Below are 57,117 nucleotides of genomic sequence, written 5' to 3' on the forward strand. Positions count from 1 at the left end.
TATGGTGGTTGTAACGAGACATATGAGCCAGCTTAAACTTTAAACGATCCAAAACCACCTTGAATGGCCCAGACCGCAAGCCGCCGCCCACATGTCCCTTCATCTAAACTACAATGTCAAAGAACTTTCCTGCCCCGACCCCCAGGCCGAAGCGCCAGCAAGCCGGCGATAGGAAGGACCGGAACACCGGCCCCGATCAATCGATCGAAACCGTGGCCCGGTATAAAAAGAGCAATCTCGCCAGCCGCTTCCGCAGCACGACCCGAAGATCAGCGAGGCAACCGAACGAAGAAGCAAAGAGCGTCTCCCCGTCCGGTGAAACGCCATATACGGACCACGCTCAGAGGCGTCAATAACTTTCTGCAGGTTTTTTCGTTCCGCGCATTTTTACTGTTCACGCCCCGGTTTCCAGCCGATGGCGACGCCGTTGTGCCGCCACCTTCCCCCCCATGACGCGACACGCCTATAAGACGCATGACCGCGAGGAAGAGGATTGCATCTTGAGTGCCGTGCATGACCGTAGCTGGACGCTGGAGGCGATCCGCAGGCTGGAGGCGGATTTCTGCCGCTCGGCCGATACCCATCTGATCCGCATCGAACTACCGCGCACGCCGGAGATCACGCTCTACCTCAAGGACGAGTCGGTGCACCCCTCGGGCAGTCTCAAGCATCGCCTCGCCCGCTCGCTGATCCTCTACGGGCTGTGCAACGGGTGGATCGGGCCGGACACGGTGCTGGTCGAGGCGACGAGCGGATCGACCGCGGTGTCGGAAGCCTATTTCGCGCGGCTGATCGGGCTGAAGTTCATCGCCGTCGTCCCCCGCGCGATCGCCGGGGCCAAGATCGATGCGATCCGCTTCCATGGCGGCAGCGTCCATTTCGTCGACGACCCGCGCGAGGTCTATGCCGCCGCGCAGGGGCTGGCCGAGGCGAATCGCGGCCATTATCTCGACCAGTTCACCTATGCCGAGCGCGCGACCGACTGGCGCGGCAACAACAACATCGCCGAATCGATCTTTGCGCAGATGGCCAAGGAGGACCATCCCGAGCCGAGCTGGATCGTGTGCGGCGCGGGCACCGGCGGCACTTCGGCGACGCTGGGGCGGTTCATCCGCTATGGCCGTCATGCGACGCGGCTGTGCGTCGCCGATCCGCAGGCGTCGGTGTTCCACCGCCATTATGCCGACCCGCGCATCCGCACGGTCGAGGGCGAATGTTCCTGCATCGAGGGGATCGGCCGCCCGCGCGTCGAGCCGTCGTTCGTACCTGCCGTCATCGACCGGATGATCGCGGTCGACGACGCCGACAGCATCGGTGCGATGCGCGCGGTGAGCGCCCGGCTCGGGCGGCCGGTCGGCGGATCGACCGGCACCAACATCGCCGCCTGCGCCACGCTGATCGGCGAGATGGCGGCGGCGGGCGAAGCGGGATCGGTGGTGACGATCCTGTGCGATTCGGGGCTGCGCTACGCCGACACCTATCACGACGATGCATGGCTGGCGGCGAAGGGAATCGACTGGCGGCCCGCCGCCGCACGCTACGCCGCCTTCCTCGGTGCGGCGGCGTGAGTCCGCTCAGCGTCACCGATCTGTTCACCATCGGCATCGGGCCGTCGAGCTCGCACACCGTCGGGCCGATGCGTGCGGCGTACAGCTTCGCGACGATGCTGGTCGAGGACGGCCTGGCTCCGGAGCGGCTGCTGTGCGACCTCTACGGATCGCTGTCACTCACCGGGCGCGGCCATGCCACCGACGTCGCCGTCCTGCTCGGCCTGTCGGGCGCCACGCCCGAGGGGGTCGATCCCGATGCGGTCGGGCGGATCGTCGCCGCGATCCATGCCGAACGCACGCTCGACCTGGGCGGCGTGCAGCGGATCGCGTTCGATCCGGCGCGCGACTTGGTATTCAACCCCGGCTTCCTGCCCGGCCACCCCAATGCGATGGCGTTCACCGCCGTCCTCGCCGACGGCAGCCGGATCGTGCGGCGCTACTACTCGATCGGCGGCGGCGCGATCCGGGCGGAGGGCGAGGCACCGCCGCGGATCAACCTGACCCTCCCCCACCCCTTCGCCAGCGGCAACGACCTGCTGGCGCTGTGCACCGAGACGCATCAGTCGATCGCCGAGGTGGTCGCCGCCAACGAGGGCGCATGGCGGCCCGAGGCGGAGACGCATGCCTTCCTCGACGCGGTGCGCGCCGCGATGCTCGGATCGATCGATCGCGGCTGTGCGGGCAGCGGCGAGCTGCCCGGCGGCCTGCATGTCCAGCGCCGCGCGCGGGCGATCCGCGAGAAGCTGCTGGAGCGCGGCCCGCGCACCGACCCCAGCGTCGTGTTCGAGTGGGTGAGCCTGTGGGCGCTGGCGGTGAACGAGGAGAATGCCGCCGGGGGCCGCGTCGTCACCGCGCCGACCAACGGGGCGGCGGGGGTGATCCCGGCGGTGCTCAAATATTACGAGACCTTCGTCCATGGATCGACCCGCGAAGGGGCCCGTGCGCTGCTGATGACCGCCGCCGCGATCGGCTTCCTCTACAAGCAGAACGCCTCGATCTCCGCCGCCGAGATGGGGTGCCAGGGCGAGGTCGGCGTCGCCTGTTCGATGGCCGCCGCAGGGCTGGCCGCCGCGCTGGGCGCCACGCCTGCACAGGTGGAGAATGCCGCCGAAATCGGCATGGAGCACAACCTCGGCCTCACCTGCGATCCGATCGGCGGGCTCGTGCAGATCCCCTGCATCGAACGCAACACGATGGGCGCGATCAAGGCGATCAACGCCGCCTATCTCGCGCTGCACGGCGATGGCCGCCACATCGTCAGCCTCGACCAGGTGATCGAGACGATGCGCCAGACCGGTGAGGACATGAAGAGCCAGTATAAGGAAACCAGCCAGGGCGGCCTGGCGGTCAACGTCGTCGAATGCTGAAGGAACCCCGTTTGTCGAACCTGCCCGATTTCGCCGCGATCACGCCCGATTCGATCCGCCCGACCCTCGATGCGCTGCTGGCCGAGCGCGATGCCGCCGCCGAAGCGGCCAAGGCCGCCGATCCGTCGTTCGCCGCCATCTGGACCCCGATCGAGGCGGCCGATGTCGCGATCGACGATTACTGGTCGAGCGTGTGGCACCTGCACGCCGTCGCCGATACGCCCGAACTGCGCGCCGCCCATGCCGAGGGGCAGGCGGTGCTGACCGAACGGGGCGTCGCCGCGCAGCAGGACCGGGCGATGTTCGATGCGTTGCGCGCGCTCGAAGTCACGCCCGATTTCGCCACGCTGCCCGATGCCGATCGCGTGGCGGTGGAGCGATCGATCCGCGACCGGACGCTGGCCGGGGTCGCGCTGACCGAAGAAGCGCGCGAGCGGTTCCGCGCGGTGGCGACCGAGCTGTCGGCGCTGTCGACCGCGTTCGCCAGCGCGGTGCTCGATGCGACCGATGCGTGGACGCTGCACATCACCGACGAATCGCGCCTTGCCGGTCTGCCGCAGGCCGATCGCACGATGATGACCGACGCCGCGCAGGCGCGCGGGCTGGAGGGATGGCTGGTGACGCTCCAGGCGCCGAGCGTCGTCGCGGTGCTGACCTTCGCCGAGGATCGCGACCTGCGCGCCGAGGTCTACCGCGCCTATGGCACGCGCGCGTCGGATCAGGGGCCGGATGCGGGCCGGTTCGACAACGGCGAGCGCATCCGGCGCATCCTGACGCTGCGGCGCGAGGCGGCGGAACTGCTCGGCTTTCCCGATCCCGTCGCCCGGTCGCTCGCGACCAAGATGGCCCCGGACGTGGGCGAGGTGCTGGCGTTCCTGCGCGACCTTGCCGCCCGCGCCAAGCCGCATGCCGAGGCGGAAGTGGCCGAACTGCGCGCCTTCGCCGCCGAGCATCTCGGGATCGACGATCTCCGGCCATGGGACATCGGCTTCGTCGGCGACCGGCTGAAGCGCCATGCCCATGCGATCGACCAGGCGGCGATCAAGGCCTATTTCCCGGTCGACCGGGTGCTGGGCGGGTGGCGTGCGCTGCTGGATCAGCTGTTCGGCATCATCCTGACCGAACGCGCGGACGTCGCCACCTATCATCCCGACGTGCGCTATTACGACGTGGCCGACGCATCGGGGGTGTTCGCCGGGCTGTACCTCGACCTGCACGCCCGCGCGGGCAAGAAGGGCGGCGCGTGGATGGCCCCGGCGCGCCCCTATCTGGAGGGCGACGCGCCGAGCATTCCGGTCGCCTATCTCGTCTGCAATTTCGCGCCGACCGGGGGCAGCACCCCGCTGCTCGCCCATGACGACGTGACGACGCTGCTGCACGAGACGGGGCATTGCCTCCACCACCTGTTCACCCGCGTGCCGCGCCCCGACATTTCGGGCACCTCCGGCTTCGAGTGGGATGCGGTCGAGTTGCCGAGCCAGTTGATGGAGGACTTCGCGTGGGAGCCTTCGGTCCTTGCCGCCATGTCGGGCCATGTCGAGACGGGCGAGCCGTTGCCGCGCGACCTGTTCGAGCGGATGCTGGCGGCGCGGCGGTTCCAGTCGGGCATGTTCCTCGTCCGGCAGATCGAGTTCGCGATGTTCGACCTGCTGCTGCATCTGGGCACCCACGGCGACGATCCGATGGCGGTGATCGAGGCGGTGCGCGACGAGGTGGCGGTGGTGCGCCCGCCCGCATGGCACCGCTTCCCCCATGGCTTCGCCCATATCTTCGCGGGCGGCTATGCGGCGGGGTACTACAGCTATCTGTGGGCCGAGCTGCTGGCGGCGGACGGCTTCGCGGCCTTTGCCGAGGCGGGGGGCGTGGACCGGGCGACCGGCGACCGGCTGCGGGCGACCGTCCTAAGCCAAGGGTCGGTGCGTCCGGCGATCGAGCTGTTCCGGGCGTTCCGCGGGCGCGATCCCGATCCGCGGGCGATGCTGGCGCGGCATGGGCTGATCTGAGCGCCCGAAGTTTACAAACTTTACACTAACACGTGATGTCGCGCGGCAGGTTGGTTTCATTTTGAAATCTAACTGCCGCGCGGGCGGCAGCGATCGCGCGACCGAGGTCGGGGAGCGGCACGCCGCGCAGTTCGAGCCAGTAGCGCCCCATGCGGTCGGTGACGATCCGCCCCTCCCCTTGCGCCAACGTCAGCGGACGGGCGCTGTGCGGCCCGGCCAGCCGCAGCCGGAGCGGCGCGGCGGGATCGCTGCCGACGCCGCGCCGCAGGTCCGACGGGGCACGGGCGAAGGCGGCGCGGAACGCCTCGTTGAAGCGGCGCACGCTGCCATAGCCTGCCGCGAAGGCGATATCGGTCAGCGGCAGCCGGGTATCGTGGACCAGTTGCTTGGCGAGGTTCAGCCGCCGCGTCGCCTCCACCGCCAGCGGCCCCGCCCCCAGATGCTGCGCGAACAGCCGCCGGAGCTGACGATCGGTCATCCCCAGCCGGTCGGCGAGCGCGCTGACGCTGCCCTCCGCCAGCGCGCCGTCGTCGATCAGCCGCAGCGCGCGCTGGACGGTGGCGAGGGTGCCGGTCCACGCCGGGCTGTTCGGCGCGGTTTCGGGGCGACAGCGCAGGCAGGCGCGATAGCCCGCCGCCTGTGCCGCCGCCGCGCTGGGATGAAAGGTGACATGGCCGCGCGCGGGGGTCCGCGCCGGGCAGACCGGGCGGCAGTAGATGCCGGTGGTGGTGACGCCCACGAAGAACCGCCCGTCGGCGGCGGGATCGCGGGCGATGAGCGCGGCATAGCAGGCGTCGGCGTCGAGCATCGTGCCGCGATCCTATCGTTCAGGGCGTCGCGTCAGTAGCGGAAAACGGACGTCGCGGTGCCGTCAGGTCCGTTTTCCGCTGGCAGACGCCCGGCCAAGCGCGCACCTGAAGGCGCATGACCGAGCCCCCGCCCCTGTACGAAGAACGCCTGTCCTCGCCGATCGGGGAGGTGGTGGTGCTGACCGATGGTGCCGGTGCGCTGCGCGCGCTGGACTTCGCCGATTTCGATGCCCGGATGCGACGGCTGCTCGACCGGCATTACGGGGTCGGCGGGTGGCGGATAACGGCGGCCAGCGGCAGGAGCGACGCGGCGCGGGCGGTGACGGCCTATTTCGCGGGTGATCTCTCGGCGATCGACGGGATCGCGACCGCCACCGGGGGCACGGCGTTCCAGCGCGCGGTCTGGGCGGCGCTGCGCGAGGTCAGGTGCGGACGAACGGTATCCTATGGCGAACTCGCGGTCGCGATCGGACGCCCGAGCGCGGTGCGTGCGGTGGGGCTGGCCAACGGCGCGAACCCGGTGGCGATCGTGGTGCCGTGCCACCGGATCATCGGGCGATCGGGGGCGCTGACGGGATATGCCGGGGGCGTGGCGCGCAAGCGGTGGCTGCTGGCGCATGAGGGCGTGGGGTTGATCCAGCCACGGGCGGACGCAGTGGCGTGACCGAGCCGGATATCGCCAACGCATTGTAACAATAGGTTGCGTCTGCCGATTCCGGTAGCTGAACTGCGCGCCGGATGACAGGATGCGAGGCTCCAATGGACAGTCGGCAGCGAGCAGATACGATGTTCAGACCGGTAGCAGCGATCCTTGCGTCAGCCTTTCTCGCATCGTCCGTGACGGCGTCGGCGCAGGCCCGGCCTGCCGATACCGCGCCTACGCCGGCGGAACTCCGGGCGTTGGTCCAGTCGGCCTGGCCGAACTTTGCGCGGATGATCTATGTCGAAGACCGCCTGGTCGATCCGCCGAAGCGGCTTGTCCGCCTGCCGCAGTCGCTTTGCCTCGAGGCCTGGGCGGGCGCCTATAACTGCGCCTCGATCCTCGAATATGAGCTGACCAACGGCAGGCAGCGAAGCCTGTTGCTGATGCATAGCGTCACGCGAAACGAGCGAGGCAAGCTGGAAGACGCCATTCTCGTTCGGGAAACGCCGGTGTCGCCTTCGACCAGCGGGATTCGCTGACGCCGTTGGGGCCGGGATGCGTCGCCGAAGCTGGGGCGGCATGCGGTCCGCGACACGGTCGCGCACCGTCGGGCGATGCCGACGGTGAACCCGCTATGACCGCGTGAGGGCGAACCATCACGCGCCTGCGCGACGCCGCCGCCGACCGGGCCGGAGTCGTTCCAGAAATGGAAGGCCAGCCTTGGTGGCCGCAACGGCTTATTCGCCCACAGCCCGGGCAGAAGCGTCATCGGTTATGGATTCCCGCCTGCGCGGGAAGGACGAGCCGGGGAGCCCTGCCTATACCAACGCCGCGCGCACGTCCCCGCCCGGCGCCATCGCCGCATAGGCGCGCTGCACCGCCTGCGCGAACGCCGCATCGTCGCCCAGATCGCCGAACACGTCGCGCAGCGCCAGCAGTGCCGCCGGATCGCCCGCGCGCGCCAGCAGCACGTCGGCCTGCGGATCGACCAGCGCCTCGCCGCTCATCTTGCGCAGTTCGAGGAAGCGGAACCATGCCGCGATCGGCACCGCCAGCCGATCGATGCTCCGCCCCGCCGCGCGCGCGTCGCGTACCGTGTCGAGCAGGCGATAGGGCAGCTTCTGCGATCCGTCCCATGCGATCTGCGCCAGTTGATGCGCGATCGCCGGGTTGGCGAAGCGGGCGAGCACCGCATCGATATAGCCGCCGAGGTCCATCTCGGCAGGCGGGCGGATCGACGGGGCGATATCCTCGCGCATCAGCCGGGCGACGAAATCGCGTAGAGGCCCGTCGCCCATCGCGTCGCGCACCGTCGCATGGCCGAGCAGCAGCCCGACATAGGCGAGTGTCGAATGCGGCCCGTTGAGGAGGCGTAGCTTCGCATTCTCGAAGCCGCGCACGTCGCGGGTGAACTGCACGCCTGCCGCTTCCAGCGGCGGCCGCTCTCCGGCGAAATCATCCTCGACCACCCATTGCGCGAACGCTTCGCGCTGGATCGGCCATGCGTCATCCAGCCCGGTCGCGGCGCGGACGGTATCGCGCAAGGCATCGTCGGTGGCAGGCGTGATCGAATCGACCATGCTGGACGGGAAGCGGACATGGTCGTCGATCCAGCCCGCAAGCGCCGGATCGCGCGCGGCGGCGAGATCGCGGACCGAGCGGCGGAAGCGGTGGCCGTTGTCCGCCAGATTGTCGCACGACAGCAAGGTGATCGCACCCCCGCCCGCCGCCCGCCGCGCCGCCAGCCCGGCGACCAGCCAGCCCGACAGGGTGGACGGGGCCGCCCCGTCCAGCTCACGCACGATCGCAGGGGAATCGAGGTCGAGCGCGCCGTTCCCGGTCAGGTGATAGCCCTTTTCGGTCACGGTCGTCGTCACCAGCCGGGTGGTCGGCGCGGCGATGCGCGAGAGCAGCGCGTCGGGCCGGTGCGCGGTCAGCAGCTCGGCGATCGATCCGATGATGCGGTACCGCGTCTCCTCGCCGAGCAGCGCCAGCGTGTACAGCCCGTCCTGCGGACCCAGCGCATCGGCGACGCCGGTCGAATTGAGCGCGACCGCACTGATCGCCCAGCGCGGATCGTCGCGCAGGATGCTGTCGACATAGGCCGCCTGATGCGCGCGGTGGAACGCGCCGGGGCCGATATGGACGATGCCCGGCGTCAGCGCGCCGCGGTCATAGCCGGGCCGATCGACGGCGGCGGCGGCCTGCGCGAGGGTGGCGTTCGACAGTCTCACAGCTTGTACGCCTGCTTCACCAGATTGTAGGTCAGGTCGTGTGCCAGCGCATGGGCATCGTCCAGCCCGAGGCGGTGTTCGGCGACCAGCCGGGCGAGGAACGCGCAATCGACCCGCCGCGCGACATCATGCCGCGCCGGGATCGACAGGAAGGCGCGGGTATCGTCGTTGAAGCCGACGGTGTTGTAGAAGCCCGCCGTCTCGGTCGTCCTCTCGCGGAAGCGGCGCATCCCCTCCGGCGAATCATGGAACCACCATGCGGGCCCGAGCTTCAGGCACGGATAATGGCCCGCCAGCGGCGCCAGTTCGCGGGCATAGGTCGATTCGTCGAGGGTGAAGAGGATGATCGTCAGCCCGGTGCTGGTGCCGACCACGTCGAGCATGGGTTTGAGCGCCGCGACATAATCGGTGCGCGTCGGGATATCGGCGCCCTTGTCGCGGCCGTACGCCTCGAACAGGCCGCGATTGTGGTTGCGGAAGCTGCCGGGGTGGATCTGCATGACGAGGCCGTCGTCGATCGACATCCGCGCCATCTCGGTCAGCATCTGCGCGCGGAACCGTTCGGCATCGGCGGCGTCGGCGGTGCCCGCGATCACCTTCGCGAACAGCGCCTCCGCTTCCGGCCGCGACAGGTTGGCGGTGCGGGCGGTCGGGTGGCCGTGATCGGTCGAGGTCGCGCCGGCGGCGATGAAGTCCTGCCGACGCTTGCGGTGGGCGTTCAGATAGCCGGTCCAGTCGTGGACGTCCTCTTGCGTCAGGTCGGCGAATTTGGCGAGCGCGGGGCGGAACGCCTCATGCTCGCAATCGATCACCGCATCGGGGCGATAGGCGGTGACGACCCGCCCGCCCCAGCCGCTCGCCCGGATCGCGCGGTGGTGGTCGAGCGGGTCGTCGGCCCCTTCGGTCGTCGCGATCAGCTCGATGCCGAACCGCTCGAACAGCGCGCGCGGGCGATAGGCGTCGCCGGCGAGCAACGCGCCGATCCGGTCGTAATAGTCGTCGGCATTGGCCGCCGACAACGCCTCCTCGAAACCGAACACCTCGCCGAACACATGGTCGAGCCACAGCCGCGACGGGGTGCCGCGGAACAGGTGCTGGTGCGACGCGAACACCCGCCACGCCGCGCGCGGATCGGCGGAGATGCTGCCGTCGCGGCGCGGCACCGCCAGCGAATCGAGGTCGATCCCCTGGCTGTAGAGCATGCGGAAGATATAGTGATCGGGCGACAGCAGCAGCTCGGTGGCGTTGCTCCACTTGCGGTCGGTCGCGAACCACGCCGGGTCGGTATGGCCGTGCGGGCTGACGATCGGGAGCGCACGGATTTCGCCGTACAGGTCGCGGGCGATGGCGCGGGTCGTCGCCTCGGCGGGGAACAGGCGGTCGGGATCGAGCAGCAGGGCGGGCATCACACTCTCCTTTGGTCAGGCCAATGCGGGATTGTGCCAGCGGTGGCAACAGGGTATTTGACCCCATGCTCGAAATTGCTTCCCCCGCGCCGTCGGTGCGCGTCGATCCCGGTGACGATGTCGCGGTCCTGCTCCGGCCGGTGGCGGCGGGCGATCCGGTGCAGGTGGAGGACGGCGTGATCGTCGCGCGCGACGCGATCCCTGCGGGCCACAAGGTCGCGGTGCGTGCCGTCGCCGCCGGGGCGCCGGTCCGGCGATACCGCGCGGCGATCGGCCTCGCCCGAAGCGATATCGCGGTGGGCGAACATGTCCATGTCCACAATGTCGCGACTGCGCTGTCGGGCGAGGACGCCTATGCCTATGCCCCCGCGCTGCCCGAACCGGTGTCCCCGCGCGTCGAGCCGGGGTTTCTGGGCTATGTCCGCGCCGACGGCAGCGTGGCGACCCGCAACGAGGTGTGGATCCTGCCGACCGTCGGCTGCGTCGGGCGGCTGGGCGAGCGGATCGCCGCCGCCGCAGGCCCGCGCCATGCCGGGCGGATCGACGGGGTGCATGCGTTCAACCACCCCTTCGGCTGTTCGCAGCTGGGCGACGACCTGAACCGCACCGGCGCGATCCTGGCGGCGCTGGCGGCCAATCCGAATGCGGGCGGGGTGCTGCTGCTGGGCCTCGGGTGCGAATCGAACCAGCTCGACGCGATGCTGGCACGGATGCCCGATGCGGTGCGCGCCAGGGTGCGGCACGTGCGCGCGCAGGCCAGCGGCGACGAGTTCGGCGAGGGGCTGGCCGCGGTCGATGCGCTGGCGGAGGCGGCGGCGGACACGCGGCGACCGGTGCCGCTGTCGGCGCTCCGGCTCGGCGTGAAGTGCGGCGGATCGGATTCGATGAGCGGGCTGACCGCCAATCCGCTGATCGGGCGGATGACCGACCGGGTGGCGGCGGCGGGCGGCACGGTGCTGATGACCGAGATCCCCGAGATCTTCGGCGCGGAGCGGCTGCTGATGGCACGCTGCGCGGACGAGGGCGTGTTCGACCGGCTGGTGGAGGTGACGAACCGCTTCAAGCGCTATTTCCTCGACCATGGCGAGCCGGTGTCGGAGAATCCCAGCCCCGGCAACATCGCGGGCGGCATCACCACGCTGGAGGAGAAGTCGCTCGGCGCGGTGCAGAAGGGCGGCGTGGCGACCGTCACCGACGTGCTCGACTATGGCGAGGCGGTGCGCACGGGCGGGCTGTCGGTAGTCGATGCGCCGGGCAACGACGCCGTCTCCACCACCGCGCTGGCGGCGGCGGGGGCGACGATCACGCTGTTCTCGACCGGACGCGGCACGCCGCTGGGCAGCCCGGTGCCGACGATGAAGATCGCGACCAACCACGATCTGGCGACGCGCAAGGCGGGGTGGATCGATTTCGACGCGGGCAGCGTGCTCGAGATCGGGCAGGACGCTGCCGCCGATGCGCTGCTGGCCCGGATCGTCGCGGTCGCATCGGGCGAACCTGCGCGCAACGAGGTGAACGACGAGCGCGCGATCGGGATATGGAAATCGGGCGTGACGCTATAGGGCGATTGCCGCAGCGACCGGACCGGCGCATGCTCGCACAATGATCCGCCGTCTCGCGATCTTGCTGTTCGTCGTTGCGGGCACCGCCGGTTGCGATCGGCGGCCGCCCAAGGTGTCCGACGCCGACATGGCGTATTACGAGGCCAGCCTGCCGGGGATGACCGGGGAATGCCGGGCGATGGTGCGACGCGAAGGTCTGTTTTCCATACCGTTCTACACCGACGAATGCTTCCGGATGACACAGCCGCGACGCTGGCAAGGGCTCTGGCGGACCGGGTTCGAGGATTCGATGTTCTGCGAGGTTCCGGCGACCCGCTGTAGTCTGGGTTCGCAACCGGAGGATGTCTGGATCGAGTTCAAGACCCCGGCCGATTTCCGCGCAAAGGTTCCGGACGGGTTGTACCGGATCGATTTCATCGGACGCCGCACCGTCGTGCCCGGCAGCCACGGCCATCTGGGAGTCGCGCGCCACGCGATGGTGGTCGACCGGCTGTTGTTCATCGACAAAGTTGCAGACACGCCACGATAGGGCAGCGCCCTACCCCGCGAACATCGCATAGCGTTCGCGCCACGCCGCGACTTCGGCGGCGAGCGGTGCGGGCGGCGGGTCGCCCGACAGGACCAGCGCGGCGACCCTTCGGTCGGGGTGCATCAGCATCTTTTCCGCGCCGTCGCTGAACCAGACGGGCACGAGATCCTCGCACAGCCGGTCGAGCAGCGCCGCCGCCATGCCGTTCGCGAGCGCGGCGCTGCCCGGCAGCAGGCGGACGTTGATCGCCACGCCCTCGAACAGGTTCTGCGGCTTCGCGACGAAATTGAGCGAGACGAGCAACCCCGAGCGATCCGGCCGCATGTCCTCGCGCAGCGACGCCAGCCGCCGCCACACGCAGAACCACGTCCGGCAGATATGCGGGCGCACCGCATGGATCGAACAACCCCGCGCGCCCAGATGGGTGCAGGGCACGCCCGCAGGCTTGGCGAAATCGGGCGAGGCGACGGTCAGATGGGTGCAGCAGGCGGTACATTCGCCGCACGACCGGTCGGGCAGCACCGGGCCGAGCAGCAACGTCTCGACATCGCCCGGCGCAGTCATGCCGCCGCCCGCCCGATCAGCCCGGCCAGTTCGGCGAACAGCGGCTCGTCCGCTTCGGTGAAGTTGAAACAGGTCTTGCCCTGCCGCCGCTTCGCCAGCGCGGGCGACAGACCGTCCGCCAGTTCCGGCGCGTCGTAGAGCGGGATCACATGCACCGCGACATAGCGCTTCCTGGTCGTGACCGTGCCGAACCAGACGGGCTTGCCGGTCTTCGGATCGGTGCGCGGGGTGTGGAGCAGCAGGTTGCCCGGTTCGTCGATCGCGATGCGCTGGCCCGTGGCGGCACCCAGCATCACGTCGCGCAGGCGGGCGAAGACGGCGTCATACACGGCGCAGCCCCCCGCCATAGGCCGCCGCCTTGCCGACATAGACCGCCGCCGACATGCGCAGGCCTGCCAGTTGCTCGGGCGTCAGCGGCCGTACCGCGCGCGCCGGGCTGCCGACGATCAGCTGGCCGGGCGGGAACTGCTTGCCCTCCGTCACCAGCGCGCCCGCGCCGATGATGCAGTCGTCGGCGATGACCGCATGGTTCAGCACGATCGCGCCCATGCCGATCAGCACCCGGTCGCCGATGGTGCAGCCGTGGAGGATCGCGCGGTGGCCGATCGTGCAGTCCGCGCCGACGGTCAGCGGGGCATGGGGGTCGCTGTGCAGCACCGCGCCGTCCTGCACGTTGCTGCGCGCGCCGATCGCGATCGTGCCGTTGTCGGCGCGGACGACCGCACCGAACCAGACGCTCGCCTGCGCCCCCAGCTGCACCGCACCGATCAGGTCGGCGGACGGCACGACCCAGCTGTCGGGGGCGAGGACGGGAACGGCATCGGCGAGCGCATGGATCGGCATGGCCGCGACGCTATCACCGCGGCGCGAGCGGGGCGAGCCGTTTGCCGAGCAGCGCGGCGAAGCGATCGAGCGGGCAACGCTTCGCGCAGCCGGGCACGGCGATCGGCACGTCGAGCACGGTCGCAGTACCGCGCCGGATCGCATCCAGCGGCTGCACGCGGTACGACACCGCAACGAACGGCCCCCGCGCATCGCGCATCCGGGCGAACACCAGCGCGCCGCCGGGGGCCACGTCGTTCCGCGCGAAGCCCGGCGCGCCGAGATCGACGCGGAGCGCGGCGGCCAATGCGGTGACGTTGGTGTCATGGCCGACCAACGCCTCCAGCCGGGGGCCGTGCGCGGCGGTCAGCGTGGCGAGCATGTGGCGGCCGACCGGCCCCGCCTGATGCGCCGCCATATAGGGCGAGCGGGTGAACACGTCGAACAGCGCGGCGTGGAGGCTGCCGATCGCCCGGATCGTCGCGGCATCGGCGCGCCCGAAACCGACGTCGCGCATCGGCATCCCTTCGGCATATTGCAGCAGGATCACCTGCGCGGTGCCCGAGGTCGATCGGATCGGCCCGGTCAGTTCGATGCCGTGGCCGTCGGCGCCGGCACGCAGCGTCGCCGGGCCGGGCGTGCTGCACCCGGCGGACAGGCCGCAGCCGAGCACGCGGTCGAGGGTGCGGATCGCGCGGACATGGCGCGCGGTGAGCGCATCGACGCCGCCGGTGTACGCCGTGATCGCCGCGACCGCCTGTCCTGCATCGAAATCGGTCGCAAGGGCGCGCAGCGGCTCGAACAGCGGATCGACGGCGGGCGCATCCAGATGCTCGACCGCGATCCTGCAACCGGGTGCGAGCGCAGCGGCATAGGCCCGTCCGGTGGCGATGGTGCGCTCGGGCGTATTGGTGCGGATGCGGATGCTGCCCGGCGCGGGGCAGCCGGTCGCGGCCAGCCAGCGGCGGTCGTGGCGGGCGACCTGCGCGATCACCGCCGCGCCGTGCGGGGTCAGATGCTCGGGCGCGACCGGCCAGCCCGGCCAGGTGCCCGACACGCGGGTATCGGCGGGTGCCTCGCCCACGATCGGCGCGCGCACGCCGTGGCGCATCAGCAGCACGATGCGCTCGACCACCGGCGCACGCGCGGCGGCGGGAAGCGGCAGGAGGGTGAAGGCTGCCCCGAGCAGCGCGGCGATCCGAAAGGTCATGGCGTCGCTCCATGCCGCCGATCGACGACAGTTCGGCGACAGTCGCCCGCCGGGGTGGATCGTCATATAACCCTCGGTTGGCCTGCTCCCCTCTCTGGCAGGATTCCTCTGCGGAAGTCCAAGGTCAGCGCTTGATCCTGCCGTACCCCCCGCGCAGGTGGGGGTCCAGAGCCAGGTAGAACAACGGCTTGCGTCCGTGGCTCCTGGACCCCCGCCTCCGCGGGGGTACGGAAAAGGAGTTTCGCAGAGGAATCCGCCCGCGGACGGGAGAAACGGAACGTCGATCCGGCCTATGGCGCGATCGGCAGCGCCCGCGCCTCGGCGAGGATCACGCAGAATGCGCCGTCGTCGCCGCACCATTGCTGCACCGGGGTCCAGCCGCCCGCGCGCAGCAGCAGCCGGGCGTCGCGGTCGCCGTATTTGTGGCTGTTCTCGGTGTGGATCGTCTCGCCCGCGGCCATCGCGAAGTCGTGGCCGTCGACGGTGAAGCGCACGGCGCGGGTCGCGCGCAGGTGCATCTCGATCCGGGCGGCATCGTCGTTCCAGCGCGCCTCGTGCGCGAAGGCATCGAGCGGCACCGTGCCGTTCAGCTCGCGGTTGATCCGCTCCAGCAGGTTCAGGTTGAACGCGGCGGTAACGCCCGCCGCATCGTCATAGGCGGCGGTCAGGACGCCGACGTCCTTGATCCGGTCGATGCCGATCAGCAGCATCGCCCCCTGCCCCAGCCAGTCGCGCATCGCGGCGAGCAGCGTGGTGGCGGCCTGCGGCTCCATGTTGCCGATGGTCGATCCGGGGAAGAAGCCGAGCTTGGGCAGGTCCGCGACCTGTTCGGGCAGCGGGACGGGCTTCATGAAGTCGGCCTCGACCGGCAGCACCGGCAGCCCCGGGAACTGCGCGGCGAGCGTCGCCGACGAACTGCGCAGGAACTCGCCCGAAATGTCGATCGGGACATAGGCGGCGGGTTCGATGCAGTGGAGCAGGATCGGCGTCTTGACCGACGATCCCGATCCGAATTCGACCACCGCGACGCCGTCGCCCACCGCGCCGACCAGCTCGGGGCAGATGCTGCGCAGGATCGCGGTTTCGGCGCGCGTCGGATAATATTCGGGGAGCGCGGTGATATCCTCGAACAGTTCCGACCCGCGCCGGTCGTAGAACCAGCGGGCGGGAATCGCCTTTTGCCGCAGCGACAGGCCGGACAGCACATCGGCGCGGAAGGCGGGATCGGCGCGCACCGCCAGCGGGGCATCTTCGGTCAGCAGCATCACAGATCCTTCGCGAGCCGGACGCCGGTGAACTGCCAGCGCTGGTGGGGATAGAAGAAGTTGCGGTAGCAGGGGCGCGCATGGCCACGCGGCGTGGCGCAGGACGATCCGCGCAGCACGAACTGCCCGCTCATGAACTTGCCGTTATATTCGCCGACCGCGCCCGCCACCGGCTGGAACCGGGGATAGGGGCGGTAGGCGCTGCCGGTCCATTGCCACACGTCGCCGAAGAAGGCGGGGCCGCCGGTCGACGGACGCGGCTCGACCGGGCCTGCGGCGTCGAGCTGGTTGCCGCCCGCCGGATCATGGGCGGCGGCATGCGCCTCCCACTCGAACTCGGTCGGCAGGCGCGCGCCCGCCCATGCGGCATAGGCGTCGGCCTCGTAGAAGCTGACATGCGTCACCGGCGCGGCGGGATCGATCGCGCGCCGCCCGTCCAATCCGAAGCGGGTCCAGCCGTCGCCCTGCCGCTGCCAATAGAGCGGCGCGGCGATGCGGTTCGCCTGCACCCATGCCCAACCGTCGGCCAGCCAGAACTCCGGCCGGGCATAGCCGCTGTCGGCGATGAACGCGGCCCATTCGCCGTTGGTGACGGTGCGATCGGCGATGGCATGGCGCTCGATCAGCGCGCGGTGGCGCGGGCCTTCGCAGTCGAAGGCGAAGCCGTCGCCGCCATGGCCCACCTCGACGATGCCGCCCGCATGCTCGATCCAGCCGATCGGGCCGGGCATCGCCACCGGACGCTTGGGCTCGGGCGTGAACATCGCGGGTTCGAGCGGGTTCTCGCTGAAATGGTGGAGGATGTCGGTCAGCAGCAGTTCCTGATGCTGTTCCTCGTGATGGCAGCCCAGCGCCACCAGCGCCTGCGCCTCGTCGCCGAGCCGGGGCAGCGCCGCCAGCAGCGCGGCGTCGACGGCGGCGCGATAGCCGCGCACCTCGTCGAGCGACGGGCGGGTAATCATGCCGCGCCGCGCACGGGCATGCCGCCGCCCCTCCGCCTCGTAATAGCTGTTGAAGAGGAACGGGAAACGTTCGTCGTGGAGCGTATAGCCCGGCAGGTGATCGCGCAGCACGAACGTCTCGAAGAACCAGGTCGTGTGCGCCAGATGCCATTTGACCGGCGAGGCATCGTCCATCGACTGCACGCTGGCATCGGCATCCGACAGCGGCGCGGCGAGCGCATCGGTGAGCGCACGGACCTTCGCGTACCGCCCGGCAAGGGCCAGATGGGGCGCGGCGGTGGGTAAAGCTCGCATCGTCGCCCGCATCCTCTATGGCTTCGGGCGCTTGCCCCCCGGAACCCATAGAACGTCCAACGCCCCGTTTTCGTTCACTTTTCTGGCCAACACGAACAGGAAATCGGACAAGCGGTTGAGATAGGACAATAAATCCGGGTTAAGCGGCGCGTCGTGATGCGCGGCCACCGCGGAGCGCTCCGCGCGGCGGACGATCGCGCGCGCCAGATGCAGCGCCGCCGCGCCCGCGCTGCCGCCGGGCAGGACGAAGCTGGTCAGCGGCGACAGCTCGTCGTTGACCCGGTCGATCGCCGCCTCCAGCGCGGCGACCTGTTCGGGCACGATGCGCAGCGCGCCGTCGATCCCCGCCGGGGTGGCGAGGTCCGCGCCGACGTCGAACAGGTCGTTCTGGATCGTCAGCAGGGTCGGCACCGCGGGATGATCGCCCAGCGCCGAGAGCGCGACGCCCAGCGCCGAATTGGCCTCGTCCACATCGCCCATCGCCTGCACCACGGCGGCATCCTTCGCCACGCGCGATCCGTCGACAAGGCCGGTCGTCCCCGCATCGCCGGTGCGGGTGTAGATCCGGTTCAGCTTCACCATGTCAGGTGCGGCCGGCGAGGAACAGGATCACGACGACGATCAGGATCGCGATCGCCTGAAACAGCACGCGCGCCTGCATCATCTTGTTGGATTTCAGCGACTGTTCGCTCGGCCCCTCGCCCCGCACCTGCGCGCTCCCCTCGGCGAGGAAGGAGACGATGCCGCGGACCAGCGCCACGACGACCGCGATCATGGCCGCGATCAGCAGCAGGACGAGGAAGGTGTTCATGAATCCAAGCTAGGCGCTCGCACCCGCAATTCCAAGCGGCAGCCGCCCGGCGCGCAGATCGTCCGCGAGCGTACCGCCGTCGATCCCCTGCGCACGCAGCAGCGCCAGCGCGGGCGCGCCGTCGCGCTTGGCGAGGCGGCGGCCCTGCGCATCGGTCAGCAGCGGGTGATGCCGCCACACCGGCACCGGCAGGCCGAGCAGCGCCTGCAACAACCGGTGGATATGGGTGGCGTGGAACAGGTCCACCCCGCGCACGACATGGCTGACGCCCTGCGCGGCGTCGTCCACCGTGACGGCGAGGTGATAGCTGGTGCCCGCATCCTTGCGCGCCAGCACCACGTCGCCCGCCGCCAGCGGGTCCGCCGCCTGCGCGCCCGCGATCTCGTCCGCCCAGGTCAGCGGCCCGGTGCGTTCGACGGCGCGCGCCATGTCGATCCGCCACGCATGCGGCTGCGCCAGCCGCGCCGGATCGGGCGGGAGGTGGCGGCAGGTGCCGGGATAGCGCACCCCGTCCGGCCCGTGCGGCGCCGACGCGCTGGCCGCGACCTCGCGCGCGATGTCGGCGCGGGTGCAGAAACACGGGTAGAGCAGCCCCTGCCGCTTCAGCGCCTCGAGCGCATCGGCGTACAGCGCGCGCCGCCGCGACTGGAACACCACCTCCCCGTCCCAGTCGATCCCCAGCCAGCGCAGGTCGTCGAGGATGCCCTGCACATGCTCCGGCCGCGACCGCCCGGTGTCGATATCCTCGATCCGCAGCAGGAACCGCCCGCCCGCGGCGCGCGCGCGATCGTGCGATTGCAGCGCGGCAAAGGCGTGCCCTAGGTGCAGCGCGCCGGTGGGGCTGGGCGCGAAGCGGGTCGTGACCTGCGGCCCGGTTTGACTTCGGGGGTCGCGTCGTGCTGTCATGCCAGCGTAATCGATGCCGATCATATCGGCGGCGACCTTTACGCGAGGGGGACTTCATGTACCATCCCGATCGCCTCCGCCATCCCGATGGCTGTCCCGCGCTGGTGCTCAACGCGGACTATACCCCGTTGTCCTATTACCCCTTGAGCGTCTGGCCGTGGCAGACGGCGGTCAAGGCGGTGTTCCTCGACCGGGTGGACATCGTGGCGGAATATGAGCGCGAGGTGCGCAGCGCCCGGGCGAGGATCAAGCTGCCTTCGGTCATCGCGCTCAAGCAATATGTGAAGCCGTCGGAATTTCCGGCCTTCACCCGCTTCAACCTGTTCCTGCGCGACCGGTTCAGCTGCCAGTATTGCGGGGCGACGCACGACCTGACCTTCGATCACGTCATCCCGCGCGCGCAGGGCGGGCGGACGACATGGGAGAATGTCGCCACCGCCTGCGCGCCGTGCAACCTGCGCAAAGGGGGCCGCACGCCCCGGCAGGCGGCGATGCCGCTGATGGTCGCGCCGATCCGCCCGACCAGCTGGCAGTTGCAGGAACAGGGCCGCCGCTTCCCGCCGGGCCATCTGCACGAAACCTGGCACGACTGGCTGTACTGGGATGTCGAGCTGGAGGCTTGAGCGGGGCGCGGTGTTCGTCGTGCCGGGCGCGACGCCGGTGTGCCCCCCTTTCGTCTCTCCCGCGCAGACGCAGCCCATAGCCGCCGACGTCGCGGCTCGTTCGCAGACGTTGGAGGTTATGGATTCCCGCCTGCGCGGGAATGACGAGGGTTGCGGCGGCAACGTTCGATCCGACCCCGAACCCGAACCGTTCGTGTCGAGCGCAGTCGAGACACCTCGCGCAGCGCCCGGCGGCACGTCCCTCGACTTCGCTCGGGACGAACGGCGGTCGGGTCGGGACCGCGGGGCATTGCGCTACTCCACGTCCACCCGGAACTTCAGCAGCAGCGAGCGTTGCCAGAACTGCTGGTTGTCGTCCGACGCGATCCACAGCACGGGCTTGCCGTTCTCCATGACCAGCGACAGCGCCTCGAAATTGTCGTGCGCCACGCGGCCCTCGAACACCGCGATGGTCCGCCCGCGCACCTTCGCGCCGGGGCGGATCGCGCCCGCCGCGACGATCTGCAACCGGGCATAGAACAGGCGGAACGGATCGAACGCGCGGTTGAGCACCAGCAGCCGCCCGTCGGGCAGCGCCACCGCATCGGTCACGCGAAACCCGGGTTCGGCGAAATAGCGGAAGCGGTACCAGCGGGTGCCCGGTCGCGTCGGATCGCCGAGGAAGCGCAGGCCGGGGTAGCCGGTCTTCACCGTCCCGTTCGCCTCGCTCAGCACCACGACCGATCCGTCGGGCATCGCCGCCATCGCCTCCGCGCCGCTGTTGTCCGACCATCTGCGCATGCCGATCGGGCGCGCCGATGCCAGCGCGCGGGGGAAGCCGGGGGCATAGCGCCAGATGGCGTTCGCACGCTCGAACCCGACGAGGATGCTGCCGTCGCCGAGCACCGCCAGCGATTCGCTGTCGCGGTCGCGCTTTTCCCAGCCGGTGCCGGGGCCGTCGGGCAGTTCGGCGGTGCCCGCATCGCGGATGCGCCAGTCTGCCCCCATCCGGAAGCGCACGATCCCGCCGCCGTCCGACAACAGGGTGAAGCGATCCCCGGCGACATGCATCGCCGAAAAGCCGCCGAACGCCGGGTCGGGACTGGCAAGCTGCACCCCGCCGAGATAGGTCAGCGCGCCGATCCGGCGGTTGCCGTCCCGGTCGATCGCCACCCGCTTCACCGAAATCCCGGGCACGCCGGTCCGCAACAGCGGCAGCCGGTCCGGCCCGGACCAGGTCGGCACGAGCAGCAGCACGGCAAGAATGACGAACAGCACCCGCGACATGGGTTTCGCCGTAGAGTGTCGCCGCTTTCCCGGCAACGTGCGGCATTGCACAATGCACCCGGCTGCGCGATCAGCCGCCCGACCCTTCCGCGATCGAAAGCCCCTGCCCGTGCCCGATGTCGTCGACCTTACCCGGCAACTGCTCAGCTGCGACAGCGTGACGCCCGCGATCGGCGACGTGTTCGACGTGGCGGCGGCGGCGCTTGGCCCCATGGGCTTCCGCATCGACCGTTTCGTCGCGGGCGAGGCACCCGACGGGCCGGTCGAGAATCTGCTGGCGGTGCGGGGGGGCGGCGGGCGGCACTTCGCCTTCGCCGGGCATCTCGACGTGGTGCCGCCGGGCGAGGGCTGGAGCGCGGGGCCGTTCGCCGGGGTGGAGCGCGACGGGCTGCTCTATGGCCGGGGGGCGGTGGACATGAAGGGTGCGGTCGCCGCGTTCATCGCCGCCTGCGCCGACATTCCGGCAGACGCGGGCACGGTGAGCCTGATCCTGACCGGCGACGAGGAAGGCCCGGCGACCTATGGCACGCGCGCGCTGATCGATCGCATGGCGGCGCAGGGATTGGCGCCCGACCTGTGCCTCGTCGGCGAGCCCACGTCGCAAGGCAGGCTGGGCGACATGGTGAAGATCGGGCGGCGCGGATCGGTCAATATCTGGATCGAGGTGCCGGGGCGGCAGGGGCATGTCGCCTATCCGCACCTCGCCGACAATCCGGTGCCGAAGCTGGTGGCGGCGCTGGCGGCGATCGACGCGGTGGTGCTGGACACGGGCAATGCATGGTTCCAGCCGTCGAACATCGAGATCACCGACCTGACCGTCGGCAATCCGGCGACCAACGTGATCCCGCCGAGGGCATCGGCCCGGCTGTCGATCCGGTTCAACGACGAACAGTCGGGCGAGGCGCTGGTCGAGCGCATCCGCGCGCTGGTCCACGCCCACGCCCCCGGTGCGATCGTGACCGGGCGGGTATCGAGCGAGGCGTTCCTGACCCCCCCGGGGGATTTCTCCGCAATGGTCGCCGATGCGATCCGCCGCCACACCGGGATCACCCCCGAACTGTCCACCACCGGCGGCACGAGCGACGCGCGCTTCCTGTCGAAACTGTGCCCGACCGTCGAATTCGGGCTGCTCAACGCCACGATGCACAAGGTGGACGAGGCGGTGGCGATCGACGATCTGCGGGTGCTGACGGCGATCTATGCCGATATCGCGCGGGCGGGGTTGCACGGCTGATCCGCCCATGGCCTATTGTGCGGCGCAACATGAACGCCATATCAACTTGGCACAGGCAGCGCGTCGGCGTGTTGCCGTAATCATGGGATGACGAATCATGCGACCGATCTCGGACACGATCCAGCGGCTGCAACGGATGCAGGGGGCGGGCATGGTTCCGCCGGTGCCCGACCGGCTGCGCGATATCGTGCCGCCGTCGCGCAATCCGGGCAATCTGCGCGGGCGGGTGCATGTTCCGGCGGGGCTGGCGCCGGGCGCGGCGCTGGTGGTGGCGCTGCACGGCTGTACCCAGAATGCGGCGGCCTATGACCATGGCACCGGCTGGTCTACGCTGGCCGACCGGGAGGGCTTCGCCGTGCTGTTCCCCGAGCAGCAGCGCGCGAACAACCCCAACATGTGCTTCAACTGGTTCGAGGCGGCGGACATCGCCCGGACCGGCGGCGAGGCGGAATCGATCGCGGCGATGATCGATGCGGTGGTCGCGACGCACCGGATCGATCCGGCGCGGGTGTTCGTCACCGGCCTGTCGGCAGGCGGCGCGATGAGCGCGGTGATGCTGGCGACGTGGCCGGAGAAGTTCGCGGGCGGCGCGATCATCGGCGGGCTGCCCTACGGCGGGGCGCTGGGCGTGCCGCAGGCGCTCGACCGGATGCGCGGCCACGGCGCGCCCGCCGATGCGGCGGCGGTGGCGGCGGTGCGCGCGGCGGCGATCGGCGGCCCCCGTGCGCCGCGCGTCAGCCTGTGGCACGGCAGCGCGGACACGACGGTGGTGGTCGACAACCTCGACCGGCTGGTCGGACAGTGGCGCGGCGTCCACGGCCTGCCCCCCGGCCCCGTCGAGGAGACGCGCGGGCGCAACTGGGAACATCGCGTGTGGCGCGGGACCGACGGCGATGCGCTGGTCGAGGCGTGGCGGATTGCGGGCATGGGGCACGGCGTGCCGATCGATCCGGCGAGCGGCATCGGCGCGGCGGGTCCGTTCATGCTCGATGTCGGCCTGTCGAGCACGCTGGCGATCGCCGGGTCGTGGGGGCTGACCGGGGCGGCGGCGGCCGCTGCGCCACGGGTCGAGCCGGTGGCGGCACCTGCGCCACGGGTGCCCGCGCTGGCGCAGGCCCCTGCCCCGCGTGGGCGGCGGCTGGAACGGATGGACGAACCGCGCGGCGACGGCGGCGGTTCGGTGCAGGCGACGATCGAGCGTGCGCTTCGGGCGGCAGGGTTGATGCGGTAGCCGCCGAAGAGAAGATTTGGTTCACGCGAAGGCGCGAAGAAACGAAGGGGTTGGTCTTGCGGCGTAAACCGCCTTCCCGATCAACGCCGGTTGGAGGAGAGCGGCTTACGCCGCGAACACAATTCCTTCGTGTCTTCGCGACTTCGCGTGAACCCAGACTTTCTTCTATTCCTCAGCGCAACCGCAACGCCTTGCGCACCGCGCCCCAGTCCACGAACTTGAAATTCTGCGTATCCGGCGCATTGTCGCCGTCCTGCGCGACCATCAGCCCGTGGCGGAAACGCGGGCCGAAATCGCCGGGCATCAGGTCGATGCCGTCGGTCTCGCTGGTCCCGTCGATCGCGCCGCCGCCGATGCGGAAGCGTCCGGCAAAGGCGAAGTCGGACAGCCGGTAGAGGCTGTAGGCATTGTCGCCCTGGCTGCTGACCAGCAGATATCCGCCGCGCGCGCCGCTCGGCACCAGTGCCAGCCCCTCGGCATCGGCGACCAGCCGGGTGCCGTCGACCTTCGCCACCAGCGTCGCGGTGGTCGGTGCGGCGGGATCGGCGTCGAAGCGCCACAGCCCGACGTCCTCCTCCGCGACATAGAGGAGGCCGATGCGGTCATCGACGACGCAGCCCTCGGCCTGGGTGCCGAGCTTCATCGAACGCACCGTGCGTACCACCGGCGCAGCACCCGGCTTCGCGTCGATCGATACCTGATCGATCCGCCCGTCCTTCATCACGACGAAGCCGAACAGCGCCTTGTCCGCGCGGCGGGTCCACAGGCACATGCCATAGGCCTCGCCCGGCCCGACCGGGAAGCGCCCCATCGGCACCAGCTTGCGTGCCGCCGTGTCGAGCGTGAACAGCGCCACATGCGCCAAGCCCACGTCCGCGCGGTCGCTGGCCGCGGCGATCACCCGCCCGCCGATCTCGCGCAGGTCGACGTTGTTGAGCCGCGCGGCGGGGGTGAAGCTCAGCCGCCTGCCCGACAGGTCATAGACATGGATGCCCGCCTGCTTGTCGGTCCCGATGACCAGGCTGGCGGCGGGATCGCGGCGGTTGCGCCAGATGGCGGGATCGTCGGCGGCGTCGGCGGCGGTGTCGACCGGATCGGTCTCCGCCGCCGCGGACACCACCGGGGCGGCGGCGGTCCCGGCGGGCGGCGGCGTGACCGCGCACCCGCCGAGCAGCGCCGCGAACAGGACGATGCGCATCAGAACGTCACCCGCACGCCCGCCTGATAGCGGCGGCCGAACGTCTCGCGCTCGATCGTGTAGCGCGTGCTGCCGACGTAGCGGCGACCCGGCCCGTTCAGCAGGTTGCTGAAGTTGCCGTAGAATTCGACGTTGCGGTTGATCGCATAGCGCAGCGATGCGTCAAGCTCATTGTCCTTCGCCCAGTAGAAGTCGCCGCCGTCGACGCCGCGCACGACGCCGTTGATCGGCTGGAAGTCGCCCAGATCGTCGAGCCAGCGCGAACGGTTCTGATACTGGACCCGCGCCGAGAAGCCGTATTTCTCGTAATAGACGCCGAGGTTGTACACCGCATCCGACGCACCCGGCAGCGGCACGCGGCGGCCGTCCGGCGTCTCCGCGCGGCTGCGGTTGAGCGTGGCGTTCAACTGCACGCCGAAGCCGCCCATCCAGTCGGGCAGGCCGAGGTCGGCGACGAACGGGTCGAGCTGCTGCTGGATCGCGCCTTCCACGCCGACGATCGATCCGTTGCCGCCGTTGTCGATCGTCGAATAGACGTACTGCGACCGGTCGACCCCGCCGAGGTTCAGCACGTCGCGCCCGAAGGTGCGGGTCGTGTCGAACAGCACGTCGCGCAACCGCTTGTAATAGGCACCGAACGAGAGGAAGCCGCGCGGCAGGACGTAATATTCGACATAGGCATCGACGCCCATCGCCTTTTCCGGGCGCGCATCGGGGTTGCCGCCCGAGACGGTCAGGTTCGCGTCGTTGAACGTCAGGTTGGGGCGCAGCTGGTCGTAATCGGGCCGCGCCGCGCCGGTGTTGAACGACAGTCGCGCCTTCATCTCGCGCGTCACGTCATAGTTGATGTGCAGGCTGGGATAGACCAGCGTGATGTCGCGATCGACGGTGATCGGCGTCGCGGCATTGCCGTTGACGAACGCCGACGAACGGTTGCGGATATGCTCGATCCGCGCGCCGCCGACGACATTGCCCCAGTCGGTGGTGACGGTGGCCATGCCGTACGCCGAATAGACGCGCTCGTTCACGTCATAGAGATTGGCGGTCTGATCGACATAGCGCCCGACCCGGCCCGCACGGTTCACCAGATCGAGGATCTGGTCGCGGCCGAAATACTGGAAGGTGTAGCCGAGCGGAATCTGCCCCTGGAACCCGCCGGGGATCGCGATCTGGTCATAGCCGGTGGGGATGCCCGCCGCGGTGAACTGCGCCGCGCTGTTGAGTTCGAGCAGGCGTTCGTCGACCGACTTGGTGCGATCGTCGAAGCGCAGGCCGAAGGCGATCTCGGTCCTGTTGCCGAGCAGGCCGTCGATGTCGTGCGCCACGTCGACGCGCGCGGTGTACGCCTCGGTCGTGTCGAGCGCGATCAGCGAGCGCAGGCGGGCGAGCGAGCGCGGGAAATCCTCGATCGCGGTGACGCGGCCCCCACGCGCAAAGGTGCCGTTGGCGTTGCGGATGGTGCGGTACAGTTCGACCCTGGCCAGCTGCGGATCGCGCAGGTCGTAGAATACGGTCAGCCGGTTGGCCGCGTTCGCGCCGTTGGTGCCGAACGACGGGCTGTCATAGTTCAGCTGCGCGGGCTGGGTCCGGTCGTCGATCGACCGGGTATAGTTGCCGCGCCACGACACGCGCCAGCTGTCGAGGTCATGCTCGCCGCCGATGGTGTTGGTGAACACCGACTGCTTGTAGGCGCGCACGGTGAAGTTCGAGTTCAGGTCGATGCCATAGACGGTGCCGGTGAGCGGCGTGTTGCCGGTGCAGACATCGGCATAGCCGGTGGTGCCCGCCGCGGGCGTCGGGTTGACGGTGCAGGCGGCGGTGCCGGTGGGCGTGCGCGACTGCTGATCGTCGAGATCGAAGATATAGTTGTTGCGCAGTTCGTCGTCCTGGAACGCCGAATAGATCGTCTCGGCGAACAGCGTATGGTTGGGCGCGGGCTTCCAGTCGAGGCGGCTGGAGAGCGAATAGTTCTTGCGCGTCAGGCGGTAGAGCTTGTTCTCGGTCTCGCGCGCCCAGATGCGGTCGGCGAAGCCGGGGCGGCGGTCCTGATCGACCGATTCGAAGTCCGTCTCGAAATTGTCGGTCACCATGCCGCGGCGGTACATGGTGGCGGAGGCGACGACGCCGATCTCGCCGATGCCGGTCTCGACCCGGTCGGACACGACCAGCGACCCTTCCCATTCGCGGCGGTCGCCCAGTTCGACGAGGCCGTAGCCCGCCTTGCCCGCGACGAACAGGCCGCTGTGGTCGAATGCCGAGCGGGTGATGATGTCGACATTGCCCGAAATCGTCTCGCCGACCATGTCGGGGGTGACGGCCTTGCGCACCACGATCTGCCTGGCGATCGCCGAGGGGATCGAATCGAAGCGGGCGGCGCGGCCTTCGGGGCTGACGACGTTCACCCCGTCGAACGACAGCGTGGTCCAGCGCTTCGGCGCGCCGCGCAGGTTGACGTAGCGCGCCTGGCCCTGGTCGCGCTCGACGGCGACGCCGGGCAGGCGGCTGATCGCCTGCGCGACATTCTGGTCGGGCAGGCGACCGGCGGCATCGGCGGCGATGACCGAGACGAGCGCGGGGCTGTTCCGCTGGATATCCAGCGCGGCGGCTTCGGATTCGGCGATCGGGCGGCTGCCGCGCACGACGATCTCCTGAACGTCCTCGGGCACTGCCGCCGGATCGGCGGCGGCAACGGCGACGACGTCCTCGGGCGCGGCGAAGGCCGCCACCGGCGCGAAGGCCACCCCGCCCATCAGCGCGCGAACGAAAACGGCCCGAGCGGACCGCGAGCTAAACCCGACCATGTGATGTTTCCCCTTTGGGGAGCGTCGTTCCGCTCCCTCGCTGGCGGCTGCCGTGCCGGGCGGGGGTGGCAGTTGGGTTACGCGATCGTTGCGTAATCATTACAGTGCGGGGTGTTGCGTGATGGCAACAGGTGGGGGCACTACCCTGCATCATCGTCATTCCCGCGAAGGCGGGAATCCATAAACGCCGACGATCGGGCAATAACCGAACCGTCAGCGTCTATAGGCTCCCGCCTTCGCGGGAGTGACGATGGTCGCCTCAGAACCGCGCGCCCAGTTCCAGCCCGTAGAAGCGCGGCTCGCCCCGGATATAGGTCGGCACGCCGAAGCCGCCGCCGGTGTTGCCCGCGTCGATCAGATAGCGCGCATCGGTCAGGTTGCGCGCGAACGCCCCGATCAGGAACCGCCCGCCCTCGCCGATCTCGACGCCCGCGCGCGCGTTGACCAGCGTATAGCCGTCCTGCGCGATCGCCGGGTTGTTCGGCAGCTCGAAGAACACGCGCGAGCGGTAGGTGACGCTCGGCACCGCATAGAGCGTGGCCCCGCCCAGCGGCACCCGCAGGTTCGCGCCCGCGCTGGCGGTCATGTCCGGCTGGAGGCGGAAGCGGTTGCCCGCGAACACCCCGTTGCTCGCCGCGTCGCCGATCCCGCCGTCGAGCCAGGCGAAGGTGCCGAACAGCGAAAGCATCCGCCCGATCGCCAGATTGCCCTCGACCTCGACGCCGAGGTTGTCGGCCGACCCCGCCGAGCGGGTGGTGGTCACGCCGTTCTCGGTCACGGACACCTGAAACCCGTCATAGCGCTGGTAGAAGACCGACGCCGCGCCGCTGAACGGCCCGACGCGGCCCTTGATGCCGCCTTCGTAGTTCCACACCAGTTCCTCGGGCACGATCTGGAGCGCGGGGACCACCGCCGCCGTCGCCGCCATGCCGGTGCGCGCGGCGGCAAGCTGCACCACCGGCGAGCGGCGGCCCTTGCTGACCGTCGCGTACAGGCTGACCGCATCGCTCAGGCGGAACAGCGCGTTGAAGCGCGGCAGCACCGCGGCGAAGCTGCGCTCCGCCTCGAACTTGGCGCCCCCGGTGCTGGCGGTGCCGAGCAGGCTGGTGAACACCCCCGCCCCGGCAAGGATGCGCGAGAAGGGCTGGACGGCGCTGTACTGCGACTTGCGGTCCTCGATCAGCACACGGGCGCCGGCGGTCAGTTCGAGCGCGGGCACCGGAATCCATGTCGCATCGGCGAACACCGACCAGGTATCGTTGTTACCGTAGTTGGTGAATTCGGCGGCATAGGGCAGCACGCTCGCCGCGCCGCGGGTCAGCAGCGCCGTCGCGCGGGTGGCGGGAATCGTGCCGTTGGCCGCGACGCACGCCGGGCCGGTCGGGATGCCTGCCGCGTTCAGCCCGGCGCGCACCGCCGCATAGGCGGGCGTGACCGAACAGGCGAGATAGGTGCCTTCCTCGGTCGAAAAGGGCACCCGCTGGAAACCGTTCTCGAAAAAGGCGTTCCAGCCGAACGACGCGCGCGCCTTCTCGCCGGTGAAGGCGAAGCGGCCCTCGTGGCTCCACTGGTCGCCCTGCGCATCCTCGGCGAATTCCAGATACCATGCGGGGCCGCCGTCGGCGTCGAACGTCTCGAGGCTGTTGAACCGGCGATAGCCGTTGACGGAGGTGAAGGTGACGCCGGGCGCGACATCGACCTGCACGGTCAGGTTGGCGTCATACACGTCGCGGTCGAGGCCGAGCTTGCGCTTGCCGAGCACGCTCTCGCTGAACGGCGAGCCGGAGAGTTCGGCATGGCCATAGTCGCCGGTCTGCCCGCCGGTGGGGGCGAAGGCGCGGCTCTTGAACGCGGTGCCGGGATTGCGCTGCCCGTCATAGGTCAGCACGAGGTCGGCGGTGAGCGCCGGGGTCGGCGTCCAGCGCAGCGACCCGCGCACGCCCCGCTGGTCCTGCCCGTTCAGATCGTCCTGATCGACCTGCCCCTGATTCTGGTTGGGCACGTTCGGATCGCCCGCGATGTTGCGGACATAGCCGTCGCGATATTTGTACGCGAACGCCAGCCGCCCGGCGAGCGTGTCGTTGCCCGCATTCAGCACGCCCGACAGCTGCGTCCGGTTGAAATTGCCGTAGGACGCCGCCGCCTCCGCCGAGAAGCCGGGGCGCGGGCGCGCCGGGATGATCGATACCGCGCCGACCGCCGCCGCCGTGCCGAACAGCGTCGCCTGCGGCCCCTTCACCACCTCGATCCGTTCGAGGTCGAACAGGTCCTGATACGCCCCGCGCGAGCGGCTGATGTCGACGCCGTTATAGTAGAAGGTGACGCGCGCGCCCTGCTGCGCCGATCCCGAATCCGAGGTGATGCCGCGGATCACGAAGCCGGGGTTGTTCGCGCTCTGCTCCTGGATCACCAGGCCGGGGATGTACTGCGCGACATCGGCCAGCGTCGACACGCCGAGGTCGGCCATGCGCCTGCCGGTGACCGCGCTGACGGTCAGCGGCACGTCCTCGATCCGCTGCTCCACCTTCTGCGCGGTGACGACGATCTCGGCGACATTGTCGGCATCGTCGCTGTCGCGCGGCCGGACATCGGCCTGCGCGAAGGCGGCGGTCGAACAGCCGAGCGCCAGCAGCGCGATGAGCGAACGCGAGAACGAAACCATGCGATATCCCCCTGATGACGGCGCGGCCCTTAGGGAACCGGGGTGACAATATGGTTACGTCATCGCCCTGTCGTATCGGTGACATACGGGGCGCGGACCGACAAGCTTGCCGAGGTTCGCCCGTCATGACGATCAACCGCCGCACCGCCCTTCGCACCATCGGCGGCAGCGCCGCGCTCGCGCTGCCCGCCGCTGCCGTGCGTGCCGCCGTACCGGGCGCGACCTTCGCGCACGGCGTGGCGAGCGGTGATCCCGCCGTCGACGGCGCGGTGCTGTGGACCCGCGTCACTCCGGCGGACGGGGCGAGCGGCGACATCGCGCTCGAATGGCATGTCGCGCCCGATCCCCATGCCCGTGCGGTCGCCACCGGGCGCACCACCGCCCGCGCCGCACGCGACTGGACCGCGAAGGTGGAGGTGACGCGCCTGTCGCCCGGCCGCGACTATTGGTACTGGTTCACCACTGCCGACGGCACCGCGTCCCCCAGGGGCCGGTTCCGCACCCTGCCGCGCGGGGCCACCGCCGACCTCGTGCTCGCCGTCGTGTCGTGCCAGTTGTATCCGGGCGGATACTGGCACGCCTATACCGCCATCGCCGCCGAACCCCGGATCGACGCGGTGCTGCATCTGGGCGACTATATCTACGAATATGGCGCGGACGGCTATGGCGCGGACATCGGCGCCAGGCTCGGCCGCCTGCCCGAACCGCGCCATGAGATCGTGACGCTGGCCGACTATCGGATGCGGCATGCCCAGACCAAGGCCGATCCGGCGATGCAGGCGGCGCACGCCCGCGCGGCGTTCATCTGCGTATGGGACGATCATGAAAGCGCGAACGATTCATGGGTCGGCGGCGCGGAGAACCACGATCCCGCGACCGAGGGCGACTGGGCGAAGCGCAAGGCGGCGGCGATGCAGGCCTATTTCGAGTGGATGCCGATCCGCGATCCGCAACCGGGCAAGCCATGGGCGGCGATCAACCGCGCGTTCGAGTTCGGCGATCTGGCGACGCTGGTGATGGTCGAGACGCGGCTGCTCGCCCGGTCGCAGCAGGCGGCACCCAAGGGGGCGGGCATCGCTCCCGACGACCATGCCACGATGATGGCGGTCCGCGCCCAACCCGACCGCGAACTGCTGGGCAAGGGGCAGCAGGACTGGGTCGAGGCGCGGTTACAGGCATCGGTCGCGGCGGGGAAGCCGTGGCAGATCCTCGGCAATCAGGTGGTGATGGCGCGCGTCGCCGGGCCGGACCTTGCCGCCGGGCTGGGCGAGGCGAAGTATCGCGCGCTGCTGGCGAAGATGCCGCCCGCCTATGCCAGCCGGATCGCGGCGGGGCAGGCATCGTACAAGGCGGGGCTGCCGATGAACTTCGACAGCTGGGACGGCTATCCCCCGGCGCGCGAGCGGCTGTACGCCGCGTTCCGCCGTGCCGGATCGCGCCCGATCGTGCTGTCGGGGGACAGCCATGCGGCATGGGCCAACGACCTGCACGACGATGCCGGTCGGCTCGTCGCCGCCGAATTCGGCGCGACCGCCGTCTCCAGCCCGTCATGGGGGGCGCTGTTGCCCGGCCTCGGCAAGCTGATCGAGGCGGGCAGCCCCGAGGTCCGCTACTCGGACCAGGACCGCAAGGGCTATCTGCTGCTCACCCTCGACCGGGCAAGGGCGGTGGCGCAGTTCCGGATGGTGTCGAGCGTGGTGGAACCGAGCTTCACGACCGAGACGACCGCGCGCTGGGCGGTGGACGCGGGGGAGACGAAGCCGATCGTTGCGGCCTAGGCGAAATCGACGTTCAACGCGGCGTTCGGCTTCTCCCCTCCCTGGAAGGGAGGGGTTGGGGGTGGGTTGGTCAATGGTGGAGCGGGTCCGTGCCATCGCGGGCCAACCCACCCCCGGCCCCTCCCTTCCAGGGAGGGGAGCGGAAGCGGTCAGCCCTTCACCACATCCCGCAGATCGGTCCACACCACGTCGTAGCGCGCATTGTCCACCGGCGCGGACGGCGCGCGGCCGTCGAACATGTTGTGGAGATACTGCATCCCCTGCCACGCAGGGAATACCGCGCCCCGTTGCGGGAACAGCCGCCGCGTCGTCGCGATCATCCGCGACAGGGTGCCGAGCGATCCGGCACGCAACAGCCGGTATTCCCGCCCCGTTACCTGCGTCATCAGCACCGCCAGATCGCGCGCGCTGACCTGTGCGCCTGCGATATGCAGGTCGCGCGGTGCCGCCGGGTCGAGCGCGGCGGCGGCGGTATAGGCCGCCACGTCGTCCCTGGTCGTCAGCGCGAAGCGGGCGTCGGCATCGCCCCAGTACAATACCCGGCGCAAGCGGCGCTGGATCAGCGGCATCTCGCCGTTCAGCATGTCGGCGAACGCGCCGTTGAAGATCGAGGTCGCCGGGATCGGCGCGGTGTCCAGCCGGGTGCGGAAGGCGCGGCGCAGGTCGAAATTGCGGTTCGTGCCGGTCGGCAGCGCGGTATAGTCGATCGAGAAGTCCGAGGGCAGGAACCGCGCCGCCCCGCCGCCGATCGCCGCGTCGAGCAGCCGGGTCTGCGCATCGAGGATCGTCTCCCCCAGCCCGTTCAGCGCGGAGACGACGCACATCGCCCCCCGGCAGGCGCGCGCCAGCGCGGCGGCATCGGCGAAATCGACCGGCACGACCTCGGCCCCCGCCGCGGCGAGCGCCATGGTCGCGGCGGACATGCGGTCGGGCCGGACCAGCGCATGCACCGCCACGTCGCGCGCCAGCGCGGCGCGCACGATCCGCCCGCCAAGGTCGCCGGTGGCTCCGGCCACCACGATCGTCGCTTTATCCTGCCTGCGCACCATGTCCTGCGAACCGCCACCCTGCCGATGCGTTCCCCCATCGCATCGATATCGGGCGAAGGACAGGCATTGAGCGACACATCGGCGGGGCCGCGCTGCCCGATCTGCGGCAATCCCGGGTGGCATGACCGGGCATGGCCCGAATGCACCCATTGCGGGCTGGCGGTCGAACGGCTCGATTTCGACGCGGACGAATTGCGGGCGGCGATCCGCCACATGCTGGAACGCGCGCCGACCACCGGCCACCCGTTCGTCCCGAGCGCAGTCGAGGGACGTGCCGCAGGCGCTGCGCATGGTGTCTCGACTGCGCTCGACACGAATGGTGGCGAGCAGGGCTTCGCGCTTGCCCCCCATGCCCGGCGCAATGCGGCATGGGCATTGGGGCTGGTCGCGGACGGCAGCGGCTGGCGTCCGGCACGCCCGCGCAGCCACGCCGTCACCCTCGGCATCATCGCCCGCGCGAGCGAGCTGGCGCAGGTCGCCGCGATGCTGGGCGCGCTACGCCCGCACTTCCCCCGTGCGATCGTGCTGCTCGACGGGACGATGCACGATGCCGCCACCCTCGCCATGCAGGCGCGCGGGGTGCAGGTGGCGGCGCATCCGCTGGACGGCGATTTCGCCGCGCAGCGCAACCGGGTGCAGGCGATGGCGGACGGCTGGGTACTGCAACTCGACACCGACGAGCGGCCCGAGCCCGAACTGGTCGCCGCGCTCGGCTGGCTGACCGCCGCTGCGGACGCCGACGGGCTGGTGTCGCTCGGGCTGCCGCGCCGCAATCTGGTCGACGGGCAGGTGTCGGCGCTGTGGCCCGACATCCAGTATCGCCTGAACCGCGCCGGGGTACGCTTCGCGGGTCGGGTCCACGAACGCCCCGTCGTGCCGTTCGCGGCGACCTCGCTGGCGCTCCCCGGCGCGATCGAGCATCGGCTGGACCGCGCCCGCGTGCTCGAACGCTCGCGCGTCTATGAGGCCATGTCGGCGGGCGCGGGTCGTCCGGGCGACGAGGCGGCGCTGCTCCGTCCGTTCAGCGCGGCGACATAGGCGGCGAGCGTCTCGTCGGCGAGGCTGCGGCGGGTGAAGCGCCCCGCCGCCACCCGCGCCGCCGCCGACAGCGCGTGCCGCGTCTCCGGCTCGCGCAACAGCCGCTGGAGGATCGCGCCCAATGCGTCCGCCGTGCAGTCCTCCGCCAGCAGCCCCGCACCGCTTGCCCCCACGAACAGCCGCGCGCTCGGGTCCTGTCCGCAGGCGGCGATCGGGCGGGCGAACATCATCGCCTCCTGATACACCAGCCCGAAACTCTCGTAGCGCGACGGGGCGACCACCACGTCCGCCGCGGCCAGCTCGGCATGCAGCAGTTCGTCGTCCACCCGGTGGAAGCTGTCGATCCGCCGCAGCGCCGCCGGGGGCAGCGCGTCCAGTTCGTGGCGGTGCAGCCCGATCATCGTCAGGCGGAATTCGGGGATCACCCCCGCATCGGCATCCGCCGCCAGTGCGGGCAGCGCGCCGATCAGCGCGTCGGTGCCTTTACGCGGTTCGTTGCGCCCGACGAACAGCAGCCGCAGCACCGCATTGCCCGGCGGATAGTGCGCCGCGCGTCCGGCGGCGACGACGGCAGGCGGCAGGCTGAGGCCGATCACCGCATGCCCCGGCCCCGGCGGCGGCGTGCGATACAGGTCGGCGATCTTCGCGCCATGCGCCTGCGTGTTCGAGATCAGCCCCGCCGAGGCCCGCGCCGCCACCGCTTCCAGCGTCACCGCCGCCCAACGATCGATCCGGTCGCGCAGGGTGCGCGGCCTGGCGGCGCTGGTCGCGACCGGAGTCGAATTGCGCGTGACGAGCGGCACCGGCCCGGTGAGCGCCACCCACAGCCCCGGCGCATACCAGTTGGTCGCCTCCACCACGTCGAACGGGCGTTCGGCGTGCAGCCGCCGCACGGTGCGCGCGACCATCGCCGGGCCGCACCAATGGCCGATGGCGGGGAAGCGCCGCAGCCGGTCGAGCCAGCCGCCGGGTTCGGCCGCACCGATCACCTCGACCACCCCGTCATGCCCGCGATCGCTGCGGTCCATCGTCACGACGCGCACGTCGTGCCCCGCCTCGGCCAGCGCATGCGCGATCTCGCGCGCGGCGCGCGACAGGCCGCTCTTCTCGGGCGGATAGGCCCAGGTGACGATCCCTATGCGCATGGCTGCGCCGTCAACCGGCGATAGATCGCCACATAGTCCTCCGCCATCCGCCGCGCGGTGAAGCGCTCCTCGAACCGCGCGCGCACCCGCGCCCGGTCGAGCGTCTCGATCCGCTCGAGCGCCGCCACCGCCGCTTCCTCGCTGTTCACCACGAAGCCGGTGACGCCCTCGTCCACCACCTCGCGCGCGCTGCCCCTGTCCCATGCGATGACGGGCGTGCCGCAGGCCATCGCCTCGATCATCACCAGCCCGAACGGTTCGGGCCAGTCGATCGGGAACAGCAGCGCCGCCGCATTGCCCAGCAGCGCCTGTTTCGCGCGGTCGTCCACCTCGCCGACATGCTCGGCTTGCCGATCCAGCAGCGGCTGCACCCGATCGGCGAAATAGCGCGGGTTGCCGACGTCGATCCCGCCCGCCAGCGTAATCGGGCGTCCGGCGGCGCGCGCGACGCGGATCGCGACGTCGGGCCGCTTCTGGTCGGTCATCCGCCCGATGAAGGCGACGCCCCGCCCGCCCGGCCCGACATGAAAGCGATCCTCGGGGATGCCGTGATGCACCACCCCCGCCCGGTTGGCGCGCGGCAGGTCGCGCGCCTGCGCCGCCGACACTGCCGCCACCGGCAGTTCGGGAAAGCTGCGGAAGAACAGCTGCCGGTCCAGCTCGTCCAGCCGCCAGTGCACCGTCGTCAGGCTGTGCCCGATCCGGTCGCCCAGCACCGCGGCATGGGCGAATTCGCCGTGGCAATGCACCACGTCGAACTCCGCCAGATGCTCGCGCAGGATACGCAGCTGCACCGCCTCCAGCGCGGCGGGCACACCCGGCGGCACGGGGCCGCGATACTCCGCCAGCGCGCGCAGGCTGGGGTGGGCGGAGAGGTGGCGCGCGGTCGTCACGCTGTCCGACGGCGCGATCAGCGTCACGGCATGGCCCATCGCCACCAGCGTCTCGGTCAGGTCCGACACCACCCGTTCGGTGCCCCCGGTGCGGCCCGGTGGAACGGGATAGATCACCGGGGCGAGCTGCGCGATGCGAAGGGGGGCGTTCATTACCACGCCGGAACCATTCACCCGTCCCGGCGGTTCCGCCTGGAGCGACGACAACTTCGCGATTTTCAACGGGAAAGTTCCGTAATGTTCATCCTTCATCTCGCGTTACAGGGCTGTTTGCGGGCGCGGGATGTGGAATATGGCGTGACCGCCGATACCGGCGGACACATCCGCTACCTGCTCGATCTGGTCGCCGCCTCGGCGCGGCACGATGCGGTCGACCGGATGGAAATCGTCACCCGCGCCTTTCGCGGCGGGTCGCTCGGCGACGGCTATGGCCCGCGCATCGAGCCGGTCGACGCGACCACCCGCATCGTCCGGCTGCGGGGGGCGAGCGACGCCTATCTGCCCAAGGAGCAGCTCTGGCGCGAACATGCCGCGCTCACCGACGCGCTGGTCGCGCATATCGAGGGGCTCGACCGCAGGCCCGACCTGATCCACGCCCATTATGCCGATGCGGGCGCGGTGGCGGCGGCGGTCAAGGCGCGGCTGGGCATCCCCTATGTCTTCACCGCCCATTCGCTCGGCCGGGTCAAGCGCGCCGCGTTCGGCACCGACTGTACCGAGACGCAGGGGCTGGAGCGGCGCATCGGAATCGAGGACCATGCCATCGCCGATGCCGACGCGATCATCGCCTCCTCGCGCGACGAGGCGGAGGTGCAATATGCGGGCTACCCCAGCTATGACCCCGGCCGCATCCGCATCATCCCGCCGGGCAGCGACCTGACGCTGTTCGCGGGCACCCGCAGCGATGCGATGGTCGATGCGCGGATCGACCGCTTCCTCGCCGATCCGGCCAAGCCGGTGATCCTCGCCATCGCGCGGCCGGTCAGCAAGAAGAACCTCGCGGCGCTGGTCCATGCCTATGGCCGCTGTCCCGCGCTCCGGACCGCCGCCAATCTGGTGATCGTGGCGGGCACGCGCGACGATCCGCGCGCGCTGGAAAGCGAACTGGCGGGCAACATGGCCGAGATCTTCGCGCTGATCGACCTGTACGACCTGTACGGATCGGTCGCGATCCCCAAGAGCCATGCCCCGCACGAGGTGCCCGCCATCTATGCCCATGCCCGCGCGCGCGGCGGGGTGTTCGTCAACCCGGCGCTCAACGAACCCTTCGGCCTGACGCTGCTGGAGGCCGCCGCCTCAGGCCTGCCGCTGGTCGCGACCGACAGCGGCGGGCCGAACGACATCGTCGAGGGCTGCGGCAACGGCATCCTCGTCGATCCGCGCGATCCGCATGCCATCGGTCAGGCGGTGCTGAAGATCCTGTCCGATCCGGCGTTGTGGCAGCGCTTCTCGGCGGCGGGGGCGCAGGCGGCGCGGCTGTACGACTGGGACGGCCATGTCGAGCGCTATGTCGAACTGGCACAGGCGGTGATCGCTCCGCCCGCCGCACCGGTGGCGGAGGCTCCCCGGCTGCTGCTCGTGTCCGACATCGACAACACGCTGCTGGGCGAGAGCGAGGCGGCGGACGCCTTCAACCTGTGGCACGGCGACCAGCACGACATGGCGTTCGGCATCGCCTCGGGCCGCAGCCTGCACAGCGCGCTGGCGATCCTCGCGCAGAACGGCGTCGCGCCGCCCGCCGTCATGATCACCTCGGTCGGGTCGGAGATCTACCACCGGGTGCACGGCGGCATCTATGCCCGCGATACCGAATGGACCCGGCGGATCGATAGCGGCTGGGACCGCAAGGCCGTCGCGGCGCTGCTCGCCGACATGCCCGACCTGCGCCCGCAGAGCCCGCTCGAACAGCGCAGCCACAAGCTCAGCTATTTCACGCAAGGCCAGGCGGACATCGCCGAGCGGGTGCGCGACGCGCTGTCCGCCGCCGGCTTCACCGCATCGGTGATCCACAGCCATGGCCGCTATCTCGATGTGCTGCCGCTGGCGGCGTCGAAGGGGACGGCGGTCGAATATGTCCGCCAGCGGCTCGGCCTGCGCCGCGATCAGGTGATCGTCGCGGGCGACAGCGGCAACGATGTCGAGATGCTGCGCGCCTGCGCCCGTGCGATCATCGTCGGCAATTATTCGGACGGCCTCGCCGAGCGCCCCGACCTCGCCCACAGCTATGTCGCGCGGCGCGGCTATGCCTTCGGCATCATGGAGGGCGTCGCCCATTTCCGCGCCAATTCGCCGGAGCGCCGCCTCGCGTGATCTCGGTCTGCACGCTGGTGCGCGGGCGGGCGGCGCATCTCGCCAATCTGTACGCCGGGATCGCCGCGCAGACGCAGCCGCCCGACGAGCTGGTCGTGGCATGGATGCAGGATGCGCCCCACCCCGGCCTGCCCGATCCGGGCGTGCCGGTGCGCGACGTGTTCGTGCCCGGCGATCCGCTGCCCCTCGCCCGCGCGCGCAACGCGGCGGCGGCGGCGGCGCGGGGGGACGTGCTGATCTTCCTCGACGTGGACTGCATCCCCGCCCCCACCCTCGTCGCGCGCTATGCCGAGGTGCTGGCCGCCGCGCCGGGCGTCTGTCTGGGCGAGGTCCGCTACCTGCCGCCTGGCGCGATCGACCGGTCGGCGGGGGTGCGCCACCCCGCCAAACCCGCGCTCGCCGACGACGAGGTGCGCGCGGTGCCGAGCCACGGCGAGCTATGGGGCCTGTCCTTCGCCCTGCCCCGCAGCGCATGGGACGCGGCGGGCGGCATGGACGAGGGCTATGTCGGCTATGGCGGCGAGGAGACCGATTTCGCGTGGAGGCTCGCGGCGGCAGGCGTGCCGATGGCATGGGTCGGCGGCGCGACGGCGTGGCACCAGCATCACGCGGTCCACATCCCCCCGCTGCACCAGTTCGACGCGATCCTGCGCAACGCCGCCCGCTTCCGCGCGCGCTGGGGGCGGTGGTGCATGGACTATTGGCTCGGCCAGTTCGCCGAGGCCGGGCTGATCGAGTGGAGCGCGGAGGCGAGCGCGATCCATGTCCTGCGCGCCCCGACCGCCGCCGAGATCGCGGCGAGCCGTCGACCGGAGGCGCTGTTCAGCTAGGCGGGGCGATATCCGCACGAACAAACGTATAATTGCTCCTCTCCCTGGCAGGGAGGGGAGGAGGAAGACGGACCGTCGAACGTCGCCCCCCCTCCCCTCGACCGTTCGTGTCGAGCGCAGTCGAGACACCATGCGCCACCCTTGCGGCCCGTCCCTCGATGTCGCTCGGGACGAACGGTGGTGGACGGTTCGCGTCCGTCCGCTACCCCACGAAAAAAGGCCCGTGGATCGCGCCACGGGCCCCGGCAGTCTCGAAACCACGAGCGGCGGCGTGGAAGGCGCCGCCAGTCGGACAGGATCAGGCGTTGCAGCTCTGTGCGGGCTTGCCCGGCTGGGTCAGCGTGATGCTCTTGGGGGTGCCGGTCAGCTTGTAGCCGCCCTCGGCGACCAGCGGCTCGCCCTTGGCTTCCGCCTTCAGGCGGACCGGCGGCGTGTTCTGGTCCTTGCGGAAGTTGGCCTGCGTATCGCCCTCGAAGAAGTCGACATAGGCCAGGCTGTTGTCCTTGCAGCGGAACGTCACGCTCGCCTTGACGGGCGGGGGCAGTTCCACCGGCGCGCGGTTGGCGAGCTGCGACGCGAGCGGATCGGGCGCGCGCGTGTCGAGCTGTTCGGGCTGCTGCTGGCCACAGGCCGACAGGGCGAAGGCCGCGGCGGTGGCGGCGAGGAGAAGGGGGTGCTTCATGACTCCTGCCGTTCGCAAAGCGGGCGGGGTTCGTCAAGCATCATCGCTGCCGCGCAACAATCGATTGACGCAACGCAACAATGCGATCGGTCACGCCGGGTCGACCACGGCAAAGGCGAATCGCATCGTGCTGCGATAGCGTGCGCCGGGGTCCAGCCGGACGCCGGGAAAATCGGGCCGGTTCGGGCTGTCGGGAAACGCCTGCGGCTCTAGGCACAGCGCATCGCCCTGCCGGTACAGTCGCCGGCCCTTGCCGCGCTGCGATCCGTCGAGGAAGTTGCCGCTGTACAGTTGCAGCCCCGGCGCCGTCACCGACAGCGTCATCGCGCGGCCCGTGGCGGGACACGCCAGCACCGCCGCCGGGCGCAGCGTGCCCGCCGGTCCGTCGATGATGAAATTATGGTCGTAGCCGCGCCCGATCGCGATCTGTTCGTCGCGCCCGTCGCGCAGCCCCTCGCCCACGCGGCGCAGCAGGCGGAAGTCGAACGGGGTGCCCGCCACCGCGCGCCGCTCGCCGGTGGGGATCGCGGTCGCATCGACCGGCAGATACGCCCCGGCATGGATCATCAGCCGCTGCGCCATCGCCTCGCCCATCGCCGACAGGTCGATGAAGGCGTGGTTGGTCAGGTTGACGATCGTGGGCCGGTCGGTCGTCGCGGCATAGTCGATCGTCAGCCCGTCCGGATCGAGGCGATAGGTCGCCTCGACGTGCAGCGTGCCGGGATAACCCGCATCGCCGTCGGGGCTGACCAGCGTCAGCCGCACCCAGGCGGCGGCGGCGTCGGCACCGACTTCGGCCACGTCCCACAGCCGCTGGTCGAACCCGTCCGATCCGCCGTGCAGGTGGTTGGGTCCGTTGTTCGTTTCCAGCATATAGGTCGTGCCGTCGAGCGTGAAGCGCCCGCCCGCGATGCGGTTGGCATAGCGCCCCACGGTCACGCCGTACCAGCCGGGCCGGTCGCGATAGGACTGCACGTCGTCATAGCCGAGCAGCACGTCGGCGACCCTCCCGTCGCGATCGGGCACATGCAGCGCGTGCAGCGTCGCCCCCAGCGGCAGGATGCGGGCGGACAACTCGCCCGCCGCCAGTTCGATCGCCTCGGCAGGCGCGCCGTCGAGCGTGCCGAAGGATGTCCGTATCGCCGTCGCCATGTCTGGTCTCCCTGTCGGATCGTGCCTTGCCGCAGCCCCGCCGCCGGGAAAAGCCCCGATCCGCCCGGGTCGCGCACAGGCGGGCCTTACCCTCGTCGTTCCCCCGCGCAGGCGGGGGTCCAGAGCCTCGAACGATGCCGCCTGCCGCGCTGGGTCCCCGCCTGCGCGGGGACACGGCAGGGCGAAGGGCCAGGCGTCGGACCCTATTCGTCGGTGCGGATCTTCACCTTGTTGGGCAGGTCCTTGCCCCTGGTCCGGCGCGAGGGAAGCTGCACCGGGTTCTTCTTCTTCCAGTCGCCCCAGCGCTTCGGGCCTTCGGGGGTGTCGATGATCGTGTCGTCGTCCATATGCGCGGTTTCCAACGAAAAGGGCGGCGGATCAACGACCCGCCGCCCGCTTATGTCCGGTCACGTCCGATCGACCTTCGCTTCGCTACCGCGGGACAGCTGTCGCGTCCCTTGTCGTCACTCCCGCGCAGGCGGGAGTCCATAGGCACCAGCGTTGCGGCTCAAGCCGGGACGTCGGCGTTTATGGGTTCCCGCCTGCGCGGGAACGACGATCATCGACAGGAAGCGCTCAGCCGAGCGTCCACGCCCCGTCGATCCGCGCCAGCGCGCCCTGCTGGTTCCCCTCGCGCAGCGCCTCGGGCAGCAGCGCCTCGGGGAAGTCCTGGTACGACACCGGGCGCAGGAAGCGGTGGATGGCGAGCGTGCCGACCGAGGTCGTGCGACCGTCCGACGTCGCCGGGAACGGCCCGCCGTGCACCATCGCATGGCCGACCTCCACGCCGGTCGGCCAGCCGTTGCACAGGATGCGGCCCACGGTCCGCTCCAGCACCGGGATCAGCCCCCGCGCATCCTCGTAATCGCCCTCGTCGATCTGGAGCGTCGCGGTCAGCTGCCCTTCGAGCTGCCCGAGCACCGCCGCCAGTTCGTCGGCATCGGCGCACTTGACCACCACCGACGTCATGCCGAAAACCTCGTGCGCATGCGCGGGATCGGCGATGAAGTCCTTGCCCGACACCGCGAAGATCGCCGCGCGCCCGCGCGTCGGGCCTTCCGGCTCGGCCCCCTCGCCGACCACCGTCACGGCGGGGCTGGACGCCAGCTTGGCGCGCCCTTCCTCATAGGCCTTGTGGATGCCGTCGCTCAGCATCACCTGCGCCGGCGTGCCGAGCAGCGCGTCGCCCGCCATGTCGAGGAACGCATCGAGCTCCGGCCCGGCGATGCCGAGGACGAGGCCCGGATTGGTGCAGAACTGCCCCGCGCCCATGCCGAGCGAGCCGACATAGCCCTTGGCCAGCGCCTCGCCGCGGTTCTTCAGCGCGTGCGGCATCAGGATGACCGGGTTGATCGACGACATCTCGGCATAGACCGGGATCGGCTGCGGGCGTTCCTGCGCGACCTTCATCAGCGCGGTGCCGCCGGCGCGCGATCCGGTGAAGCCCACCGCCTGCACCCGCGGATCGGCGACGAGCGCGGTGCCGATCACCTGCCCCGACCCCGCCACCATCGAGAATACGCCGTCGGGCATGCCGGTCCGCTCCGCCGCCTTGATGATCGCCGATGCGACCAGTTCGGCGGTGCCCGGATGCGCCTGATGCGCCTTCACGATCACCGGGCAGCCCGCCGCCAGCGCCGATGCGGTGTCGCCGCCCGCGGTCGAGAAGGCGAGCGGGAAGTTGGACGCGCCGAACACCACCACCGGGCCGACCGGGATCGTGCGCAGCCGCAGGTCGGGCTTGGGCACCGGCGCGCGGGCCGGATCGGCATGGTCGATGCGCAGCTGCTGCCACGCGCCGTCGCGCACCTCCCTGGCGAACAGCCGCAGCTGGCCGCAGGTGCGCCCGCGCTCGCCGGTCAGCCGGGCGGTCGGCAGGCCGGTCTCGCGGCTTCCACGCTCGATCAGTTCGTCGCCCAGCGCCTCGATCTCGTCGGCGATCGCGTCGAGGAAACCGGCGCGCGCCTCGAGCGGCAGCGCGGCATAGACCGGGGCGGCGGCGGCGGCACGCGCGCATGCCTCGTCGGCGTCCTCCCTGGTGCCCATCGAGAAGCGCTCGCCGAACAGCGCGCCGGTGGCGGGGTCATAGGCCTGGAACAGATCGTCGCGGGCGACCCGCTTGGAACCGATGAACAATTCGCCGGTGATCGTCATGTGCGTCCTCTCGCTGAATGGCTTGGGGCGTCAGATAGTGCTTGTTAGCGCTACCGTAAATGCCCCGTCGAATTACTCAGACAATCTATGCGGCGAATATGCCGCCGCGTCGACCCCCTGCGGCGGCGAACCGTGCCCCAGCAGCGCCGCGCACAGCCGTGCGGCGGCGGGTGCGGTCTGGATGCCGAAGCCGCCCTGGCCTGCGCACCAGAACAGGCCCGGCACGTCGCGGTCGAAGCCATAGACCGGCAACCGGTCGGGCGCGAAGCTGCGCAGCCCTGCCCAGCGGCGCTCGACCGCCTCCACCCGCCAGTCGACCGCTGCCTCGAACCGGTCGATCGCCAGCGCCACGTCGATCTCCTCCGCCGCCACGTCGTGCGCGGTGTCGGGCGTCTCGTCGTGCGGGGAGAGCCACAGCCGCCCGCCGGGCTCCGGCTTGAAATAGAAGCCGCCCGCCGCGTCGATCACCAGCGGCAGGTCGGCAGGCGCGGGCGGATCGACGCGGACCTGCACCACCGTGCGGCGATAGGGGCGGATGCCGGGCGGCCCCGCGCCGAACATCGCCGCCACCGCGTCCGCCCATGCCCCGGCGGCGTTGACGACGATATCGGCGGTCAGGCTCCGGCCGTCGGCGAACGACAGCCGCCATGCGTCGCCGTCCCGGGCGGCGCGGACCAGCCGCGCATCGCGCAACAACGCGACGCCGTTGCGGGCCGCTTGCGCCAGACAGGCGGCGTGGAGCGCACCGACATCGATATCGGCGCATCCCGGCGACCACAGCGCATGCCATTCACCCTGCAGCCCGGCCACGACGCCGTGCGGATCGCGCCACGTGATCGGCACGCCGGTTTCCGCGAAATCCGCGGCCAGCCGCTCCAGCACCGCCCGGTCGCGCGCCAGCAGCAGTTCGCCGCGCGTGCGCAGGAAGGATCGTTCGGCGAAGTCCCTGGGCGGCGCGTGCAGCAACGGCCCCGACGCGGTGGTCAACGGCTGGACCAGCGGCCCGCCATAGGTTTCGGACCAGAAGGCCGCCGACCGGCCGGTCGCGTGATAGCCCGGCTGCGATTCGGCCTCGCACAGCATCACCGCGTCGTCGCTGCCCAGTTCGGCGGCGAGGCTCGCGCCCGCCATGCCTGCACCGATGATCGCGATGCGGCGACGGCTCATGCCCGCACCGTCCGCGGCGCGGGCGCGCGTGCGTCGAGAAAGGCGTCGATCGCGCCGATGACGCGCGCCCGCACCGGATCGGCCTCGCGCAGCAGCTCGTGCGCCGCCTCGGGTCCGAAGCGGTGGAGTTCCACGTCGGGCAGCCGCGCCGCTACTGCAAGCGCGGCGGCGGGATCGACCAGCCGGTCGGCCTCCGCCACCAGCAATTGCACCGGGGTATGCAGTCGGGCAAGGCGCGCATCGCCGCGCAACTCGCGGGTCGACCGGAACGCATCGACCACCCAGCCCCAGCTCGGCGGCCCGGTCCGGTGCGCGGCGTTCGCCCCCTGCCACCATTGTTCGTCGGCATAGCGCGCCGGATCGTGCGTCAGCAGCGATTCGCGCGATTGCAGCGTATGCGGCCGCTCGTTGCCCTTCCACGCGGGCCGGGTGCGCGGGCCCAGCCGGGCAAGCAGCCGCGCCATCCCCTCGCCGAAGCGCGGACCCACCGGCGCGCGCAGCCCCAGCATCGGCGCGACCAGCACCGCCGCGACCGGATCTACCGCCTGTTCGACCAGCGCCTTCAGCAGGATATGCCCGCCCATCGAATGGCCGATCGCCACGCGCGGGCGCGTGTCGGGCAGCGTCTGCCAGAAGGCCGCGAGGTCGGCGACATAGTCCTCGAACCGGTCGACATGGCCGCAGTCGCCCGCCGGGGTGCAGCGGCCCGACCCGCCCTGCCCGCGCCAGTCGAACGACGCGACATGCCAGCCGCGCACGTGCCAGTGGGCGAAGACCTCCAGATATTTCTCGAACACGTCGCCGCGCCCGGGCTGGAACAGCAAGGTGCCGCGTGGGTGCACATGCGGCGGTGCGGGCCAGTCGAACCGGCGATGCGCCCAGCCGTCCGGGGCGTGCCACGTCTGGATGACGGCGGCGGCGGGAATCGCGCGGCGATACAGGGCATGGGCGGCCATGGGGCCGGTTACGGTTTCGCAACCCCTCGCGTCTAGGGGTTTGGCCATGGCGGACATGGTTATTCCCCTGTTGACGGGCACGCTGCTGCTGCTGTTGCTGGCGGCGGGCATAGAGGATGCGCGCACGCGCGAGATCGCGGACGGCAAGAACATCGCCATCGCGCTGCTCGCCCCGGCATGGTGGTGGGCGATCGGCCTTTCCCCACCTGCGATGGCGGTGCAGGCCGGAGTCGCGCTGATCGTCTTCGCGCTGTTCTTCGGTGCGTTCTGCCTCGGGCAGATGGGCGGGGGCGACGTGAAGATGATCGGCGCGCTGGCGCTGTGGCTGCCGCCCGGCGCGGTGCTGGCGATGCTGATGGCGATGGCGCTGATCGGTGGCGGCATCACCATCCTGTTCCTGATCGAGCGCCGTCGCACCCGCGCGGGCGACGTGGCCGAGATTCCGTACGGCGTCGCGATCGCCGCAGCGGGGATGCTGGCGCTCGCCAACCCGATCTTAACCCCTTCGGCATGATGCTTAACGCCACAAGGCACCGCCCGAGAATCGAAAGACCACCGACGTCATGGACGCACGTAAACTGATCCTGCTGGTAGGGGCGCTGGTGGTCGCGGGGCTGACCGCGTTCATGGCCCGCGCGCTGATGACCGGCAGCGCCACGCCGGTCGCCGCCGCCAATGTCGCGATGCCCGCGCCGGTCGACGGCCCCCGCGTGCTGGTCGCGACCCGCGCGCTGCCGGTCGGCACGATCATCGATGCGGGCGCGCTGCGGTTTCAGCCATGGCCCAAGGAACTGGTCGAGAACGCCTATTACCTCGAATCCGCCGCCGAATCGCGCAACCTCGTCGGCACGGTCGTCCGCTTCGACATTCCCGCCGGGCAGCCGATCACGCAAGGGTCGCTGGTCAAGCCCGGCGACCGCGGGTTCCTTGCCGCCGCGCTAGGCCCCGGCATGCGCGCGGTGACGGTGCCGGTATCGGCGCAGAGCGCGGTGGCGGGCTTCGTCTTTCCCGGCGACCGCGTCGACCTGGTACTGACGCAGACGGTGGCGGGCGGCGGCGACGGCCCGCCGCTCAAGGCGTCGGAGACGTTCCTGCGCAACCTGCGCGTGCTCGCCACCGACCAGCGCACCGACAAGGACACCGACGAACAGGGCAAGACCGTCGTCTCCAACTATTCGACCGTGACCGTCGAGGCCACGCCGCGCATCGCCGAGAAGATCGCGGTGGCCCAGACCGTCGGCACGCTGTCGCTGTCGCTGCGCTCGATCGCCGACAACCGTTCCGAACTGGAGGAAGCGATCGCCAGCGGCGACGTGACGCTCCCCGACAATGCCGATCCCAAGGCGGAAAAGGCGGCGCTCGAACGCCTTGCCGCCCGCCCGATCGACGGCCCGTCGACCTTTTCGACCGGGGCCGACGTATCGCGGTTCCAGCGCAGCACCGTGCCCGGACGCGGATCGGGCGGCGGCGGCGGCGGAGAGGTCGCCAGCGTCATGCCCGCCGCGACCGTCTCCGAAAGCAACGCCAGCAGCCCCCCGCCCGCGCCGCGCGGCCCGGTGGTGCGGATCACCCGCGGCAACAGCGTGACCGACGTTTCGGTCGGGGGGAACAACTGATGCGGCCGATCCATCTCCGGCGCGCGCTGGGCAGCGCCCTCGCCATCGCCCTTGCCGTGCCGCCCGCCGCCGCCGCGCCGGAAGTCCGCGCCGCCCGCGCCGCGCGGATCGGCACGCCGCGCGCGGGCACGATGCGCCCGTCGAGCGAGGTGCAGCTGTCGATCGGGCAGGGCGAGCTGGTGACATTGCCCGCCACGGTCGCCGACGTGTGGGTGTCGAACCCGGCGGTCGCCGACGTCTATGTCGGCAATCCGCGCCAGATCCACCTGTTCGGCAAGGCGGACGGCGAGGCGACGATCTTCGCGACCAACACCGCCGGGCAGGTCGTCTATGCCACCAACGTCCGCGTCGGGCAGAACATCACCGGCATCGACCGGATGCTGAAGGCAGCCCTGCCCGAAGCCGACGTCCGCGTGACGACGGTGGGGCAGATCGCGGTCATCAACGGCACGGTCGCCTCCCCCGCCGACAGCGCGCAGGCCGAGCGGCTGGTGCTCTCGCTGCTCAATCCGGGCGTCGCGGTCAACGATCCGGCGACCCCGCTCAAGATCGGCGTCATCAACCGGTTGAAGATGGCGACCCCGCTGCAGGTCAACCTGCAGGTCCGCGTCGCCGAGGTCAGCCGCAGCTTCGTCAAGAACATCGGCGTCAACCTGACCACGCGCGACAATACGAGCGGCTTCCGCTTCGGCATCGCGCAGGGCCGTCAGGGCAATATCCAGCGCGCACCCGGCCAGATCGGCTCGGGCATCGTCAACGAGGACGGCTCGATTCCCGGCGAGAAAATCTACAGCTTCGCCCCCCAGTCGGGCCTCGGCAGCACGCTGGGGCTGGGCGGCCGCCTGCTCGGGCTCGACGTGCTGAGCGCACTCGACCTCGGCGAACGGGTGGGACAGGTGACGACGCTCGCCAATCCCAACCTCACCGCCTTGTCGGGCGAGACCGGATCGTTCCTCGCGGGCGGGGAGATACCGATCCCGATCAGCCAGGGGCTGGGCGCGGTGTCGGTCGAATACAAGCAGTACGGCGTCAGCCTCGCCTATACGCCGACGGTCCTCGCCGACGGGCGCATCTCGATGCGGGTCCGCCCGGAGGTGTCGCAGCTGACCGCCGCCGGATCGGTGCAGCTGAACGGCACCACCATTCCCGCGCTGTCGACCCGCCGGGTCGAGACGACGGTCGAACTGGGGTCCGGGCAGAGCATCGTGATCGGCGGCCTGCTCCAGAACAGCCACGACAATTCGATCGAAAAGGCCCCCGGCCTCGGCGACCTGCCGATCATCGGATCGCTGTTCCGGTCGAACGGCTTCACCCGCAACGAGACCGAACTGGTCATCGTCATCACCCCCTATCTGGTGAAGCCGGTCGACAGCCAGTCGCAGATCGCGCTGCCGACCGACAGCTACAAGACGCCGAGCGACGTGGAGCGCGTGCTGCTCGGCCAGTTGCAGGGTGCTGGCCGGGAGACGGCGCGCCCGGTGCCGACCATGGCCCCCGCCCCCGCCGCCACGCCCGCCGTGGGCATCGCCGCGCCGGTCGCGGTCGCCCCGCCGCCGCGCAGGCGCGACCGCCAGCCACCCGCCGCCGCCCCCGGCTTCAGCAACCCGTGAGGGAAATCCGCATGATCCCCGCCCGTACCCTCCTCATCGGCACCGGCCTGCTGCTCGCCGCGTGCACCGGCACGCAGAACCGCGGTGTCGAATCGGTGCACCAGCCGGTCGTGTCGCGCACCGCCTATGCCATGGACCTCGCCGCCTCCCCCCAAGGGCTGAACCCCGGCGAGGCGGCGCGGCTGACCGGCTGGCTCGACGCGCTTCGGCTGCGCTACGGCGATGCGGTCGGCGTGGACGACGGCGGCGACGGCGGCGGCGCGGCGCGGGCGGAGATCGCGGGCGTGATCGCCCCGATGGGACTGATGCTCGCCGATGCGGTGCCGCCCACCCCCGGCGCGATCGCCCCCGGCACGGTCCGCGTCGTCGTCACCCGGATGCTCGCCGCGGTGCCCGGCTGCCCCGACCGCTCGCGGCTCTACCAGCCGAATTTCGAGGCGCACACCTCGTCCGACTTCGGCTGCGCCACCAACAGCAACCTCGCGGCGATGGTCGCGGCGCCGGGCGACCTCGTGCTGGGACAGGCCAATCGCGCCACGTCGGATACCGACATCGGCACCCGCGCGATCGGGGCGCTGCGCCGCGCGCCCCCCAGCGGCAACGGCGGGCAGATCAGCGGCGGCGTCGGCAGCGCGCCGGGCGGGAGCGGCAAGTGATGAACGCGCCGTTCCCATCCCCCAAGGCGGGCAGCCGCGATCCGTTCATCGCCTTCGCCTGCGACGAATATTCGCTCGACGTGCTGCGCGGGCTGGCGGGCGAACACGGCTGGCCGACCGAAAAGGTCCAGCGCGGCGGGCTGCGCGCGGCGGTGCAGGCGCTGTCGGTGTCGGCCAGCCCGCAGATCCTGTTCGTCGACCTGTCCGAATCGGGCGATCCGCTGAACGACATCAACAGCCTGGCGGAGGTGTGCGAACCCGGTACCGTCGTGATCGCGGCGGGGCAGGTCAACGACGTGCGCCTCTACCGCGACCTGATCGCCAGCGGCATCCACGATTACCTTCCCAAGCCGCTCAACCCCGACATGGTACGCGACGCGGTGGCACAGGGGCTGGCGCTGCTCAACGCCCCGCGCGCCGCCGATCCGGTCGTCGCCCGCCCGCACTGCGCGGTCGCGGTGGTCGGCACGCGCGGCGGGGCGGGCACGTCCACGGTCGCCGCCTCGCTGGCATGGCTGCTGGGCGAGCGCGAGAAGCGCACCACCGCGCTGCTCGACCTCGACGTGCATTTCGGCACCGCCGCGCTGACCCTCGACGTGGAGCCGGGGCGCGGGCTGACCGATGCGATCGACAACCCCAGCCGCATCGACGGGCTGTTCATCGAACGCGCGATGGTGCGCGCGGGCGACCGGCTGTCGGTGCTGTCCGCCGAAGCGCCGATCAACCAGCCGGTGCTGAGCGACGGCGCCGCCTTCTACCAGTTGCAGGAGGAGATGCGCGCCGCGTTCGAGTGCACCGTCGTCGATCTGCCGCGCGGCATGCTGGTCGCGCATCCGCACCTGCTGGCGGACGTACAGGCGGCGGTGATCGTCACCGAACTGACGCTGGCGGCGGCGCGCGACGCGATCCGGCTGCTGTCGTGGTTCCGCAGCAACGCACCGCAGGCGACCGTGTTCTTCGTCGCCAACCGCGTGCCGCCCGCCGCGGTGCTGGAGATCAGCCGCAAGGATTTCGAGGGCTCGATCGAACGCAAGATCGATTTCTGCCTCCCGCTCGACGCCAAGCTCGCCGCACAGGCCGCCAAGCTCGGCAAGCCGCTGGCCGAGGCGGGCAAGGGCAGCAAGACGGTGCAGCCGCTCCTCGCGCTGGCCACCCGGCTGTGCGCGCTGGCGGAGGCGGAGGCCGATGCGCCCGCCGCAGCCGCCGGGGCGGGCGGCACCTCGCTGCTCGGCAAGCTGGCGGGGCTGCGCGCGAAGTTGCCCGGCAAGACGAAGGCGAAGGCGACCGCCGGATGAACCTGCTGCCGGTCCTGCTGACGGCGGCGGGAGGATCGCTCACGCTGCTGCTGATCGCGGTCGCCCTGTCCGGCCCGGCCACCGCCCGCCCGCGCGCGCGCCGGTTGCAGGCGGTGCGCGAACGGCACAGCGGCGCCGCCGGCAGCGCGGCGATGGACGCGCAGCTCCGCCGCATCGGCGGCAACCGCGCCAGCAAGGCGGACCGGACCGCCGCCCGCCTGCTCCCCAATGTCGAACAGCTCCGCCTGCGGCTGGTGAAGACCGGCAAGGAATGGACGATCGGCCAGTACGGCATCGCCTGCGCGCTGCTGTTCGTCGGGACCGCGGGCTTCCTGCTGTTCAAGGGCATGCCGCTGCTGCTGGCGCTGTGCATGGGGCTGGCGGTGGGCGCGGGGCTGCCGCACATGGTCGTCGGCCATTTCGTCAAGCGCCGGGTGGCGCGCTTCACCGCCAAATTCCCCGACGCGATCGAGCTGCTGGTGCGCGGCCTGCGCTCCGGCCTGCCGATCACCGAGACGATGGGCGTGGTAGGCGCGGAGATCGACGGGCCGGTGGGCGAGGAGTTCCGCGCGATCAACGACCGGATGAAGATCGGCCGCACGCTCGATGCCGCGCTTCAGGAAACCGGCGACCGGCTGGGCACGCCCGAGTTCCAGTTCTTCGTCATCACCATCGCCATCCAGCGCGAGACCGGCGGCAACCTTGCCGAAACGCTCGCCAATCTGGCCGACGTGCTGCGCAAGCGGTCGCAGATGAAGCTGAAGATCAAGGCGATGTCGTCCGAATCCAAGGCATCGGCCTATATCGTCGGATCGCTCCCGTTCATCGTCTTCGGGCTGATCTGGATGATCAACGGCGATTACATGCAGACCTTCTTCATCGATCCGCGGCTGATGGTGGCGGGGATGGGCGGGCTGCTGTGGATGGGGATCGGCGTGTTCATCATGGCCAAGATGGTCAATTTCGAGATCTGATGCGATGCTGAGCAACCCGAACGGCCCCACCCTGCTCGGCGTCGACGTGACGATGGTCGCGACCTTGCTGTCGGCGATCGCCGCGCTGGCGGTGATGGTCGCGCTCCATGCCGCCACCTCGGTGCGCGATCCGATGCAGCGGCGGGTGAAGGCGCTCAACGACCGCCGCGAACAGCTGAAGGCGGGCATCACCGCCTCGACCAGCAAGCGCCGCGCCAAGCTGGTGCAGAAGAACGAGGCGACCGACCGCATCCGCGAACTGCTCACCTCGCTGAAGGTGCTGCAGGACGAACAGGTCAAGGCCGCGCAGGTCAAGCTGCTTCAGGCGGGCATCCGGTCGAAGGACTGGGCGGTCGCGGTCATCTTCGGGCGGCTGGTGCTGCCGATCCTGCTCGGGCTGCCGATGGTCTATATCGTCTATGGCACGGAGACGTTCGCCGATTACGGGCCGTTCCAGTGCTACATGATCGTCGCGGGCACCTTCCTGCTCAGCTACAAGGCGCCCGACCTGTATCTGAAGAACAGGATCACCAAGCGATCGGACGCGATCCGTAAAGGGCTGCCCGACGCGCTCGACCTGCTGGTGATCTGTGCCGAGGCGGGGCTGACCGTCGATGCCGCCTTCCACCGCGTGGCGCGCGAGCTGGGCCGCGCCTATCCGGAGCTGGGCGAGGAATTCACCCTGACCGCGATCGAGCTGGGCTTCCTGACCGAGCGGCGGCAGGCGTTCGAGAATCTGGCGGTGCGCATCAACCTCGATGCGGTGCGCGGCGTCGTGACCACGATGATCCAGACCGAGAAATACGGCACCCCGCTCGCATCGGCGCTGCGCGTGCTGTCGGCCGAATTCCGCAACGAACGCATGATGCGCGCCGAGGAAAAGGCCGCGCGCCTGCCCGCGATCATGACCGTGCCGCTGATCCTGTTCATCCTGCCGACGCTGTTCGTCGTGATCCTCGGGCCTGCGGCGTGCAGCATCAAGGACGCGCTGATGTAGGGGCGACTGCTCCCCTTCCTTGGCCAGGGTTTCGCTGCGAAAGTCCTTCTCCGTACCCCCGCGCAGGCGGGGGTCCAGGAGCCGCAGACGCAAGCCGCTGTTTTACTTGGCTCTGGACCCCCGCCTGCGCGGGGGTACGGCAGAATCAAGCGCTGACCTTGAACTTTCGCAGGGGAATCCTTGTCCGGGGAAGGGGAGAGTCACTCCTCCGGGAACGCCGCCGCCCCCTGCGCCGTTCTACCCCCGCAATAATCGGGGAGCGATGCCATGCTGTTCCAGACGCCCACCCAATTCGCGGTCCTCGCCCTGCTGCTGCTCGGCGGCTGGCTGCTCGGCCTCGCCTCCTCGTCGGGCGGCAGGAAGTGGAAGCAGCGCTTCCGCGACGAGGAAGCCGCGCACAAGGCCTATCGCGCCGAAGTCGCCGCCGACCTCAAGACCCGCGAGGCGCGCGTCGCCGAACTGGAGGCCGAACGCGACCGGCTGACTAGGGAACGCAGCACGCTGACGCCTGCCGCCGCGACCGCCACCGCCGCCGCCGCGACGGGCAGCAGCCACGGCAGCGGCTTCTTCGGCTGGGGCCGCGACAATCTCTCGCGCATCCGCGGCATCGATCCCGACCTCGAGGCGGCGCTGGGCCAGCGCGGGATCAAGACCTATCGCGCGATCGAGAATCTGAGCGAGGCCGACGAGCGCGCGCTGGAGGAAGACCTGCGCCTGCGCCCCGGCACGATCGACCGCGAAGGCTGGCGCGAACAGGCGGCGATGCTGCGCGAGGGTCGCGATGACGATCATCGCGGGCGCTGGGGATAGGCAACGCCGTCGTGGTCAGCCTCCGCGCGGACCCTGTGCGCGATCGACGGTCGGCATCGCCTCGTCACGTTCGTCATTCCCGCGCAGGCGGGAATCCATAACCGCAACGGTCGGCGAAGGAGCCGTTACACCGGCGCATATGGGCTCCCGCCTGCGCGGGAGCGACGAACAAATCGGCAATCCGGGGCTCGATGCGCCGGATCGAGAGCACCCCTAAAATGTAATCCACTCCGTCCCGCCGGGGGCCACCACATCCTCCACCTTGTCGCCGATCTTCGCGACCGCCAGCAGGAGCGCGAGGATGACGATCAGGTCGAACACGATCACCGCGCCCCATACGAAGGCGGGGTGGAACGGGCCGATCGCATCGAACCCGTCCTTCGTCACCCGGGCGGAACCGCCGCTCATTTGGCGAGCGCCGCCTGCGCCGCCGCCAGCCGGGCGATCGGCACGCGATACGGGCTGGCCGAGACGTAATCGAGCCCGACCTTCTCGCAGAAGGCGATCGACGCCGGGTCGCCGCCATGTTCGCCGCAGATGCCGAGCTTGATGTCGCTCCGCGTCTTGCGCCCGCGCTCGGCGGCCAGTTCGACCAGCTCGCCCACCCCGTCCACGTCCAGCGACACGAACGGGTCGCGGGCATAGATGCCCTGTTCGACATAGGCCCCGAGGAACCGGCTCGCGTCGTCGCGGCTGACGCCCAGCGTCGTCTGGGTCAGATCGTTGGTGCCGAACGAGAAGAACTGCCCGGCCTCGGCGATCTCGCCCGCCTTCAGCGCGGCGCGCGGCAGTTCGATCATCGTGCCGACCAGATAGTCGATTCGGCGCCCCTTGTCGGCGAACACCGCCTGCGCCGCCTTGTCGACCACCGCCTTCATCAGCTCCAGCTCGCGCTTGGTCGCGACCAGCGGGATCATGACCTCGGGGATCGGGGCCTCGCCCGATTTCTCGGCGACGATCACCGCCGCCTCGAAGATCGCGCGCGCCTGCATCTCGTAGATTTCGGGATAGGTGACGCCCAGACGGCACCCGCGATGGCCGAGCATCGGGTTGAACTCGTGCAGCTCGGCCGCGCGGCGCTTCAGCTTCTCGACCTCGATGCCCGCCGCCTGCGCCACTTCGGCGAACTCGGCCTCGGCATGCGGCAGAAACTCGTGCAGCGGCGGATCGAGCAGGCGGATGGTGCAGGGCAGCCCGACCATCACCTCGAAGATTTCGACGAAGTCGCTGCGCTGTTCGGGCAGCAGCTTCTCCAGCGCCGCGCGCCGCCCCGCCTCGTCCTCCGCGAGGATCATCTGGCGCACCGCGGTGATCCGCGACTGCTCGAAGAACATATGCTCGGTACGGCACAGGCCGATGCCCTCCGCGCCGAAATCGCGCGCGGTGCGGCAGTCGAGCGGGGTTTCGGCATTGGCGCGCACCTTCAGGCGGCGCACCCCGTCGGCCCATTCCATCAGCGTGCCGAAATCGCCCGCCAGTTCGGGCTGCACCGTCGCGACGGCGCCCGCCATCACCTCGCCGGTCGCGCCGTCGATGGTGACGATATCGCCCTCGCGGATCTCGCGGGCCCCGACCTTCATCACGCCCGCCCTGGCATCGATCGAGATGCTGCCCGCGCCCGACACACAGGGGCGGCCCATGCCGCGCGCCACGACGGCGGCGTGGCTGGTCATGCCGCCGCGCGCGGTGAGAATCCCGCGGGCCGCGTGCATGCCGTGGATATCCTCGGGGCTGGTTTCGGTGCGGATCAGGATCACCGCGTCCCCGGCGTTCGACCGGCGCTCGGCGGTGTCGCTGTCGAACACCGCGATGCCGCTGGCGGCGCCCGGCGATGCGGGCAGCCCCTTGGTCAGCACGTCGCGCGCCGCCTTGGGGTCCAGCGTCGGGTGGAGCAGCTGGTCCAGCGCCTGCGGATCGACCCGCGCGATCGCCTCCTCGCGGCTGATGAGGCCTTCCTCGGCCATGTCGACCGCGATCTTGAGCGCGGCCTTGGCGGTGCGCTTGCCCGATCGGGTCTGGAGCATCCACAGCTTGCCCTGCTGCACCGTGAACTCGATGTCCTGCATGTCGCGGTAATGCCGCTCCAGCCGGTCGAACACGGCGGCCAGTTCGGCGTAGGCCTCGGGCATCGCCTCTTCCATCGACAGCGGCTTGGCGTTGGCCGCCTCGCGCGCCGCCTTGGTCAGATACTGCGGGGTGCGGATGCCCGCCACCACGTCCTCGCCCTGCGCGTTGATCAGGAACTCGCCGTAATAGGCGTTGTCGCCCTTCGACGGATCGCGGGTGAAGGCGACGCCGGTGGCCGAGGTGTCGCCCATGTTGCCGAACACCATCGCCTGCACGTTGACGGCGGTGCCCCAGGTCGCGGGAATGTCGTTCAACCGGCGATAGACCTTGGCGCGGTCCGCCTGCCACGATCCGAACACCGCGCCGATCGCGCCCCACAGCTGGTCGTGCACGTCCTGCGGGAACGGCTTGCCCCACAGCTCCTGCACGATCGCCTTGTACTCCACCACCAGCGCGCGCCAGTCGTCGGCGGTCAGGTCGGTGTCGAGATAATAGCCGCGGTCTTCCTTGGCGATCTCCAGCGCTTCCTCGAACCGGCCATGGTCGAGTTCGAGCACCACGTCCGAATACATCTGGATGAAGCGGCGATAGCTGTCCCATGCGAAGCGCGGGTCGTCCGACACCTGCGCCAGCCCCTCGACCGTGGCGTCGTTGAGGCCAAGGTTCAGCACCGTGTCCATCATGCCCGGCATCGACACCCGCGCGCCCGAGCGGACCGACACGAGCAGCGGATCGGATTCATCGCCGAAGCGCTTGCCCGTGATCCCCTCGATATGCGCGATGCCGTTCGCGACTTCCTCGCGCAAGGAGTCGGGGAAGGACTGGCCCTCCTCGTAATAGCGGGTGCACATGGTCGTCGCGATGGTGAAGCCCGGCGGCACCGGCAGGCCGATCGATGCCATTTCCGCGAGGTTCGCGCCCTTGCCGCCCAAGAGCGTCTTGTCGCCCGATCCCCCGTCCGAAACCCCGCCACCGAAGCGATAGACATATTGCGTCATGCTGCCGTGCAATCCTCATGCTGACCGCTCGCGGGCCGGGCCCGTGGCGGGGAATCGTGATTCGCGCCTGAAAGACGTTTGCCTTCCGTTAAACGGGTTAAACCGTCAGGTCATCCCTCGATCTTCGCGAAATCGGCAACCTTGTGCACTGCATCACGCACCCGGGCCAGCAGCGCGAGGCGTGCCGTGCGCTTGTGCGGATCGGCGTCGTTGACGGTGACGTCGGTGAAGAAGGCATCGATCGGCGCGCGCAGCGTGGCGAGCGCCGCCATCGCCTCCTCGAACCGCTCCGCCGCGATCGCCTGCGCCGCCCGCGGCTCGGCGGCGTCGAGCGCGGCGATCAGCGCGGCCTCGGCGGGTTCCTGCACATAGCCCTGCGCCTCGCGCTCGGTCGCCACGAACTCGGCGACCACGGGCGCGAAGTCGGGGTCTTCCACCAGCACCAGCGGGTCTTCCTCGCCGGTCTCGGGCGGATGGGCCTGTGCGACCGGCGCCTCCTTCTTCAGGATGTTGGCGGCACGCTTGTACCCGGCGAGCAGGTTCGCGCCGTCCTCGGTCGTGACGAAGCGCTGGAGCGCATGGACGCGGGCGAGGAGGCGGACGAGGTCGTCCTCGCCGCCTAGTGCGAAGACGGCGTCGATCAGGTCGTGGCGGACGCCCGCCTCGCGCTGCTGGACTTTCAGGCGGTCGGCGAAGAAGTCGGTCACTTCCTGCGTTCCGCCCGCGATCGCGCCGATCGGCATCCGCAGGCCGTTGTCGAGCACCAGCGACAGGATGCCCAGCGCCGAGCGCCGCAGCGCGAACGGGTCCTTCGACCCGCTCGGCTTCAGACCGACCGCGAAGAACTGGGTGATGCTGTCCAGCTTGTCCGCCAGCGCCACCGCGACCGTCACCGGCGCGGTCGGCACCGCATCCCCCTGCCCGACCGGCTTGTAGTGATCGCGCACCGCCTCGGCGACTTCGCGCGGTTCGCCCTGCATTGCGGCGT

The 57,117-nt window shown here is 70.3% G+C and carries 50 protein-coding genes (1 of these 50 only partly in view); 22 read left to right on the forward strand and 28 right to left on the reverse strand.

The window, feature by feature from the left end:
• Positions 1-509 precede the first annotated feature (509 nt).
• From ABLE43_RS07800 to ABLE43_RS07810, 3 genes are read left to right on the forward strand one after another with little or no spacing between them, the layout of a single operon-like run.
• A complete protein-coding gene (locus ABLE43_RS07800; protein ID WP_425475241.1) occupies positions 510-1,568 on the forward strand; it encodes a PLP-dependent cysteine synthase family protein in 1,059 nt (352 codons plus the stop codon).
• Positions 1,493-2,917: an L-serine ammonia-lyase gene (locus tag ABLE43_RS07805; RefSeq protein ID WP_425475239.1), complete on the forward strand. Its 1,425-nt coding sequence runs from the start codon at positions 1,493-1,495 to the stop codon at positions 2,915-2,917. Before ABLE43_RS07800 ends, ABLE43_RS07805 begins: the two co-directional genes overlap by 76 nt.
• The gene (locus ABLE43_RS07810) at positions 2,911-4,920 is read left to right on the forward strand and encodes a M3 family metallopeptidase (RefSeq protein ID WP_348977927.1); all 2,010 of its coding nucleotides are present in this window, start codon (positions 2,911-2,913) and stop codon (positions 4,918-4,920) included. Before ABLE43_RS07805 ends, ABLE43_RS07810 begins: the two co-directional genes overlap by 7 nt.
• Before the next feature lie 25 nt (positions 4,921-4,945).
• Here ABLE43_RS07810 and ABLE43_RS07815 read toward each other — a convergent pair whose 3' ends face one another.
• Positions 4,946-5,728, reverse strand: coding sequence for a bifunctional transcriptional activator/DNA repair enzyme AdaA (locus ABLE43_RS07815; protein ID WP_348977928.1), 783 nt, complete (start codon positions 5,726-5,728; stop codon positions 4,946-4,948).
• 116 nt (positions 5,729-5,844) lie between these two features.
• Here ABLE43_RS07815 and ogt point away from each other — a divergent pair, with 116 nt between their 5' ends.
• Both ogt and ABLE43_RS07825 read left to right on the forward strand, forming a co-directional pair.
• Positions 5,845-6,393: a methylated-DNA--[protein]-cysteine S-methyltransferase gene (ogt, locus tag ABLE43_RS07820; protein WP_348977929.1), complete on the forward strand. Its 549-nt coding sequence runs from the start codon at positions 5,845-5,847 to the stop codon at positions 6,391-6,393.
• Positions 6,394-6,515: 122 nt separating this feature from the next.
• Positions 6,516-6,911, forward strand: a complete 396-nt coding sequence (locus ABLE43_RS07825; protein WP_348977930.1) for a hypothetical protein — start codon at positions 6,516-6,518, stop codon at positions 6,909-6,911.
• Positions 6,912-7,190: 279 nt separating this feature from the next.
• Here ABLE43_RS07825 and ABLE43_RS07830 read toward each other — a convergent pair whose 3' ends face one another.
• On the reverse strand, positions 7,191-8,606 hold the full coding sequence (locus tag ABLE43_RS07830) for a mannitol dehydrogenase family protein (protein WP_348977931.1): 1,416 nt from the start codon (positions 8,604-8,606) through the stop codon (positions 7,191-7,193).
• Entirely contained in the window at positions 8,603-10,012 is a 1,410-nt protein-coding gene (gene uxaC / locus ABLE43_RS07835; RefSeq protein ID WP_348977932.1) for a glucuronate isomerase, read from the reverse strand. Before uxaC ends, ABLE43_RS07830 begins: the two co-directional genes overlap by 4 nt.
• 65 nt (positions 10,013-10,077) lie before the next feature.
• Between uxaC and ABLE43_RS07840 the strand changes: the two genes are divergently transcribed.
• Together ABLE43_RS07840 and ABLE43_RS07845 are read left to right on the forward strand one after the other, a co-directional pair.
• Positions 10,078-11,574, forward strand: coding sequence for a UxaA family hydrolase (locus ABLE43_RS07840; protein WP_348977933.1), 1,497 nt, complete (start codon positions 10,078-10,080; stop codon positions 11,572-11,574).
• A 112-nt stretch (positions 11,575-11,686) separates the two neighbouring features.
• Positions 11,687-12,103, forward strand: a complete 417-nt coding sequence (locus tag ABLE43_RS07845) for a hypothetical protein (RefSeq protein WP_348977934.1) — start codon at positions 11,687-11,689, stop codon at positions 12,101-12,103.
• Positions 12,104-12,112: 9 nt separating this feature from the next.
• Here the strand turns inward: ABLE43_RS07845 and ABLE43_RS07850 are convergent, their stop codons facing one another.
• The 9 genes from ABLE43_RS07850 to gluQRS form a co-directional block, all read right to left on the reverse strand.
• Entirely contained in the window at positions 12,113-12,667 is a 555-nt protein-coding gene (locus ABLE43_RS07850; RefSeq protein ID WP_348977935.1) for a YkgJ family cysteine cluster protein, read from the reverse strand.
• Positions 12,664-12,996, reverse strand: coding sequence for a hypothetical protein (locus tag ABLE43_RS07855; RefSeq protein ID WP_348977936.1), 333 nt, complete (start codon positions 12,994-12,996; stop codon positions 12,664-12,666). Before ABLE43_RS07855 ends, ABLE43_RS07850 begins: the two co-directional genes overlap by 4 nt.
• Entirely contained in the window at positions 12,989-13,510 is a 522-nt protein-coding gene (locus ABLE43_RS07860; protein ID WP_348977937.1) for a gamma carbonic anhydrase family protein, read from the reverse strand. The genes ABLE43_RS07855 and ABLE43_RS07860 overlap by 8 nt, the downstream gene beginning before the upstream one ends.
• Before the next feature lie 13 nt (positions 13,511-13,523).
• Positions 13,524-14,765: a histidine phosphatase family protein gene (locus ABLE43_RS07865; protein ID WP_348977938.1), complete on the reverse strand. Its 1,242-nt coding sequence runs from the start codon at positions 14,763-14,765 to the stop codon at positions 13,524-13,526.
• A 224-nt stretch (positions 14,766-14,989) separates the two neighbouring features.
• Positions 14,990-15,964, reverse strand: coding sequence for an L-histidine N(alpha)-methyltransferase (egtD, locus tag ABLE43_RS07870; RefSeq protein WP_348977939.1), 975 nt, complete (start codon positions 15,962-15,964; stop codon positions 14,990-14,992).
• Positions 15,964-17,220, reverse strand: coding sequence for an ergothioneine biosynthesis protein EgtB (egtB, locus tag ABLE43_RS07875; protein WP_348977940.1), 1,257 nt, complete (start codon positions 17,218-17,220; stop codon positions 15,964-15,966). The genes egtD and egtB overlap by 1 nt, the downstream gene beginning before the upstream one ends.
• 15 nt (positions 17,221-17,235) lie before the next feature.
• On the reverse strand, positions 17,236-17,802 hold the full coding sequence (locus tag ABLE43_RS07880; protein ID WP_348977941.1) for a cob(I)yrinic acid a,c-diamide adenosyltransferase: 567 nt from the start codon (positions 17,800-17,802) through the stop codon (positions 17,236-17,238).
• A gap of 1 nt (position 17,803) precedes the next feature.
• The gene (locus ABLE43_RS07885; RefSeq protein WP_348977942.1) at positions 17,804-18,031 is read right to left on the reverse strand and encodes a twin transmembrane helix small protein; all 228 of its coding nucleotides are present in this window, start codon (positions 18,029-18,031) and stop codon (positions 17,804-17,806) included.
• 9 nt (positions 18,032-18,040) lie between these two features.
• Positions 18,041-18,937: a tRNA glutamyl-Q(34) synthetase GluQRS gene (gene gluQRS, locus ABLE43_RS07890; RefSeq protein ID WP_348977943.1), complete on the reverse strand. Its 897-nt coding sequence runs from the start codon at positions 18,935-18,937 to the stop codon at positions 18,041-18,043.
• Positions 18,938-18,993: 56 nt separating this feature from the next.
• Here gluQRS and ABLE43_RS07895 point away from each other — a divergent pair, with 56 nt between their 5' ends.
• Positions 18,994-19,560, forward strand: a complete 567-nt coding sequence (locus tag ABLE43_RS07895; RefSeq protein WP_348977944.1) for an HNH endonuclease — start codon at positions 18,994-18,996, stop codon at positions 19,558-19,560.
• A gap of 294 nt (positions 19,561-19,854) precedes the next feature.
• Here ABLE43_RS07895 and ABLE43_RS07900 read toward each other — a convergent pair whose 3' ends face one another.
• A complete protein-coding gene (locus ABLE43_RS07900) occupies positions 19,855-20,826 on the reverse strand; it encodes an esterase-like activity of phytase family protein (RefSeq protein ID WP_348977945.1) in 972 nt (323 codons plus the stop codon).
• A gap of 52 nt (positions 20,827-20,878) precedes the next feature.
• Here ABLE43_RS07900 and dapE point away from each other — a divergent pair, with 52 nt between their 5' ends.
• Both dapE and ABLE43_RS07910 read left to right on the forward strand, forming a co-directional pair.
• Complete coding sequence (gene dapE, locus ABLE43_RS07905) at positions 20,879-22,060, forward strand: succinyl-diaminopimelate desuccinylase (RefSeq protein ID WP_425475242.1); 1,182 nt, start codon at positions 20,879-20,881, stop codon at positions 22,058-22,060.
• 97 nt (positions 22,061-22,157) lie between these two features.
• Positions 22,158-23,291 (forward strand): extracellular catalytic domain type 1 short-chain-length polyhydroxyalkanoate depolymerase, encoded by a 1,134-nt coding sequence (locus ABLE43_RS07910; protein ID WP_348977947.1) that lies wholly within the window; start codon positions 22,158-22,160, stop codon positions 23,289-23,291.
• Between the two features lie 172 nt (positions 23,292-23,463).
• Here the strand turns inward: ABLE43_RS07910 and ABLE43_RS07915 are convergent, their stop codons facing one another.
• The 3 genes from ABLE43_RS07915 to ABLE43_RS07925 form a co-directional block, all read right to left on the reverse strand.
• Positions 23,464-24,489, reverse strand: coding sequence for a phytase (locus tag ABLE43_RS07915; protein WP_348977948.1), 1,026 nt, complete (start codon positions 24,487-24,489; stop codon positions 23,464-23,466).
• Complete coding sequence (locus ABLE43_RS07920) at positions 24,489-27,239, reverse strand: TonB-dependent receptor (RefSeq protein WP_348977949.1); 2,751 nt, start codon at positions 27,237-27,239, stop codon at positions 24,489-24,491. Before ABLE43_RS07920 ends, ABLE43_RS07915 begins: the two co-directional genes overlap by 1 nt.
• Positions 27,240-27,549: 310 nt before the next feature.
• Complete coding sequence (locus ABLE43_RS07925; RefSeq protein WP_348977950.1) at positions 27,550-29,952, reverse strand: TonB-dependent receptor; 2,403 nt, start codon at positions 29,950-29,952, stop codon at positions 27,550-27,552.
• 125 nt (positions 29,953-30,077) lie between these two features.
• Here ABLE43_RS07925 and ABLE43_RS07930 point away from each other — a divergent pair, with 125 nt between their 5' ends.
• The gene (locus tag ABLE43_RS07930) at positions 30,078-31,730 is read left to right on the forward strand and encodes an alkaline phosphatase D family protein (RefSeq protein WP_348977951.1); all 1,653 of its coding nucleotides are present in this window, start codon (positions 30,078-30,080) and stop codon (positions 31,728-31,730) included.
• A gap of 149 nt (positions 31,731-31,879) precedes the next feature.
• On the opposite strand, the gene ABLE43_RS07935 is transcribed toward ABLE43_RS07930, so the two are convergent.
• Entirely contained in the window at positions 31,880-32,749 is an 870-nt protein-coding gene (locus tag ABLE43_RS07935) for an NmrA family NAD(P)-binding protein (RefSeq protein ID WP_348977952.1), read from the reverse strand.
• Between the two features lie 96 nt (positions 32,750-32,845).
• On the opposite strand from ABLE43_RS07935, the gene ABLE43_RS07940 reads away from it, so the two are divergent.
• Positions 32,846-33,817: a glycosyltransferase family protein gene (locus tag ABLE43_RS07940; RefSeq protein WP_348977953.1), complete on the forward strand. Its 972-nt coding sequence runs from the start codon at positions 32,846-32,848 to the stop codon at positions 33,815-33,817.
• Here ABLE43_RS07940 and ABLE43_RS07945 read toward each other — a convergent pair.
• On the reverse strand, positions 33,739-34,962 hold the full coding sequence (locus ABLE43_RS07945) for a glycosyltransferase family 4 protein (protein ID WP_348977954.1): 1,224 nt from the start codon (positions 34,960-34,962) through the stop codon (positions 33,739-33,741). The two genes, ABLE43_RS07940 and ABLE43_RS07945, sit on opposite strands and share 79 nt — an antisense overlap.
• A complete protein-coding gene (locus tag ABLE43_RS07950; RefSeq protein ID WP_348977955.1) occupies positions 34,953-36,008 on the reverse strand; it encodes a glycosyltransferase family 4 protein in 1,056 nt (351 codons plus the stop codon). Before ABLE43_RS07950 ends, ABLE43_RS07945 begins: the two co-directional genes overlap by 10 nt.
• A 144-nt stretch (positions 36,009-36,152) precedes the next feature.
• Here ABLE43_RS07950 and ABLE43_RS07955 point away from each other — a divergent pair, with 144 nt between their 5' ends.
• Both ABLE43_RS07955 and ABLE43_RS07960 read left to right on the forward strand, forming a co-directional pair.
• Positions 36,153-38,165: an HAD-IIB family hydrolase gene (locus ABLE43_RS07955; protein ID WP_348977956.1), complete on the forward strand. Its 2,013-nt coding sequence runs from the start codon at positions 36,153-36,155 to the stop codon at positions 38,163-38,165.
• A complete protein-coding gene (locus ABLE43_RS07960; RefSeq protein ID WP_348977957.1) occupies positions 38,162-38,995 on the forward strand; it encodes a glycosyltransferase family 2 protein in 834 nt (277 codons plus the stop codon). The genes ABLE43_RS07955 and ABLE43_RS07960 overlap by 4 nt, the downstream gene beginning before the upstream one ends.
• Before the next feature lie 298 nt (positions 38,996-39,293).
• Here ABLE43_RS07960 and ABLE43_RS07965 read toward each other — a convergent pair whose 3' ends face one another.
• The 6 genes from ABLE43_RS07965 to ABLE43_RS07990 all read right to left on the reverse strand — a co-directional run bounded on the left by ABLE43_RS07965 (position 39,294) and on the right by ABLE43_RS07990 (position 45,106).
• Positions 39,294-39,677 (reverse strand): hypothetical protein, encoded by a 384-nt coding sequence (locus tag ABLE43_RS07965; RefSeq protein WP_348977958.1) that lies wholly within the window; start codon positions 39,675-39,677, stop codon positions 39,294-39,296.
• A gap of 90 nt (positions 39,678-39,767) precedes the next feature.
• Positions 39,768-40,829, reverse strand: a complete 1,062-nt coding sequence (locus ABLE43_RS07970; protein ID WP_348977959.1) for an aldose epimerase family protein — start codon at positions 40,827-40,829, stop codon at positions 39,768-39,770.
• Positions 40,830-41,032: 203 nt separating this feature from the next.
• Positions 41,033-41,176 (reverse strand): hypothetical protein, encoded by a 144-nt coding sequence (locus tag ABLE43_RS07975; protein ID WP_348977960.1) that lies wholly within the window; start codon positions 41,174-41,176, stop codon positions 41,033-41,035.
• A gap of 229 nt (positions 41,177-41,405) precedes the next feature.
• Positions 41,406-42,983 carry an aldehyde dehydrogenase (NADP(+)) gene (locus ABLE43_RS07980; RefSeq protein WP_348977961.1) on the reverse strand — a complete coding sequence of 526 codons (1,578 nt, stop codon included), beginning with the start codon at positions 42,981-42,983 and terminating at the stop codon, positions 41,406-41,408.
• A gap of 72 nt (positions 42,984-43,055) precedes the next feature.
• The gene (locus tag ABLE43_RS07985; protein ID WP_348977962.1) at positions 43,056-44,150 is read right to left on the reverse strand and encodes an NAD(P)/FAD-dependent oxidoreductase; all 1,095 of its coding nucleotides are present in this window, start codon (positions 44,148-44,150) and stop codon (positions 43,056-43,058) included.
• The gene (locus ABLE43_RS07990; protein ID WP_348977963.1) at positions 44,147-45,106 is read right to left on the reverse strand and encodes an alpha/beta fold hydrolase; all 960 of its coding nucleotides are present in this window, start codon (positions 45,104-45,106) and stop codon (positions 44,147-44,149) included. Before ABLE43_RS07990 ends, ABLE43_RS07985 begins: the two co-directional genes overlap by 4 nt.
• A 46-nt stretch (positions 45,107-45,152) precedes the next feature.
• Between ABLE43_RS07990 and ABLE43_RS07995 the strand changes: the two genes are divergently transcribed.
• From ABLE43_RS07995 to ABLE43_RS08030, 8 genes are all read left to right on the forward strand, one after another.
• Positions 45,153-45,620 carry an A24 family peptidase gene (locus tag ABLE43_RS07995; RefSeq protein ID WP_425475240.1) on the forward strand — a complete coding sequence of 156 codons (468 nt, stop codon included), beginning with the start codon at positions 45,153-45,155 and terminating at the stop codon, positions 45,618-45,620.
• A 49-nt stretch (positions 45,621-45,669) separates the two neighbouring features.
• The gene (cpaB, locus tag ABLE43_RS08000) at positions 45,670-46,722 is read left to right on the forward strand and encodes a Flp pilus assembly protein CpaB (RefSeq protein WP_348977965.1); all 1,053 of its coding nucleotides are present in this window, start codon (positions 45,670-45,672) and stop codon (positions 46,720-46,722) included.
• Complete coding sequence (locus tag ABLE43_RS08005; RefSeq protein ID WP_348977966.1) at positions 46,722-48,332, forward strand: type II and III secretion system protein family protein; 1,611 nt, start codon at positions 46,722-46,724, stop codon at positions 48,330-48,332. Before cpaB ends, ABLE43_RS08005 begins: the two co-directional genes overlap by 1 nt.
• Before the next feature lie 11 nt (positions 48,333-48,343).
• Entirely contained in the window at positions 48,344-48,988 is a 645-nt protein-coding gene (locus ABLE43_RS08010) for a CpaD family pilus assembly lipoprotein (RefSeq protein WP_348977967.1), read from the forward strand.
• A complete protein-coding gene (locus ABLE43_RS08015; RefSeq protein WP_348977968.1) occupies positions 48,988-50,283 on the forward strand; it encodes a CpaE/TadZ family protein in 1,296 nt (431 codons plus the stop codon). The genes ABLE43_RS08010 and ABLE43_RS08015 overlap by 1 nt, the downstream gene beginning before the upstream one ends.
• Positions 50,280-51,257: a type II secretion system F family protein gene (locus ABLE43_RS08020; RefSeq protein ID WP_348977969.1), complete on the forward strand. Its 978-nt coding sequence runs from the start codon at positions 50,280-50,282 to the stop codon at positions 51,255-51,257. Before ABLE43_RS08015 ends, ABLE43_RS08020 begins: the two co-directional genes overlap by 4 nt.
• A 4-nt stretch (positions 51,258-51,261) precedes the next feature.
• Entirely contained in the window at positions 51,262-52,254 is a 993-nt protein-coding gene (locus ABLE43_RS08025) for a type II secretion system F family protein (RefSeq protein WP_348977970.1), read from the forward strand.
• A 267-nt stretch (positions 52,255-52,521) separates the two neighbouring features.
• The gene (locus ABLE43_RS08030; RefSeq protein WP_348977971.1) at positions 52,522-53,064 is read left to right on the forward strand and encodes a hypothetical protein; all 543 of its coding nucleotides are present in this window, start codon (positions 52,522-52,524) and stop codon (positions 53,062-53,064) included.
• Between the two features lie 213 nt (positions 53,065-53,277).
• Here the strand turns inward: ABLE43_RS08030 and ABLE43_RS08035 are convergent, their stop codons facing one another.
• From ABLE43_RS08035 to glyS, 3 genes are all read right to left on the reverse strand, one after another.
• A complete protein-coding gene (locus ABLE43_RS08035) occupies positions 53,278-53,472 on the reverse strand; it encodes a hypothetical protein (protein ID WP_348977972.1) in 195 nt (64 codons plus the stop codon).
• Positions 53,469-56,129, reverse strand: coding sequence for a pyruvate, phosphate dikinase (ppdK, locus tag ABLE43_RS08040; RefSeq protein ID WP_348977973.1), 2,661 nt, complete (start codon positions 56,127-56,129; stop codon positions 53,469-53,471). The genes ABLE43_RS08035 and ppdK overlap by 4 nt, the downstream gene beginning before the upstream one ends.
• Positions 56,130-56,239: 110 nt before the next feature.
• Positions 56,240-57,117 carry the 3' portion of a glycine--tRNA ligase subunit beta gene (glyS, locus tag ABLE43_RS08045; protein WP_348977974.1) on the reverse strand. The gene runs 1,357 nt beyond the window's last position, so only the last 878 of its 2,235 coding nucleotides appear in the window; the start codon falls outside the window, past its right edge; it ends in the stop codon at positions 56,240-56,242.

The sequence above is a fragment of the Sphingomonas silueang genome, from assembly GCF_040049155.1.
In the GTDB taxonomy this organism is placed as follows: Bacteria; Pseudomonadota; Alphaproteobacteria; order Sphingomonadales; family Sphingomonadaceae; genus Sphingomonas; species Sphingomonas silueang.

Bases quoted from the DNA above. Each gene is read 5' to 3' on its own strand.
- ABLE43_RS08010 (WP_348977967.1), top strand. From the start codon at position 48,344: ATGATCCCCGCCCGTACCCTCCTCATCGGCACCGGCCTGCTGCTCGCC.
- ABLE43_RS08015 (WP_348977968.1), top strand. From the start codon at position 48,988: ATGAACGCGCCGTTCCCATCCCCCAAGGCGGGCAGCCGCGATCCGTTC.
- ABLE43_RS07865 (WP_348977938.1), bottom strand. From the start codon at position 14,765: ATGACGATCCACCCCGGCGGGCGACTGTCGCCGAACTGTCGTCGATCG.
- ABLE43_RS07920 (WP_348977949.1), bottom strand. From the start codon at position 27,239: ATGGGCGGGGTGGCCTTCGCGCCGGTGGCGGCCTTCGCCGCGCCCGAG.
- ABLE43_RS07985 (WP_348977962.1), bottom strand. From the start codon at position 44,150: ATGAGCCGTCGCCGCATCGCGATCATCGGTGCAGGCATGGCGGGCGCG.
- ABLE43_RS07810 (WP_348977927.1), top strand. From the start codon at position 2,911: ATGCTGAAGGAACCCCGTTTGTCGAACCTGCCCGATTTCGCCGCGATC.
- ABLE43_RS07995 (WP_425475240.1), top strand. From the start codon at position 45,153: ATGGCGGACATGGTTATTCCCCTGTTGACGGGCACGCTGCTGCTGCTG.
- ABLE43_RS07805 (WP_425475239.1), top strand. From the start codon at position 1,493: ATGGCTGGCGGCGAAGGGAATCGACTGGCGGCCCGCCGCCGCACGCTA.
- ABLE43_RS07915 (WP_348977948.1), bottom strand. From the start codon at position 24,489: ATGCGCATCGTCCTGTTCGCGGCGCTGCTCGGCGGGTGCGCGGTCACG.
- ABLE43_RS07930 (WP_348977951.1), top strand. From the start codon at position 30,078: ATGACGATCAACCGCCGCACCGCCCTTCGCACCATCGGCGGCAGCGCC.
- egtB (WP_348977940.1), bottom strand. From the start codon at position 17,220: ATGCGAGCTTTACCCACCGCCGCGCCCCATCTGGCCCTTGCCGGGCGG.
- ABLE43_RS07840 (WP_348977933.1), top strand. From the start codon at position 10,078: ATGCTCGAAATTGCTTCCCCCGCGCCGTCGGTGCGCGTCGATCCCGGT.
- ABLE43_RS08020 (WP_348977969.1), top strand. From the start codon at position 50,280: ATGAACCTGCTGCCGGTCCTGCTGACGGCGGCGGGAGGATCGCTCACG.
- uxaC (WP_348977932.1), bottom strand. From the start codon at position 10,012: ATGCCCGCCCTGCTGCTCGATCCCGACCGCCTGTTCCCCGCCGAGGCG.
- ABLE43_RS07990 (WP_348977963.1), bottom strand. From the start codon at position 45,106: ATGGCCGCCCATGCCCTGTATCGCCGCGCGATTCCCGCCGCCGCCGTC.
- ABLE43_RS08030 (WP_348977971.1), top strand. From the start codon at position 52,522: ATGCTGTTCCAGACGCCCACCCAATTCGCGGTCCTCGCCCTGCTGCTG.
- ABLE43_RS07815 (WP_348977928.1), bottom strand. From the start codon at position 5,728: ATGCTCGACGCCGACGCCTGCTATGCCGCGCTCATCGCCCGCGATCCC.
- ABLE43_RS08025 (WP_348977970.1), top strand. From the start codon at position 51,262: ATGCTGAGCAACCCGAACGGCCCCACCCTGCTCGGCGTCGACGTGACG.
- ABLE43_RS07925 (WP_348977950.1), bottom strand. From the start codon at position 29,952: ATGGTTTCGTTCTCGCGTTCGCTCATCGCGCTGCTGGCGCTCGGCTGT.
- ABLE43_RS07900 (WP_348977945.1), bottom strand. From the start codon at position 20,826: ATGTCGCGGGTGCTGTTCGTCATTCTTGCCGTGCTGCTGCTCGTGCCG.
- egtD (WP_348977939.1), bottom strand. From the start codon at position 15,964: ATGCTGCTGACCGAAGATGCCCCGCTGGCGGTGCGCGCCGATCCCGCC.
- ABLE43_RS07880 (WP_348977941.1), bottom strand. From the start codon at position 17,802: ATGGTGAAGCTGAACCGGATCTACACCCGCACCGGCGATGCGGGGACG.
- ABLE43_RS07980 (WP_348977961.1), bottom strand. From the start codon at position 42,983: ATGACGATCACCGGCGAATTGTTCATCGGTTCCAAGCGGGTCGCCCGC.
- ABLE43_RS07950 (WP_348977955.1), bottom strand. From the start codon at position 36,008: ATGAACGCCCCCCTTCGCATCGCGCAGCTCGCCCCGGTGATCTATCCC.
- ogt (WP_348977929.1), top strand. From the start codon at position 5,845: ATGACCGAGCCCCCGCCCCTGTACGAAGAACGCCTGTCCTCGCCGATC.
- ABLE43_RS08005 (WP_348977966.1), top strand. From the start codon at position 46,722: ATGCGGCCGATCCATCTCCGGCGCGCGCTGGGCAGCGCCCTCGCCATC.
- dapE (WP_425475242.1), top strand. From the start codon at position 20,879: ATGCACCCGGCTGCGCGATCAGCCGCCCGACCCTTCCGCGATCGAAAG.
- ABLE43_RS07945 (WP_348977954.1), bottom strand. From the start codon at position 34,962: ATGCGCATAGGGATCGTCACCTGGGCCTATCCGCCCGAGAAGAGCGGC.
- ABLE43_RS07860 (WP_348977937.1), bottom strand. From the start codon at position 13,510: ATGCCGATCCATGCGCTCGCCGATGCCGTTCCCGTCCTCGCCCCCGAC.
- ABLE43_RS07825 (WP_348977930.1), top strand. From the start codon at position 6,516: ATGTTCAGACCGGTAGCAGCGATCCTTGCGTCAGCCTTTCTCGCATCG.
- ABLE43_RS07970 (WP_348977959.1), bottom strand. From the start codon at position 40,829: ATGGCGACGGCGATACGGACATCCTTCGGCACGCTCGACGGCGCGCCT.
- ABLE43_RS07975 (WP_348977960.1), bottom strand. From the start codon at position 41,176: ATGGACGACGACACGATCATCGACACCCCCGAAGGCCCGAAGCGCTGG.
- cpaB (WP_348977965.1), top strand. From the start codon at position 45,670: ATGGACGCACGTAAACTGATCCTGCTGGTAGGGGCGCTGGTGGTCGCG.
- ABLE43_RS07910 (WP_348977947.1), top strand. From the start codon at position 22,158: ATGCGACCGATCTCGGACACGATCCAGCGGCTGCAACGGATGCAGGGG.
- ABLE43_RS07895 (WP_348977944.1), top strand. From the start codon at position 18,994: ATGTACCATCCCGATCGCCTCCGCCATCCCGATGGCTGTCCCGCGCTG.
- ABLE43_RS07885 (WP_348977942.1), bottom strand. From the start codon at position 18,031: ATGAACACCTTCCTCGTCCTGCTGCTGATCGCGGCCATGATCGCGGTC.
- gluQRS (WP_348977943.1), bottom strand. From the start codon at position 18,937: ATGACAGCACGACGCGACCCCCGAAGTCAAACCGGGCCGCAGGTCACG.
- ppdK (WP_348977973.1), bottom strand. From the start codon at position 56,129: ATGACGCAATATGTCTATCGCTTCGGTGGCGGGGTTTCGGACGGGGGA.
- ABLE43_RS07965 (WP_348977958.1), bottom strand. From the start codon at position 39,677: ATGAAGCACCCCCTTCTCCTCGCCGCCACCGCCGCGGCCTTCGCCCTG.
- ABLE43_RS08035 (WP_348977972.1), bottom strand. From the start codon at position 53,472: ATGAGCGGCGGTTCCGCCCGGGTGACGAAGGACGGGTTCGATGCGATC.
- ABLE43_RS07850 (WP_348977935.1), bottom strand. From the start codon at position 12,667: ATGACTGCGCCGGGCGATGTCGAGACGTTGCTGCTCGGCCCGGTGCTG.